General features: G+C 55.5%; 53 protein-coding genes (2 of these 53 only partly in view). 16 read left to right on the top strand and 37 right to left on the bottom strand.

Annotated features, from left to right (window positions below):
• A protein-coding gene (locus tag AOY23_RS17995; protein ID WP_054180646.1) for a tellurite resistance TerB family protein crosses the window boundary here: on the bottom strand, positions 1-498 show its 5' portion. It extends 156 nt beyond the left edge of the window; only the first 498 of its 654 coding nucleotides appear in the window; the start codon lies at positions 496-498; its stop codon lies beyond the left edge, outside the window.
• A 166-nt stretch (positions 499-664) separates the two neighbouring features.
• On the opposite strand from AOY23_RS17995, the gene purT reads away from it, so the two are divergent.
• A complete protein-coding gene (gene purT / locus AOY23_RS17990; RefSeq protein WP_054180647.1) occupies positions 665-1,843 on the top strand; it encodes a formate-dependent phosphoribosylglycinamide formyltransferase in 1,179 nt (392 codons plus the stop codon).
• Positions 1,844-1,892: 49 nt separating this feature from the next.
• Here the strand turns inward: purT and AOY23_RS17985 are convergent, their stop codons facing one another.
• The 3 genes from AOY23_RS17985 to zwf all read right to left on the bottom strand — a co-directional run bounded on the left by AOY23_RS17985 (position 1,893) and on the right by zwf (position 6,094).
• On the bottom strand, positions 1,893-2,531 hold the full coding sequence (locus AOY23_RS17985) for a bifunctional 4-hydroxy-2-oxoglutarate aldolase/2-dehydro-3-deoxy-phosphogluconate aldolase (RefSeq protein WP_054180648.1): 639 nt from the start codon (positions 2,529-2,531) through the stop codon (positions 1,893-1,895).
• A 39-nt stretch (positions 2,532-2,570) separates the two neighbouring features.
• A complete protein-coding gene (gene edd, locus AOY23_RS17980) occupies positions 2,571-4,382 on the bottom strand; it encodes a phosphogluconate dehydratase (protein ID WP_054180649.1) in 1,812 nt (603 codons plus the stop codon).
• Between the two features lie 236 nt (positions 4,383-4,618).
• Positions 4,619-6,094 (bottom strand): glucose-6-phosphate dehydrogenase, encoded by a 1,476-nt coding sequence (gene zwf / locus AOY23_RS17975; RefSeq protein ID WP_054180650.1) that lies wholly within the window; start codon positions 6,092-6,094, stop codon positions 4,619-4,621.
• A gap of 352 nt (positions 6,095-6,446) precedes the next feature.
• Between zwf and AOY23_RS17970 the strand changes: the two genes are divergently transcribed.
• Together AOY23_RS17970 and pyk are read left to right on the top strand one after the other, a co-directional pair.
• Entirely contained in the window at positions 6,447-7,316 is an 870-nt protein-coding gene (locus AOY23_RS17970) for a MurR/RpiR family transcriptional regulator (RefSeq protein WP_054180651.1), read from the top strand.
• 123 nt (positions 7,317-7,439) lie between these two features.
• Complete coding sequence (pyk, locus tag AOY23_RS17965) at positions 7,440-8,882, top strand: pyruvate kinase (RefSeq protein ID WP_054180652.1); 1,443 nt, start codon at positions 7,440-7,442, stop codon at positions 8,880-8,882.
• Between the two features lie 44 nt (positions 8,883-8,926).
• Here pyk and lpxM read toward each other — a convergent pair whose 3' ends face one another.
• The 3 genes from lpxM to znuA all read right to left on the bottom strand — a co-directional run bounded on the left by lpxM (position 8,927) and on the right by znuA (position 12,294).
• Positions 8,927-9,898, bottom strand: a complete 972-nt coding sequence (gene lpxM / locus AOY23_RS17960) for a lauroyl-Kdo(2)-lipid IV(A) myristoyltransferase (RefSeq protein WP_054180653.1) — start codon at positions 9,896-9,898, stop codon at positions 8,927-8,929.
• Positions 9,899-10,014: 116 nt separating this feature from the next.
• Complete coding sequence (gene mepM / locus AOY23_RS17955) at positions 10,015-11,334, bottom strand: murein DD-endopeptidase MepM (protein WP_072171050.1); 1,320 nt, start codon at positions 11,332-11,334, stop codon at positions 10,015-10,017.
• Between the two features lie 15 nt (positions 11,335-11,349).
• Entirely contained in the window at positions 11,350-12,294 is a 945-nt protein-coding gene (znuA, locus tag AOY23_RS17950; RefSeq protein WP_054180655.1) for a zinc ABC transporter substrate-binding protein ZnuA, read from the bottom strand.
• Positions 12,295-12,372: 78 nt separating this feature from the next.
• Between znuA and znuC the strand changes: the two genes are divergently transcribed.
• Both znuC and znuB read left to right on the top strand, forming a co-directional pair.
• Positions 12,373-13,128, top strand: a complete 756-nt coding sequence (gene znuC, locus AOY23_RS17945; RefSeq protein WP_054180656.1) for a zinc ABC transporter ATP-binding protein ZnuC — start codon at positions 12,373-12,375, stop codon at positions 13,126-13,128.
• Positions 13,125-13,910: a zinc ABC transporter permease subunit ZnuB gene (gene znuB, locus AOY23_RS17940; protein ID WP_054180657.1), complete on the top strand. Its 786-nt coding sequence runs from the start codon at positions 13,125-13,127 to the stop codon at positions 13,908-13,910. The genes znuC and znuB overlap by 4 nt, the downstream gene beginning before the upstream one ends.
• Positions 13,911-13,963: 53 nt before the next feature.
• Here the strand turns inward: znuB and ruvB are convergent, their stop codons facing one another.
• From ruvB to aspS, 6 genes are all read right to left on the bottom strand, one after another.
• On the bottom strand, positions 13,964-14,974 hold the full coding sequence (ruvB, locus tag AOY23_RS17935) for a Holliday junction branch migration DNA helicase RuvB (RefSeq protein ID WP_038153500.1): 1,011 nt from the start codon (positions 14,972-14,974) through the stop codon (positions 13,964-13,966).
• Between the two features lie 8 nt (positions 14,975-14,982).
• Entirely contained in the window at positions 14,983-15,594 is a 612-nt protein-coding gene (gene ruvA / locus AOY23_RS17930) for a Holliday junction branch migration protein RuvA (protein WP_038153498.1), read from the bottom strand.
• A 78-nt stretch (positions 15,595-15,672) separates the two neighbouring features.
• Positions 15,673-16,194 (bottom strand): crossover junction endodeoxyribonuclease RuvC, encoded by a 522-nt coding sequence (ruvC, locus tag AOY23_RS17925; protein WP_054180658.1) that lies wholly within the window; start codon positions 16,192-16,194, stop codon positions 15,673-15,675.
• Positions 16,195-16,228: 34 nt separating this feature from the next.
• On the bottom strand, positions 16,229-16,969 hold the full coding sequence (locus tag AOY23_RS17920; RefSeq protein WP_054180659.1) for a YebC/PmpR family DNA-binding transcriptional regulator: 741 nt from the start codon (positions 16,967-16,969) through the stop codon (positions 16,229-16,231).
• Between the two features lie 26 nt (positions 16,970-16,995).
• The gene (gene nudB / locus AOY23_RS17915; RefSeq protein WP_038153495.1) at positions 16,996-17,439 is read right to left on the bottom strand and encodes a dihydroneopterin triphosphate diphosphatase; all 444 of its coding nucleotides are present in this window, start codon (positions 17,437-17,439) and stop codon (positions 16,996-16,998) included.
• 1 nt (position 17,440) lies between these two features.
• Entirely contained in the window at positions 17,441-19,213 is a 1,773-nt protein-coding gene (gene aspS, locus AOY23_RS17910; RefSeq protein ID WP_054180660.1) for an aspartate--tRNA ligase, read from the bottom strand.
• A gap of 267 nt (positions 19,214-19,480) precedes the next feature.
• On the opposite strand from aspS, the gene AOY23_RS17905 reads away from it, so the two are divergent.
• Genes AOY23_RS17905 through cmoB form a run of 5 tightly spaced genes read left to right on the top strand, consistent with a single transcriptional unit; the run spans position 19,481 to position 23,054 of the window.
• Positions 19,481-20,047 carry a hydrolase gene (locus AOY23_RS17905; protein WP_038153492.1) on the top strand — a complete coding sequence of 189 codons (567 nt, stop codon included), beginning with the start codon at positions 19,481-19,483 and terminating at the stop codon, positions 20,045-20,047.
• Positions 20,044-20,862, top strand: coding sequence for a DUF72 domain-containing protein (locus AOY23_RS17900; protein ID WP_054180661.1), 819 nt, complete (start codon positions 20,044-20,046; stop codon positions 20,860-20,862). Before AOY23_RS17905 ends, AOY23_RS17900 begins: the two co-directional genes overlap by 4 nt.
• A gap of 45 nt (positions 20,863-20,907) precedes the next feature.
• Positions 20,908-21,303, top strand: coding sequence for an MAPEG family protein (locus AOY23_RS17895; protein WP_038153424.1), 396 nt, complete (start codon positions 20,908-20,910; stop codon positions 21,301-21,303).
• Positions 21,304-21,342: 39 nt separating this feature from the next.
• The gene (cmoA, locus tag AOY23_RS17890) at positions 21,343-22,086 is read left to right on the top strand and encodes a carboxy-S-adenosyl-L-methionine synthase CmoA (protein ID WP_054180662.1); all 744 of its coding nucleotides are present in this window, start codon (positions 21,343-21,345) and stop codon (positions 22,084-22,086) included.
• Complete coding sequence (gene cmoB, locus AOY23_RS17885; protein WP_054180663.1) at positions 22,083-23,054, top strand: tRNA 5-methoxyuridine(34)/uridine 5-oxyacetic acid(34) synthase CmoB; 972 nt, start codon at positions 22,083-22,085, stop codon at positions 23,052-23,054. The genes cmoA and cmoB overlap by 4 nt, the downstream gene beginning before the upstream one ends.
• Positions 23,055-23,274: 220 nt before the next feature.
• Here the strand turns inward: cmoB and cutC are convergent, their stop codons facing one another.
• Positions 23,275-24,021 (bottom strand): copper homeostasis protein CutC, encoded by a 747-nt coding sequence (gene cutC / locus AOY23_RS17880; protein ID WP_054180664.1) that lies wholly within the window; start codon positions 24,019-24,021, stop codon positions 23,275-23,277.
• Between the two features lie 87 nt (positions 24,022-24,108).
• Positions 24,109-24,678: a VOC family protein gene (locus AOY23_RS17875; RefSeq protein WP_054180665.1), complete on the bottom strand. Its 570-nt coding sequence runs from the start codon at positions 24,676-24,678 to the stop codon at positions 24,109-24,111.
• A 243-nt stretch (positions 24,679-24,921) separates the two neighbouring features.
• On the opposite strand from AOY23_RS17875, the gene argS reads away from it, so the two are divergent.
• Positions 24,922-26,655 carry an arginine--tRNA ligase gene (gene argS / locus AOY23_RS17870; protein WP_054180666.1) on the top strand — a complete coding sequence of 578 codons (1,734 nt, stop codon included), beginning with the start codon at positions 24,922-24,924 and terminating at the stop codon, positions 26,653-26,655.
• 37 nt (positions 26,656-26,692) lie between these two features.
• Here argS and bglB read toward each other — a convergent pair whose 3' ends face one another.
• The 5 genes from bglB to flhB form a co-directional block, all read right to left on the bottom strand.
• Positions 26,693-27,832, bottom strand: coding sequence for a beta-galactosidase BglB (gene bglB, locus AOY23_RS17865; protein WP_054180667.1), 1,140 nt, complete (start codon positions 27,830-27,832; stop codon positions 26,693-26,695).
• A 10-nt stretch (positions 27,833-27,842) separates the two neighbouring features.
• On the bottom strand, positions 27,843-29,420 hold the full coding sequence (locus AOY23_RS17860) for an MFS transporter (protein ID WP_054180668.1): 1,578 nt from the start codon (positions 29,418-29,420) through the stop codon (positions 27,843-27,845).
• Between the two features lie 261 nt (positions 29,421-29,681).
• Positions 29,682-30,074 (bottom strand): flagellar protein FlhE, encoded by a 393-nt coding sequence (gene flhE, locus AOY23_RS17855; RefSeq protein WP_054180669.1) that lies wholly within the window; start codon positions 30,072-30,074, stop codon positions 29,682-29,684.
• Positions 30,074-32,152, bottom strand: a complete 2,079-nt coding sequence (gene flhA / locus AOY23_RS17850; protein WP_054180670.1) for a flagellar biosynthesis protein FlhA — start codon at positions 32,150-32,152, stop codon at positions 30,074-30,076. Before flhA ends, flhE begins: the two co-directional genes overlap by 1 nt.
• Complete coding sequence (gene flhB, locus AOY23_RS17845; RefSeq protein WP_054180671.1) at positions 32,145-33,293, bottom strand: flagellar biosynthesis protein FlhB; 1,149 nt, start codon at positions 33,291-33,293, stop codon at positions 32,145-32,147. The genes flhA and flhB overlap by 8 nt, the downstream gene beginning before the upstream one ends.
• A 362-nt stretch (positions 33,294-33,655) precedes the next feature.
• Here flhB and AOY23_RS17840 point away from each other — a divergent pair, with 362 nt between their 5' ends.
• The 4 genes from AOY23_RS17840 to AOY23_RS17825 all read left to right on the top strand — a co-directional run bounded on the left by AOY23_RS17840 (position 33,656) and on the right by AOY23_RS17825 (position 38,677).
• Positions 33,656-34,225: a fimbrial protein gene (locus AOY23_RS17840; protein ID WP_054180672.1), complete on the top strand. Its 570-nt coding sequence runs from the start codon at positions 33,656-33,658 to the stop codon at positions 34,223-34,225.
• Positions 34,226-34,325: 100 nt separating this feature from the next.
• A complete protein-coding gene (locus AOY23_RS17835; RefSeq protein WP_054180673.1) occupies positions 34,326-35,024 on the top strand; it encodes a fimbrial biogenesis chaperone in 699 nt (232 codons plus the stop codon).
• Between the two features lie 9 nt (positions 35,025-35,033).
• Entirely contained in the window at positions 35,034-37,544 is a 2,511-nt protein-coding gene (locus tag AOY23_RS17830; RefSeq protein ID WP_081005584.1) for a fimbria/pilus outer membrane usher protein, read from the top strand.
• Complete coding sequence (locus AOY23_RS17825) at positions 37,541-38,677, top strand: fimbrial protein (RefSeq protein ID WP_054180674.1); 1,137 nt, start codon at positions 37,541-37,543, stop codon at positions 38,675-38,677. Before AOY23_RS17830 ends, AOY23_RS17825 begins: the two co-directional genes overlap by 4 nt.
• A 33-nt stretch (positions 38,678-38,710) precedes the next feature.
• On the opposite strand, the gene cheZ is transcribed toward AOY23_RS17825, so the two are convergent.
• The 12 genes from cheZ to flhD all read right to left on the bottom strand — a co-directional run bounded on the left by cheZ (position 38,711) and on the right by flhD (position 50,604).
• Complete coding sequence (cheZ, locus tag AOY23_RS17820; protein ID WP_054180747.1) at positions 38,711-39,355, bottom strand: protein phosphatase CheZ; 645 nt, start codon at positions 39,353-39,355, stop codon at positions 38,711-38,713.
• 16 nt (positions 39,356-39,371) lie between these two features.
• A complete protein-coding gene (cheY, locus tag AOY23_RS17815; protein ID WP_054180675.1) occupies positions 39,372-39,761 on the bottom strand; it encodes a chemotaxis response regulator CheY in 390 nt (129 codons plus the stop codon).
• Positions 39,762-39,776: 15 nt separating this feature from the next.
• Entirely contained in the window at positions 39,777-40,826 is a 1,050-nt protein-coding gene (locus AOY23_RS17810) for a protein-glutamate methylesterase/protein-glutamine glutaminase (protein ID WP_054180676.1), read from the bottom strand.
• Entirely contained in the window at positions 40,823-41,692 is an 870-nt protein-coding gene (cheR, locus tag AOY23_RS17805) for a protein-glutamate O-methyltransferase CheR (RefSeq protein ID WP_054180677.1), read from the bottom strand. Before cheR ends, AOY23_RS17810 begins: the two co-directional genes overlap by 4 nt.
• A 19-nt stretch (positions 41,693-41,711) precedes the next feature.
• On the bottom strand, positions 41,712-43,310 hold the full coding sequence (gene tap, locus AOY23_RS17800; RefSeq protein ID WP_054180678.1) for a methyl-accepting chemotaxis protein IV: 1,599 nt from the start codon (positions 43,308-43,310) through the stop codon (positions 41,712-41,714).
• A gap of 36 nt (positions 43,311-43,346) precedes the next feature.
• Positions 43,347-45,005: a methyl-accepting chemotaxis protein II gene (tar, locus tag AOY23_RS17795; RefSeq protein WP_054180679.1), complete on the bottom strand. Its 1,659-nt coding sequence runs from the start codon at positions 45,003-45,005 to the stop codon at positions 43,347-43,349.
• Between the two features lie 162 nt (positions 45,006-45,167).
• Positions 45,168-45,671 (bottom strand): chemotaxis protein CheW, encoded by a 504-nt coding sequence (gene cheW, locus AOY23_RS17790; RefSeq protein ID WP_054180680.1) that lies wholly within the window; start codon positions 45,669-45,671, stop codon positions 45,168-45,170.
• A gap of 20 nt (positions 45,672-45,691) precedes the next feature.
• Positions 45,692-47,722, bottom strand: a complete 2,031-nt coding sequence (cheA, locus tag AOY23_RS17785; protein ID WP_054180681.1) for a chemotaxis protein CheA — start codon at positions 47,720-47,722, stop codon at positions 45,692-45,694.
• 4 nt (positions 47,723-47,726) lie between these two features.
• Entirely contained in the window at positions 47,727-48,653 is a 927-nt protein-coding gene (gene motB / locus AOY23_RS17780) for a flagellar motor protein MotB (RefSeq protein WP_054180682.1), read from the bottom strand.
• Entirely contained in the window at positions 48,650-49,546 is an 897-nt protein-coding gene (gene motA, locus AOY23_RS17775) for a flagellar motor stator protein MotA (RefSeq protein ID WP_054180683.1), read from the bottom strand. Before motA ends, motB begins: the two co-directional genes overlap by 4 nt.
• A 126-nt stretch (positions 49,547-49,672) precedes the next feature.
• Positions 49,673-50,257 carry a flagellar transcriptional regulator FlhC gene (gene flhC / locus AOY23_RS17770; RefSeq protein ID WP_192901444.1) on the bottom strand — a complete coding sequence of 195 codons (585 nt, stop codon included), beginning with the start codon at positions 50,255-50,257 and terminating at the stop codon, positions 49,673-49,675.
• Entirely contained in the window at positions 50,254-50,604 is a 351-nt protein-coding gene (flhD, locus tag AOY23_RS17765) for a flagellar transcriptional regulator FlhD (protein WP_038153372.1), read from the bottom strand. The genes flhC and flhD overlap by 4 nt, the downstream gene beginning before the upstream one ends.
• A 792-nt stretch (positions 50,605-51,396) precedes the next feature.
• Between flhD and uspC the strand changes: the two genes are divergently transcribed.
• Positions 51,397-51,825 (top strand): universal stress protein UspC, encoded by a 429-nt coding sequence (uspC, locus tag AOY23_RS17760; protein ID WP_054180684.1) that lies wholly within the window; start codon positions 51,397-51,399, stop codon positions 51,823-51,825.
• Positions 51,826-51,869: 44 nt separating this feature from the next.
• Here uspC and otsA read toward each other — a convergent pair whose 3' ends face one another.
• The 5 genes from otsA to AOY23_RS17735 form a co-directional block, all read right to left on the bottom strand.
• Entirely contained in the window at positions 51,870-53,294 is a 1,425-nt protein-coding gene (otsA, locus tag AOY23_RS17755; RefSeq protein WP_054180685.1) for an alpha,alpha-trehalose-phosphate synthase, read from the bottom strand.
• Positions 53,269-54,066 carry a trehalose-phosphatase gene (gene otsB, locus AOY23_RS17750; protein ID WP_054180686.1) on the bottom strand — a complete coding sequence of 266 codons (798 nt, stop codon included), beginning with the start codon at positions 54,064-54,066 and terminating at the stop codon, positions 53,269-53,271. Before otsB ends, otsA begins: the two co-directional genes overlap by 26 nt.
• A gap of 162 nt (positions 54,067-54,228) precedes the next feature.
• Positions 54,229-55,209, bottom strand: coding sequence for an arabinose ABC transporter permease AraH (gene araH / locus AOY23_RS17745; protein ID WP_054180687.1), 981 nt, complete (start codon positions 55,207-55,209; stop codon positions 54,229-54,231).
• A gap of 12 nt (positions 55,210-55,221) precedes the next feature.
• Complete coding sequence (gene araG / locus AOY23_RS17740) at positions 55,222-56,736, bottom strand: L-arabinose ABC transporter ATP-binding protein AraG (RefSeq protein ID WP_054180688.1); 1,515 nt, start codon at positions 56,734-56,736, stop codon at positions 55,222-55,224.
• 70 nt (positions 56,737-56,806) lie between these two features.
• Positions 56,807-57,671 carry the 3' portion of an arabinose ABC transporter substrate-binding protein gene (locus AOY23_RS17735; protein ID WP_054180689.1) on the bottom strand. Its footprint extends 116 nt past the window's final position, so only the last 865 of its 981 coding nucleotides appear in the window; the start codon falls outside the window, past its right edge — the gene reads right to left on this strand; the stop codon is at positions 56,807-56,809.

Genomic DNA, 57,671 nt, shown 5'->3' with positions numbered 1-57,671 from the left:
TTCCTCTTCATTTTGCACATCGCGCGCCAGCAGTTGTGGGTCGAGCGGTTGTTCGATGGCCTGCGCCACCAGCGCTCTGCCTTGCGCCTCAACGCCCGCTTCACGCATCTGCTGCTCAATAGCCGCACGTTCTTTATCGTCGATATGCCCGTCACTTTTTGCCGCAAAGACCAGCGCCAGAATCAAGCGTCCGGTACGCGCATCCAGCGACGCTGGCTGTGGTTCCGCTGCGGGTGCTGCCTGCGTGGCACCGCCCATACGATCTTTATATTTGTTCCACAACACGGTTCCGGCAATCGCGCCACCACCCGCCAGCAATGCGCTGGTACCATATTTCGCCAGTAGCTTGCGTGATGACTTGCTGGACAGTAAAAGCCCCGCCAGCCCGCCCAGCGCGCCAGGAACCAACAGGTTACTTAACCCCTGATCGCCGCCGGTGGAGGCAGTGCCACTTTTTTGCCCCAGTAACGACTGCAATTGATTTAGCCAGTTAGACATTTTTCACCCCAGAATGGACAAACGTAATCCACAGAATAAACACGGACTTGTCAGGAAATGTCTGTTTCACCTAAAGATGCGCAAATAAGTCATCACGTCGTCAGCAAGACAGACGCAAACGTTTTCGTCTATAATGCGCCATCGCTTTTTACCTCGGATAAACGTTATGACTTTATTAGGAACGGCGCTGCGCCCTTCAGCCACGCGCGTGATGTTGTTAGGTTCTGGAGAACTGGGTAAAGAAGTCGCTATCGAGTGCCAGCGGCTGGGTCTGGAAGTGATCGCGGTTGACCGCTACGCCGATGCCCCGGCGATGCACGTCGCGCATCGTTCGCATGTCATTAATATGCTGGATGGCAACGCGCTGAAGGCGCTGGTTGCGCAGGAAAAACCCGATTTTGTGGTACCTGAAATTGAAGCCATCGCCACCGATATGCTGATCGAGCTGGAGGCCGCCGGGCAGAAAGTCGTTCCCTGCGCCCGCGCGGCGAAACTGACCATGAACCGGGAAGGCATTCGCCGCCTTGCCGCAGAAGAGCTGGCGCTGCCGACCTCCCGCTACCGTTTTGCTGACAGCGAAACCGCGTTCAGAGACGCGGTGGACGCTATCGGCTATCCCTGCATCGTCAAACCAGTGATGAGCTCATCCGGCAAGGGTCAGAGCTTTATCCGTTCCGCGGCGCAGTTGAGCGACGCCTGGCAGTATGCCCAACAGGGCGGCCGCGCTGGCGCCGGGCGCGTTATCGTTGAAGGGGTGGTGAATTTTGATTTTGAAATCACCCTGCTCACCGTCAGCGCCGTCGATGGCGTCCATTTCTGTTCGCCGATCGGTCATCGTCAGGAAGATGGCGACTACCGCGAATCCTGGCAGCCACAGCAGATGAGCCCGCTGGCGCAGGCGCGCGCCGAAGAGATCGCCCGTAAAGTGGTGCTGGCGCTCGGCGGCTACGGCCTGTTTGGCGTTGAGCTGTTTGTCTGCGGCGACGAGGTGATTTTCAGCGAGGTCTCCCCGCGCCCGCACGACACCGGCATGGTGACGATGATTTCTCAGGATCTGTCGGAATTTGCCCTGCACGTTCGCGCGTTTCTTGGGCTGCCCGTTGGCGGTATTCGTCAGTACGGGCCTTCGGCGTCGGCAGTGATCCTGCCACAACTGACCAGCCAGAACGTCACTTTTGATAACGTACAGGCGGCGGTTGGCGCGGGCGTACAGTTGCGTCTGTTTGGTAAACCGGACATTGACGGGTCGCGTCGCTTAGGCGTGGCGCTGGCTGTGGCGGAGGATATTGACCAGGCGGTGACGCGTGCCAAAGCGGCGGCGGCGTCCGTGGTGGTGAAAGGGTAATAAAAAAGCCCGGTAGCGTTCGTTGCGCCACCGGGCTTTTTGCGGAAACTTACTTCGCGCCTTCTACCGCTTCGCGCGCCAGTTTCGTAATACGATCCCAGTCCCCCGCTTCCAGCGCGTCGGCCGGAACCAGCCAGGAGCCACCGATGCACAGCACGCTTTTCAGCGCCAGGTAATCACGGTAGTTCGCCGGAGAGATCCCGCCGGTCGGGCAGAAACGGATGTTGCCGAACGGGCCGGCAATCGCCTGCAGCGCTTTCACACCGCCGTTAGCTTCCGCCGGGAAGAATTTAAACTCTTTCAGACCGTAATCCATGCCCAGCATCAGTTCAGAAACGGTGCTGATGCCCGGGATCAGCGGAATGGTGCCTTCGGTTGCCGCTTTCAGCAGCGGTTCGGTCAGCCCCGGACTGATGGCGAACTGCGCGCCTGCGTCAGTCACTTCTTTCAGTTGCTGGACATTGGTCACGGTACCCGCACCGATGATCGCTTCAGGCACTTCTTTGGCAATGGCGCGGATCGCATCAAGCGCACAATCGGTACGCAGAGTCACTTCCAGTACGCGGACACCACCGGCAACCAGCGCTTTCGCCATCGGCACGGAGTGTTCCAGTTTTTTCACTACGATAACCGGTACTACAGGCCCGTTGGTCAGGATTGCTTCTGCTGTTGTTTTCCAGTTTTTCATCAGAGTTTTTCTCTCGCCAGATCGATAATTCTTGTCGTCTTAAAAAGTGATGCAGGTTGCACCCTGCTCTGCGCCGGACAGTTTTTCACGCAGTGCGCCAAACAGTTCGCGGCCGGTACCTGTGCGCGAGGCGCTCAGGTCAGGGATATGTGGCTGACGGGCAGCCAGTTCGGCGTCATCCACCAGCAGCGTCAGTTCGCCTGTCTGCCCGTTAACACGGATCATGTCGCCGTCGCGGACTTTGGCTAACAGACCGCCATCGTACGCTTCCGGGGTGACGTGGATAGCTGACGGCACTTTGCCTGATGCGCCGGAGAGTCGTCCATCGGTCACTAACGCGATTTTGAAACGGCGGTCCAATAATACACCTAACGGCGGCATAAGTTTATGTAATTCTGGCATGCCGTTCGCTTTTGGCCCCTGATGGCGCACCACAACGACACAATCCTTATCCAGCAACCCGGCGTCAAAAGCAGGCAGCACATCGTGCTGGCTTTCAAAGACCACCGCAGGTGCCTCGATAATCTGGTTTTCCACCGGCACGGCGGAGGTTTTCATCACTGCGCGACCGAGGTTGCCGCTCAGCACTTTGGTACCGCCATGGTGGGAGAATGGTTTGTCGAACGAGGCGATGATGTCGCTGTCGAGCGAGGCGGTTGCCCCTTCACGCCAGTCCAGCTCGCCGTTATTCAGCCACGGCTCCATGGTATAGCGCGACAGACCAAAGCCCGCCACAGTATTGACGTCTTCATGCAGCAGACCGCCCTTCAGCAGCTCACGCACCAGCACCGGCACGCCACCGGCTGCCTGGAAGTGGTTGATATCCGCCGGGCCGTTCGGATAGAGACGCGCCATTAACGGCACCACATCGGAAAGCTCAGAGAAATCATCCCAGTTGATGATGATGCCCGCCGCGCGAGCCATCGCCACCAGGTGCATTGTGTGGTTGGTCGAGCCACCGGTCGCGAGCAGCGCGACGATCCCGTTGACCACCACTTTTTCATCAAACAGTTTACCGAGCGGCATCCATTCGTTGCCATTGCCGGTCAACCGGGTGACCTGGCGCGCGGCAGCCGCCGTTAACGCTTCACGCAGCGGCGCATCCGGGTGAACAAATGACGAACCAGGCAGTTGCATCCCCATAAACTCGATGACCATCTGGTTGGTGTTCGCCGTGCCATAGAAAGTACAGGTACCTGGTGCGTGATACGACGCGGCTTCTGATTCCAGCAGCGCCATACGATCAACTTTGCCTTCCGCGTACAACTGGCGGATGCGCACTTTTTCTTTGTTCGCCAGTCCGCTGGCCATCGGGCCGGACGGAATAAAGATGGACGGCAGGTGACCAAACGACAGCGCCGCCATTGCCAGCCCCGGGACGATTTTGTCACACACGCCGAGATACAGCGCGCCGTCGAACATATTGTGAGAGAGCCCCACCGCCGCTGACATGGCGATCACTTCGCGGCTCAGCAGCGACAGTTCCATGCCATCCTGCCCCTGGGTCACGCCATCGCACATAGCTGGTACGCCACCGGCCACCTGACCCACCGCGTTCGCGCTGTGCAGCGCTTTGCGAATGATATCCGGGTAGTGTTCGTACGGCTGATGCGCCGAGAGCATGTCGTTGTAGGAGGTAATGATGGCGATATTGTTACGCAGCATGCTTTTCAGCGCGGCTTTATCGTCCGGCTGGCAGGCAGCAAAACCGTGCGCCAGGTTGCCGCAGGCCAGTTGCGAACGATGGACCGTCGTCGTCTTTGCCTGGTTAATCCGTTCGAGGTACGCCGTGCGGGTCTCTCGCGAGCGGTCAATAATTCGCTTTGTTACGCGTAACATTATTGGATTCATAGAAGCTCCTCAAATTTATCTGTCCGGCCCGCGGGATTAACAAGATCATCAGTAATGTTTAACAATGCTGAAACGCTTGAATGCCGGAGCTCAGGGGCAAAATCGCTTCAGTCAGTATAATAAAAAAAAACTCCGCGGGGAAATCCACGCGGAGTTTATTAGTGCAAAAAATCACCATTAATGTGTATCAGATCATGTTACCGGTAAAATAACACCTCTGAGGGAGCTTCTCTGGCTTATTCAAACTCATTCCAGGAGCGGCCATCACGGGTGATCATCGCCACGGAAGCGACCGGCCCCCAGGTGCCTGCCTGATACGGTTTCGGCGCATCCTGATCCGCCGCCCACGCGCCAGTAATGGAGTCGACCCATTTCCACGCCTCTTCCACTTCATCACGGCGCACAAACAGTGCCTGAATGCCACGCATGGTTTCCAGCAGCAGGCGCTCATAGGCGTCCGCCAGGTGCGTCTGATTGAAGGTTTCGGAGTAGCTCAGATCAAGCTTGGTGGTCTGCAGATTATGTTTGTGGTCCAGGCCTGGCACTTTGTTCAGTACCTGGATATCCACGCCTTCGTCCGGCTGCAGACGAATCGTCAGCTTGTTCTGCGGCAGATCCTGCCAGGACTCTTTGAACAGGTTCAGCTCAGGCGTTTTGAAGTAGACCACCACTTCTGAACATTTCGTCGGCAGACGCTTACCGGTACGCAGATAGAACGGCACACCCGCCCAGCGCCAGTTGTCGATGTCGACGCGAATGGCCACAAACGTTTCGGTATTGCTGCTCTTATTAGCGCCCTCTTCTTCCAGATAACCCGGCACTTTTTTGCCCTGCGCAAAACCGGTGGTGTACTGACCACGGACGGTTTTTTCACGCACATTGGAGCGATCGATACGGCGCAGCGACTTCAGCACTTTGACTTTTTCGTCACGGATGCTGTCTGCGCTAAGGTCTGACGGCGGCGACATCGCAATCATGCACAGAATTTGCAGCAGGTGGTTCTGAATCATGTCGCGCATCTGACCCGCCTGGTCGAAGTAACCCCAGCGCCCTTCAATGCCCACTTCTTCTGCGACAGTGATTTCCACGTGATCAATGGTGCGGTTATCCCAGTTATTCACAAACAGGGCGTTGGCAAAACGCAGCGCCAGCAGGTTCAGCACCGTTTCTTTACCCAGATAGTGGTCGATGCGGTACACCTGGCATTCGTCGAAATACGTTCCTACCTGATCGTTGATTTCGCGGGACGTTTCCAGCGAGGTGCCAAGCGGTTTTTCCATGACCACGCGTGCCGGTTGGGCGTTCAGTTTCGCCTCGCCGAGACCTTTGCAGATCGCGCCAAAGGTGCTTGGCGGCATGGCGAAATAGTTGATGGTCACGCGCTCTTTTTGATCGAGCATTTTACCCAGGCGGGAAAAGGCTTTGGTGTCATTGACGTCCAGGTTACAAAAATCCAGTCGGCCGCTCAGCGTATCCCATAACCCTTCATCGATTTTTTCCTTCATGAAGGTTTCCAGGGCTTCGCGTACGACCTTGGTGTACGCGTCTTTATCCCAGTCTGCGCGTCCGACCCCAATGATGCGAGTATCAGGGTGGATTTGCCCTGATTTTTCGAGTTGATACAGGGAAGGCAGCAATTTACGACGAGCCAGATCTCCCTTGGCGCCGAAAATGACCAGATCGCATGCCTGGGCTGTTTGCGTTACCGCCATGTCATTCTCCTTAGTTGATTTCCCGGCACTGACGCCAGGACTTCGTTGTAATTTTATTACGATGCACTGTACTGTGTTTACGTATTTCCCGAAACCCCATTCCGCTATTTACGACGCTAAAGCGCATCCTTTGAAAAAGCGCGGCGGCAGATTTCAGGCAACTGGCTAATTTTGTTCGTTCTTTCGCCCTGAATATCGTCACTAAAACACGACTCTGATCATGTAATGAAAAAAAACAACATTTCCGCTCGTTGTTCCTTACCTTTACCATCTTCCGGGGGGTATATTCTTGCTAATTCGCATGACGATTTCACCCATTTCAGAAATCGCTTTAGTTGATGAGCGTTTAATAATGAACATGCTTGAAAAAATCCAGTTCCACCTTGAACACCTTAGCAAATCTGAACGCAAAGTGGCTGAAGTCATTCTCGCCGACCCGGCTCAGGCCATCCATTCAAGTATCGCCACCCTCGCGTTGCAGGCAGGCGTCAGTGAACCCACGGTGAACCGGTTTTGCCGCAGCCTGGAGACCCGCGGTTTCCCGGATTTCAAGCTGCATCTGGCGCAAAGCATCGCCAACGGCACGCCTTATGTTAGTCGCAACGTCGATGAAGATGATAGTGTCGAAGCCTATACCAGCAAAATCTTTGAATCAGCGATGGCAAGCCTGGACCACGTTCGCCAGTCGCTGGATATGGGCGCGGTGAATCGTGCGGTTGACCTGCTCACGCAGGCGAATAAAATCGCTTTTTTCGGTCTCGGCTCTTCCGCTGCTGTCGCACACGATGCGATGAACAAATTTTTCCGCTTCAACGTCCCCGTCATCTATTCCGACGACATCGTTCTGCAACGTATGAGTTGTATGAATTGCAGCGACGATGACGTCGTGGTGCTGATTTCCCACACCGGCAGAACCAAAAGCCAGGTCGAACTGGCGCAACTGGCGAGGGAAAACGATGCCATGGTGATCGCCATTACTTCCGCCGGTACGCCGCTTGCCCGCGAGGCCAGCCTGGCCATTACGCTGGACGTTCCGGAAGATACTGACATTTACATGCCCATGGTTTCGCGCCTGGCACAATTAACTGTTATCGACGTACTGGCAACCGGTTTTACACTACGCCGGGGGGCAAAATTCAGAGATAACTTGAAGCGAGTCAAGGAAGCGCTGAAAGAATCGCGTTTTGATAAGGAATTGCTGTTACGCAGCGATAATCACTAAAAATCGAAAAGCAGGTTGTAACTTATTTGTACATTCGGTTAAGTTCCTCCAGAGTTAACGTGGAGAACGACCCGGATTCCTTTTCACGCAACACCAAAGTTGTATCAGTTAACGGAGTATTACATGTCCAGAAGGCTTCGCAGAACTAAGATTGTCACCACGTTGGGCCCGGCAACTGACCGCGACAATAATCTCGAAAAAATTATTGCGGCTGGCGCTAACGTAGTTCGTATGAATTTCTCTCACGGCACCCCCGAAGACCACAAACTGCGTGCTGACAAAGTGCGTGAAATCGCAGCCAGACTGGGCCGTCATGTCGCTATCCTCGGCGATCTGCAAGGGCCAAAAATCCGTGTTTCGACTTTCAAAGAAGGCAAAGTATTCCTCAATATTGGTGATAAATTCCTGCTCGATGCCAGCCTCGGTAAAGGCGAAGGCGATAAAGAAAAAGTCGGCATCGACTATAAAGGTTTGCCAGCGGACGTGGTGCCTGGCGACATTCTGCTGCTCGACGACGGTCGCGTGCAGTTAAAAGTGCTGGACGTTCAGGGCATGAAAGTATTCACCGAGGTGACTGTCGGTGGCCCGCTCTCCAACAACAAAGGCATTAACAAGCTCGGCGGCGGTCTGTCTGCCGAAGCGCTGACCGAAAAAGACAAGGCTGATATCCTGACCGCGGCACAGATTAGCGTTGACTACCTGGCCGTCTCCTTCCCGCGCTGCGGCGAAGATCTCAACTACGCCCGCCGCCTGGCGCGCGATGCGGGCTGCGATGCCAAAATCGTTGCCAAAGTCGAGCGTGCGGAAGCAGTCTGCACCCAGGATGCGATGGATGACATCATCCTGGCCTCAGACGTGGTGATGGTGGCCCGTGGCGACCTCGGCGTGGAAATCGGCGACCCGGAACTGGTCGGTATTCAGAAAGCCCTGATCCGCCGCGCCCGTAAGCTGAACCGTGCGGTGATCACCGCGACGCAAATGATGGAGTCGATGATCACCAACCCGATGCCGACCCGTGCAGAAGTCATGGACGTGGCGAACGCCGTACTCGACGGTACCGACGCCGTAATGCTTTCTGCTGAAACCGCGGCCGGTCAGTACCCGGCGGAAACCGTTGCCGCGATGGCGCGCGTTTGCCTCGGCGCAGAGAAAATCCCGAGCATTAACGTCTCTAAACACCGTCTCGACGTTGAGTTTGATAATGTCGAAGAAGCGATCGCCATGTCGGCGATGTACGCCGCCAACCACCTGAAAGGCGTGACGGCGATTATCACCATGACCGAATCCGGCCGTACCGCGCTGATGACCTCGCGTATCAGCTCCGGTCTGCCGATTTTCGCCATGTCCCGCCATGAACGTACCCTGAACCTGACCGCCCTTTACCGTGGCGTGACGCCGGTCTTTTTCGACAGCGACAGCGATGGCGTTGCCGCCGCGAACGATGCGGTGAATCTGCTGCGCGACAAAGGGTATCTGATGTCCGGTGATATCGTTATTGTCACCCAGGGCGACGTGATGAGCACCATCGGCTCCACCAATACCACCCGTGTGATGATGGTGGAGTAAACGCCCGCCATCAGAACGAGAAAGCGCCCTGACGGGCGCTTTTTTTATTTCTTCGGGAACAGCTCTTTGCGTTTATAAGGCTCAATTTCACCCGGTTTGCGGGTTTTCAGCAGCTTGAGGATCCAGGTGTACTGTTCAGGATGGGGAGTGACAAAAATCTCCACCTCTTCGTTCATCCGGCGGGCGATGGTATTGTCATCCGCTTTCAGCAGATCGTCCATCGGCGGACGCACTTCCACCGTCAGGCGGTGGGTTTTACCATCGTAGACAGGAAACAGCGGCACCACTCTGGCGCGACACACTTTCATCAGGCGGCCAATCGCCGGTAACGTCGCTTTGTAGGTGCCAAAGAAGTCAACGAATTCGCTGTGCTCCTCACCATGATCCTGATCCGGCAGATAATACCCCCAGTAACCCTGGCGCACTGACTGGATAAACGGTTTGATACCGTCGTTACGCGCGTGCATACGGCCGCCAAAACGGCGCCTGACGGTGTTCCAGACGTAATCAAAGACCGGATTCCCCTGATTGTGAAACATGGCCGCCATCATCTGCCCCTGCGACGCCATTAACATCGCCGGAATATCCACACCCCAGCCGTGCGGCACGAGAAATATCACTTTCTCGTTATTGCGCTGCATCTCATCGATGATCTCTTTACCGCGCCAGTCTACGCGCTGCATGATCTTCTTTGGATCACGCAGGCCCAGCTCGGCCATCATCACCATCGCCTGCGGCGCAGTGGCGTACATTGCGTCGATCATCGCTTCCCGCTCCTGCTCGCTCTTCTCGGGGAAGCAATAAAGCAGGTTAATTTGCGCACGACGGCGTGAACTGCGGGCCAGTCGCCCGACCAGCGTGCCAAGCTTACCCAGTATGGGGTCGCGGAAAGACGGCGGCGTCAGCGCAATGCCCGCGAAAGCGGCAACGCCCAGCCAGGATCCCCAGAAGCGCGGGTGCAAAAAGGATTTTTCAAAGACAGGAATAAACTCACTATTATTTTTTTTCGTTTCCATGCAGGTTCACAGTTGCGCCAGCAAATAAAGATAATGGGATAGTGTAGCGAGGTGTCCGCTATCGCACAAAACAAAAAGCCGGTGCGCGACGGCACCGGCCTCAGAAATGACAGGTTCTAATCGAAACGCAACTGCGGCATCACCTCTTTCGCCTGCGCCAGGTAATCGCGGCGATCGGCGCCGGTCAGCCCTTCGGTGCGCGGCAGTTTCGCCGTCAGCGGGTTGACCGCCTGCTGGTTGATCCACACTTCATAGTGCAGATGCGGCCCCGTCGAACGCCCGGTGTTACCGGACAGCGCGATGCGGTCGCCACGTTTCACTTTCTGACCCGGTTTCACCAGCATTTTACGCAGGTGCATATAGCGCGTGGTGTAGGTGCGGCCGTGACGGATCGCAACGTAATACCCGGCGGCGCCACTGCGTTTTGCCACCACCACTTCACCGTCACCAACAGAAAGCACCGGCGTGCCTTGCGGCATGGCGAAATCAACGCCACGGTGAGGCGCGACGCGGCCCGTTACCGGATTCTGGCGACGCGGATTAAAGTTGGAGGAGACGCGGAACTGGCGCGCGGTCGGGAAACGCAGGAAGCCTTTTGCAAGGCCGGTACCGTTGCGGTCGTAGAACTTGCCGTCTTCGGCGCGGATCGCGTAGTAATCTTTGCCCCCGGAGCGCAGACGCACGCCCAGCAACTGGCTCTGTTCACGTTTGCCGTCCAGCATTTCACGGGACATCAGCACTGAGAACTGGTCACCTTTTTTCAGCTTACGGAAATCCATCTGCCATTGCATGGCTTTGATCACCGCGCTTACTTCACTGCTGGTCAGGCCCGCTGCGCGTGCGCTGGCGACAAAACTGCCGCCAACGGAACCGTTCAGGGTGCTGTTAACCCAGTCGCCCTGCTGCATTTCGCTGCTCATTTTGAAACCGGTCGCGGTACGATCGTAGGTGCGGGTTTCACGGCGGGATATTTCCCAGGTCAGACGCTGCAGATCGCCTTCGGCGGTCAGGGTCCAGGAAAGCTGTTGACCAATTTTCAGGTTACGCAAGTCTTTATCGGCGCTCGCCAGTTGGGCGATATCACCCATATCAATACCATACTGATTCAGAATGCTGCTTAACGTGTCGCCGGTTGATACCACATATTCATGCACACCGGCTTCGCTGGCGATTTTGTCATCCAGCTCATCCTGCGGAATGGCTTCATCTTCCTGTGCTGACTGATCGATAGGTTCACTGGCTTCGGGCAACAGCGAGCGGATTTCGTTTTTTTCCAGCTCAATGGTTCTGACAATCGGTGCGGATTCGGGGTGGTAAACATAGGGTCGCCATACGGCGACCGCTAAAGTAAGAACGGTAAGCGACCCCAGCATTACGCGGTGAGGTCGCGGCAAGTTATTAAATGCCAGGGCGACAGAGCGGGCTATCTGTTGCACGTATTCACTTCCTCATTAATCTCCCTTCAGGCAGCTCGCGTACTGATTCGCCAGTTGGGTGAGAAACTGCGCGTAGCTCGTTTTCCCCAACGTGATATTTGTTCCAAGAGGGTCTAAGGTTCCCATGCGCACGGACGTCCCTCTGGCAACAGCTTCTACGACGGCTGGCCTGAATTGTGGCTCAGCAAAAACGCAAGTCGCTTTTTGCTCAACCAACTGTGTTCTTATTTCATGTAAACGCTGTGCACCAGGCTGTATTTCCGGGTTGACGGTAAAATGACCAAGCGGGGTCAGGCCGTAGTGTTTTTCGTAGTAGCCATAGGCATCATGAAAAACGAAATACCCTTTTCCTTTCAGCGGTGACAGCGCAGCAGTAACCTGTTTATCGGCGTTAACTAAATTATCTTCAAACGCTTTCAGGTTGTCATCGAGCCGGACCCGACTTTGCGGCATAAGTTCCACTAATTTATCGTGGATTGCAACCGCTGAGAGGCGCGCTATCTCTGGCGAGAGCCAAAGATGCATGTTGTAATCGCCATGATGGTGATGCTCGTCACTTTTTTCATCATGTCCCTGGTCGTGTCCATGATCGTCATCGTCGTCATCGACGCCTTTTATGAGCAACGGTTTCACACCCTCGAGGTGCGCAATCGTTACCTTCTTGTTTGCCGCAATGCTTTGCGTTGACTTGTCCATAAACGCTTCCATCTCCGGACCAATCCAGACCACTAAGTCTGCATTTTGTAAGCGTTTTACATCAGATAGACGGAGTGAATAATCATGCTCAGACGCGCCATCAGGCAGCAGCACCTGCGTTTCGGTCACGCCGTCTGCAATGGCGGAGGCGATAAACCCGATTGGCTTAAGGGATGCGACGACGGCAGCATTTACCGGCAGAGCCGCACCAGCCAGCAACGCAGCGGAAATGCCTGCGCAAAGAAGCGTATTTTTATGTAACATAATGCGTCTACTATTCGTATTGTCTGTGGGGAATGTGATATTATAACATTTCCATTCGAGCGCAACCCTTTTATTAAAATGACGAATCTTGTAACGCTGGACAACGTCTCGGTCACTTTTGGTCAACGACGCGTGCTTTCTGACATCTCCCTGACACTGAAGCCGGGGAAGATTTTGACGCTGCTCGGCCCGAACGGTGCTGGCAAATCGACACTGGTGCGTGTGGTGCTAGGGCTTATTACGCCGGATGAAGGCGTAGTGATGCGTGAAGGTAAACTGCGCATCGGTTATGTACCACAGAAGCTGCATCTCGACGCCACGCTGCCGCTGACTGTCAGCCGCTTTTTACGCCTGCGCCCCGGTGCGCGTAAAGCGGATATTCTCCCTGCTCTCAAACGTGTACAGGCTGGTCATCTCATCGATGCGCCGATGCAAAAACTCTCCGGCGGCGAAACGCAACGCGTATTACTGGCGCGGGCTTTGCTGAATCGCCCGCAACTACTGGTGCTCGACGAACCCACACAAGGGGTTGACGTCAACGGTCAGGTGGCACTGTACGATCTCATCAATCAGCTGCGTCAGGAGCTGGACTGCGCCGTGCTGATGGTCTCCCATGATCTGCATTTAGTGATGGCGAAAACCGATGAGGTGCTGTGTCTTAATCATCACATCTGCTGCTCCGGTACGCCGGAAGTGGTCGCCCTGCATCCTGAATTTATGTCTATGTTTGGCCCTCGTGGCGCTGAGCAACTGGGCATCTACCGCCATCATCATAATCATCGTCATGACCTGCAAGGTCACATCATTCTGCGTCGGGGAAATGGTCGTCCATGATTGAATTATTATTTCCCGGCTGGCTGGCCGGGATTATGCTCGCCTGCGCGGCGGGTCCGCTCGGCTCTTTCGTCGTGTGGCGCCGCATGTCGTACTTTGGCGATACCCTCGCGCATGCCTCGTTGCTGGGTGTCGCGTTCGGCTTACTGCTCGATGTAAACCCTTTCTATGCGGTGATTGCCGTCACCCTGCTGCTGGCCGCCGGGCTGGTCTGGCTGGAGCGCCGTCCGCAACTCGCGATTGATACGTTGCTGGGCATTATGGCGCACAGCGCGCTGTCGCTTGGTCTGGTGGTGGTGAGCCTGATGGCCAATGTACGGGTCGATTTAATGGCGTATCTGTTCGGCGATCTGCTGGCCGTGACGCCGGAAGATTTGCTCTCTATCGCGCTGGGGGTTGCGGTGGTGGTAGGTATTTTACTGTGGCAATGGCGCAATCTGCTGTCGATGACCATCAGCCCGGATCTGGCGTTTGTCGACGGCGTGAAACTTCAGCGAGTGAAACTGCTGTTGATGCTGGTGACGGCACTGACCATTGGTGTGGCGATGAAGTTTGTCGGCGCGCTGATCATCACCTCGCTGCTGATTATTCCGGCGGCGACCGCGCGGCGTTTTGCCCGCACGCCAGAACAGATGGCCGCAGTTGCCGTGGGTGTGGGAATGATTGCGGTAACGGGCGGATTAACGTTCTCGGCGATTTATGACACGCCAGCAGGCCCGTCAGTGGTGCTTTGCGCGGCGCTGTTGTTTATTTTCAGCATGATGAAGAAAACCGCGCAGTAACGGGCATTTCCCCGGTGGCGCTGCGCTTACCGGGGCTACAAAGCCATTGCGGCTTATGGCAGTTCTGGTGGTTTAATGCCGAAATGATCCCACGCCCGCACGGTTGCCATTCGCCCGCGCGGCGTACGCTGCAAAAAGCCCTGCTGGATCAGGTACGGCTCCAGGACATCCTCGATGGTTTCACGCTCTTCGCCAATCGCGGCGGCGAGGTTGTCCAGCCCTACCGGCCCACCGAAGAATTTATCAATCACCGCCAGCAGCAGCTTGCGGTCCATATAGTCAAACCCTTCGACATCGACGTTCAGCATGTCCAGCGCCTGGGAGGCGACTTCCAGCGAGATCGTGCCATCATGGCGAACCTCGGCGTAATCGCGCACGCGGCGCAGCAGACGGTTCGCAATACGAGGCGTGCCACGGGAACGACGGGCCACTTCCAGCGCGCCCTCTTCGCTCAGTTCCAGCCCCATATAGCGCGCGCTGCGGCCAACGATGTGCTGCAGATCCGGCACCTGATAAAACTCCAGCCGCTGGACGATGCCGAAGCGGTCACGTAACGGCGACGTCAGCGAACCAGCGCGGGTTGTCGCGCCAATCAGCGTAAACGGTGGCAGATCGATTTTAATAGAGCGTGCCGCAGGCCCTTCGCCAATCATGATATCGAGCTGGTAGTCTTCCATTGCCGGATAGAGCACCTCTTCCACCACCGGTGAAAGGCGGTGAATTTCGTCGATAAACAGTACGTCGTGCGGTTCGAGGTTGGTGAGCATCGCCGCCAGATCACCCGCTTTCTCCAGCACCGGGCCTGAAGTGGTACGCAAATTCACGCCCATCTCATTGGCGACAATATTCGCCAGGGTGGTTTTTCCCAGCCCTGGCGGGCCGAAAATCAGCAGATGATCGAGCGCATCGCCACGCAACTTCGCCGCCTGGATAAAAATCTCCATTTGTGAACGAACCTGCGGCTGGCCGATATACTCTTCAAGCAGCTTAGGACGGATGGCGCGATCCACCACCTCTTCCTCGCTGGTACTGCCTGCTGTGACCAGACGGTCTGCTTCAATCATCCTTTACCTCACAACGCGGCGCGAAGCGCTTCGCGGATCAGGGTTTCACTGTTGGCGTCTGGTTTCGCAATTTTGCTTACCATCCGACTGGCTTCCTGAGGTTTATAGCCCAGCGCAACCAGCGCAGCAACCGCTTCCTGTTCGGCGTCACCATCGGTGGCGCTGGCCGGTGACGTCAGCACCAGATCCGCCGCCGGGGTAAACAGGTCGCCATGCAGACCTTTGAAGCGGTCTTTCATTTCGACGATCAACCGTTCAGCCGTTTTCTTACCAATGCCCGGCAGTTTGACCAGCGCTGCTGCCTCTTCGCGCTCGACAGCGTTGACGAACTGCTGCGCCGACATCCCGGAGAGAATGGCCAGCGCCAGTTTCGGACCGACGCCGTTGGTTTTGATCAGCTCGCGAAACAGCGTGCGCTCTTGCTTGTTGTTAAAACCAAACAGCAATTGCGCATCTTCACGCACCACAAACTGGGTGAAGATCACCGCTTCTTTGCCAACGTCAGGCAGTTCATAAAAACAGGTCATAGGCATATGGACTTCATAGCCCACGCCTCCCGCTTCGAGTAACACCAACGGGGGTTGTTTTTCGAGAATGATGCCTCTGAGTCTGCCTATCACATGACGCTCCTGCACGTTAAAAGAGTAACTGCTGCCATAATAAAAAAAGGCTGGATAGATATCCAGCCTGATTTGTGATTATCGTAACCGCCCTCGTGCCAGATTTAACCGCGTTTCACTCATTTGCACCGCGTTCTGGCTGACGTGACAGTGGGTGATGGCGATGGCCAGCGCATCGGCGGCGTCCGCCTGCGGATTAGCCGGGAGTTTCAACAGCGTACGCACCATATGCTGCACCTGACTCTTCTCCGCCCCGCCGGTACCGACCACCGTTTGCTTCACCTGACGCGCTGCGTATTCGAACACCGGCAGATCCTGATTCACTGCCGCGACGATAGCCACCCCACGCGCCTGCCCGAGCTTCAGCGCCGAGTCGGCGTTTTTCGCCATGAATACCTGTTCGATGGCAAAAATATCTGGCTGAAACTGGGTGATGATTTCCGTCACGCCCGCGTAAATCAGCTTCAGCCGGGACGGTAAATCATCAACTTTGGTACGAATACAACCGCTGCCGAGATAGGTCAACTGGCGACCTACCTGGCGGATCACGCCATAACCCGTGACGCGCGAACCCGGGTCAATGCCGAGAATAATGGCCATCACGCGCCTCCGGTTAGCGGCCTATGCAGCAACATTATAGTGTTGCGGCAACTTCGTCGGAAATTTCACCGTTATGATAAACTTCCTGCACATCATCGCAGTCTTCCAGCATATCGATGAGACGCAGCAGTTTCGGCGCGGTTTCGGCATCCATGTCCGCTTTGGTGGACGGGATCATCGACACTTCCGCGTTGTCTGCTTTCAGACCAGCCGCTTCCAGCGCGTCGCGAACGGCACCCATCTCTTCCCACGCGGTGTAGACGTCGATAGCACCGTCATCAAAAGTAATAACGTCTTCGGCACCCGCTTCCAGCGCCGCTTCCATGATGGTGTCTTCGTCACCCGCTTCGAAGGAGATCACCCCTTTCTTGCTGAACAGGTAAGCCACGGAGCCATCTGTACCGAGGTTGCCGCCGCACTTGCTGAACGCATGACGCACTTCCGCCACGGTACGGTTGCGGTTATCAGACAGGCATTCCACCATCACGGCAGTGCCGCCAGGGCCGTAACCTTCATAAATGATGGTTTCCATGTTCGCGTCTTCGTCACCGCCGACGCCACGCGCGATGGCGCGGTTCAGGGTGTCGCGCGTCATGTTGTTCGCCAGCGCTTTATCGATTGCCGCACGCAGACGCGGATTGGAGCCCGCGTCGCCACCACCCAGACGCGCTGCTGTTACCAGCTCGCGAATGATTTTGGTAAAGATCTTACCGCGCTTGGCATCCTGTGCTGCCTTGCGGTGTTTGGTGTTGGCCCATTTGCTATGACCTGCCATAAGTTTTCCTCAAAGAGCGTGCCTTCTCAGGCAGCGTTAATTACAAATTCTTCAATCGCCTGCCGGTTGCTCCACGACTTGGTCATGGCGGCGGCATCTGCCGCGTCGACCCAGCGGTAAGCCAGATGCTCGCTAAACACGATCGACCGTTCGTGTGGCAGCGCAAGACAGAACCACGATTCCGTATTGCGCTCAATGCCCGGCGCATAGCGATGACGTAAATGCGAAAAAATCTCGAACTCCACCGTGCGCTGACAGTCAATTAAGGCCAGTGGCTCGGACGTCACGTCAATGGCGACCTCTTCCTTTACTTCACGCGCGGCGGCCTGCAACGCGGTTTCGCCCTCTTCCAGACTGCCGGTGACCGACTGCCAGAAATCGGGATCGTCGCGCCGCTGTAGCATCAGCACCCGTTTCGTATCTTGTGCGTAAATCACAACCAGAACAGAAACGGGACGCTTATAGGCCATATCAGTTGTTCTCTGCCTTTTTAATCACTTCAATACCCAGCTCGGCCAGCGCCGTCGGGTTGGCAAAGCTCGGTGCTTCGGTCATCAGACAGGCCGCTGCTGTCGTTTTCGGGAACGCGATAACGTCGCGGATGTTGTCCGTGCCGGTCAGCAACATGGTCAGACGGTCAAGACCGAACGCCAGCCCCGCATGCGGCGGGGTACCAAATTTGAGCGCGTCCAGCAGGAAGCCAAACTTCTCACGCTGTTCCTGCTCGTTGATACCGAGAATGCCAAACACGGTTTGCTGCATTTCACCGTTATAAATACGTACGGAACCGCCACCCACTTCGTAGCCGTTGATGACCATATCGTAAGCATTCGCCACCGCATCTTCCGGCGCAGCTTTCAGCTCAGCGGCGGTCATGTCTTTCGGTGAAGTGAACGGGTGGTGCATCGCAGTCAGACCGCCTTCGCCGTCGTCTTCGAACATCGGGAAGTCGATAACCCACAGCGGCGCCCATTTGCTTTCGTCAGTCAGACCCAGGTCTTTACCCAGTTTCAGACGCAGCGCGCCAAGTGCATCGGCAACCACTTTTTTGTTGTCCGCACCGAAGAAAATCATATCGCCATCCTGCGCGCCAGTACGCTCAAGGATAGTCTCCACGATTTCCGCGTTAAGGAATTTTGCCACCGGGCTGTTGATCCCTTCCAGACCTTTTGCGCGCTCGTTGACTTTAATATAAGCCAGACCTTTCGCGCCGTAGATTTTGATGAAGTTGCCGTAGTCGTCAATCTGCTTACGGCTTAAGCTGGCACCGCCCGGTACGCGCAGTGCCGCAACGCGGCCTTTGGCATCGTTCGCCGGACCGGAGAAGACGGTGAATTCAACGTCTTTCAGCAGATCAGCAACGTCCACCAGTTCCATCGGGTTACGCAGATCCGGTTTATCGGAACCGTAACGACGCTCGGCTTCAGCAAAGGTCATCACCGGGAATGCGCCCAGATCCACACCTTTGATTTCCAGCCACAGTTGATGGATCATCGCTTCCATCACTTCACGCACCTGCGGCGCAGTCATGAAAGAGGTTTCCACATCAATCTGGGTAAATTCTGGCTGACGGTCAGCACGCAGGTCTTCGTCACGGAAGCATTTTACGATCTGATAGTAGCGGTCAAAACCAGACATCATCAGCAGCTGTTTGAACAACTGAGGTGATTGCGGCAGCGCATAGAATTTGCCTTTATGCACACGCGAAGGCACCAGATAGTCACGGGCGCCTTCCGGCGTCGCTTTGGTCAGCATCGGGGTTTCGATATCAAGGAAACCGTGATCGTCCATAAAGCGGCGTACGAAACTGGTGATTTTGGCGCGGGTCTTCAGGCGTTGAGCCATTTCCGGGCGACGCAGATCCAGATAGCGGTATTTCAGACGCGCTTCTTCGGTGTTGACCTGGTTTGAATCCAGCGGCAGCGGTTCGGAACGGTTGATGATGGTGAGTTCAGTCGCAAATACTTCGACTTCACCGGTCGCCATATCGCGATTGATGTTTTTCCCGTCACGGGCACGTACGGTACCGGTGATCTGGATGCAGAACTCGTTACGCAGTTCGGACGCTCGCTTAAATACATCTTCGCGATCCGGATCGAAGAACACCTGAACGATACCTTCGCGGTCACGCATGTCGATAAAAACAAGGCTTCCGAGATCACGACGGCGGTTGACCCAACCACATAGCGTCACCTGCTGCCCGACGTGGGACTGACGCAGCTGTCCGCAATATTCTGTACGCATGAGAGTTCCCTTAACTTAGCCGCAGGCCGATTGTCGCCTGCCTCGCAGGCACTACTGTCGCAGCTTTAGCTGAATGTCACAACTGGATGAAAAAAGGGGGCTATTATACTGGAAATTCTGCCGTACGATAAGTGCATCGCGCACCAGACGCGCGTTTGCTGTACGCTTGTTGCGCGTTCTCACAAAAATTAACAAAATTTGTTGCGCTGACCGCCCGCCTCTCAGCGTAAGGTGAAGCCTTAAAATTCTGAGGTTATGGAGATAACGATGTTGAAACTGAACGCAAAAACCACGGCACTGGTGGTCATTGATCTCCAGGAAGGGATTCTGCCACATGCGGGTGGGCCACACTCCGCCAGCGATGTGGTGGCGAACGCTGCAAAACTGGCGCAAAAATGTCGTCAGCAGGGCTCGCCAGTCGCGCTGGTGCGCGTCGGCTGGTCGGCGGATTACGGCGACGCGCTGAAACAACCGGTTGATGCCCCAGCACCTACCCGCGCCTTGCCCGATAACTGGTGGACTTACCCGCCGGCGCTGGGAAAACAGGACAGTGATATCGAAATCACTAAGCGTCAGTGGGGCGCGTTTTACGGCACCGATCTGGAGTTACAGCTGCGCCGCCGCGGCATTGAAACCATCATCCTCTGTGGGATCTCAACCAGTGTCGGTGTGGAATCCACCGCGCGTAACGCCTGGGAACTGGGTTTCTCGCTGGTCATCGCCGAAGATGCCTGCAGCGCCGCTCAGGCGGAACAGCACCAGCACTCGGTAACACACATCTTCCCGCGGATTTCCCGCTTGCGCAGCACAGAGGAGATTCTCGCAGCGCTATGATTTACATAGGCCTGCCGCAATGGTCGCACCCGAAATGGGTGCGGCTCGGCATTACCAGTCTGGAAGAGTACGCCCGCCATTTTAATTGTGTGGAAGGCAACACGACGCTGTATGCCCTGCCGAAGGCGGATATTGTCGCGCGCTGGTATGAGCAAACCACCGATGATTTTCGCTTCTGCTTTAAATTTCCAGCCACCATTTCCCACCAGGCTTCGCTGCGTCATTGCGACGATCTTACCGCGGAGTTTTTCGATCGCCTCGCTCCGCTGGCGGCGCGCATCGGGCAGTACTGGTTGCAGTTGCCCGCGACCTTTGGCCCGACCGATCTCCCTGCCCTGTGGCGTTTTCTCGACACGCTGCCGAAAACATTCACCTACGGAGTAGAAGTCCGTCATCCGCTCTTTTTCGCCAAAGGCGAGGCGGAGACGGCACTGAATCGAGGCCTGATGCAGCGAGGCGTGAATCGGGTGATTTTAGACAGCCGTCCGGTGCACAGCGCCATTCCACACAGTGAAACGATCATTGCGGCGCAGCGTAAAAAACCGAAAGTGCCTGTCCATGCCATCGTGACGGCGCACAATCCGCTGGTGCGCTTTATCGGCAGCGATGACATGGCGCAAAACCGCGAATTATTTGCTGTGTGGCTGAAAACGCTGCCGCAGTGGGCAAGTAACACGACTCCCTATCTTTTTCTACATACACCGGACATCGCCCAGGCACCGGAACTGGTGGATACGCTATGGCGCGATCTCCGTGCTGCGCTGCCCGATGTCGGCGCCGCTCCTGCGATCCCGCAGCAATCTTCGCTATTCTGATATATGATAGTGACAGCCATCTGTTGGTATTAAAAGGAAGTTTGTATGGTAAGCGCGCTGTATGCCGTGCTGGGTGCGTTGCTGTTAATTAAGTTTTCATTTGATGTTGTTCGCCTGCGTTTTCAGTACCGGGTTTCCTATGGTGACGGCGGCTTTAGCGAGCTGCAAAGCGCCATTCGTATTCATGGTAACGCAGTGGAATACATCCCTGTCGGCCTTATTCTGATGCTGTTCATGGAGATGAACGGTGCTGAAACCTGGATGGTGCACATCTGCGGGCTGTTACTGATTGCCGGGCGCCTGATGCATTATTATGGCTATCATCACCGGCTGATCCGCTGGCGTCGTTCCGGCATGAGTGCCACCTGGTGCGCACTGCTGCTGACCGTTCTGGCAAACCTTTGGTATATGCCGTGGGAGTTGGTTTTCTCCTTACGTTAGCGCACAATACGCCGTTTTTGATTTTTCGGATTACACGTTATGTCCAACCGCGATACGCTTTTTTCTGCGCCGATTGCCAGTCTCGGCGACTGGACCTTCGACGAACGGGTCGCTGAAGTCTTCCCGGATATGATCCAGCGCTCCGTGCCGGGTTACTCCAATATTATCTCGATGATCGGCATGCTGGCCGAGCGCTTCGTGCAGCCGGACACCCGGGTTTATGATCTGGGCTGCTCACTGGGCGCCGCCACGCTGTCGGTACGCCGTAACATTGCCCATCCCGGCTGCAAAATTATCGCGGTAGATAACTCTCCGGCGATGGTGGAACGCTGCCGTCGTCATATCGACGCGTACAAAGCGCCGACCCCGGTTGAGGTGATTGAAGGCGATATTCGCCATATCACCATCGAAAACGCCTCCATGGTGGTGCTGAACTTTACGCTGCAATTCCTCGAGCCTGCTGAACGTCAGTCGCTGCTGGATAACATCTATCGCGGCCTGACTCCGGGCGGCGCGCTGGTGCTGTCGGAAAAATTCAGTTTTGAAGACGCTACTGTCGGCGAGTTGCTGTTCAACATGCATCATGATTTCAAACGTGCCAACGGCTACAGCGAACTGGAAATTAGCCAGAAGCGCAGCATGCTGGAAAACGTCATGCTGACCGATTCCGTGGAAACGCATAAAGCGCGGCTGCATAGCGCCGGGTTTGAACACAGCGAACTGTGGTTCCAGTGCTTTAACTTTGGCTCACTGGTGGCGCTGAAAGCCGGGGACGCGGCATGATCGAGTTCGGCAACTTTTATCAGCGAATCGCCAAAAGCCCGCTTTCTCACTGGCTGGAAACCCTGCCTGCGCAGATTGGCGAGTGGCAGCGCGCGTCGTTGCACGGACAGTTTAAACAGTGGACCAACGCGGTTGAATTTCTGCCGGAAATGAAACCCTATAAGCTCGATCTGCTGCACAGCGTGACGGCAGAGAGTGAAACGCCGCTCAGCGAAGGTCAGCAGTTGCGGATCGAAAAACTGCTGCAAAACCTGATGCCGTGGCGCAAAGGGCCGTTTTCGTTATATGGCGTGAATATTGATACCGAATGGCGTTCCGACTGGAAATGGCAGCGCGTATTGCCGCACCTTTCTGACCTCAGCGGCCGCACAATCCTCGACGTCGGCTGCGGCAGTGGGTATCACCTGTGGCGGATGATTGGCGCGGGCGCGCATCTGGCGGTGGGTATCGACCCCACACAGTTGTTCCTGTGTCAGTTCGAAGCGGTGCGAAAACTGCTCGGCAACGATCAGCGCGCGCACCTGTTGCCGCTGGGCATTGAGCAGCTTCCGGCGCTGAATGCATTTGATACTGTTTTTTCGATGGGCGTGCTCTACCATCGCCGTTCTCCCCTCGAACATCTCTGGCAGCTTAAAGATCAACTGGTCAACGAAGGCGAGTTAGTGCTGGAAACGCTGGTTATTGATGGCGATGAAAACACAGTGCTGGTGCCGGGCGAGCGCTATGCCCAGATGCGCAACGTCTACTTTATTCCGTCCGCCCCGGCGCTGAAAAAATGGCTGGAAAAGTGCGGGTTTGTTGATGTTCGCATCGTGGATATGTGCGTGACCACCACCGAAGAACAGCGCAAAACCGCGTGGATGACCACCGAATCCCTGGCCGATTTCCTCGACCCGAACGACAGTTCAAAAACCGTCGAAGGTTACCCCGCCCCGCTCCGCGCCGTATTGATTGCGAAAAAGCCATAAGCACAGATCCCAACCGTCGGCGGCGACGTCAGTTTGTTCACGGCAAGCGCGCAGGCCCCGGAGCGTACATGAAGTACGTGAGGACGCCGAGCACTTCCCGGGGACAAAATGACGAGTGAGCCAGGTTGGATGACGGAGAAAAAAAGGCCCCTGTTTAAATGGCAGGGGCCTGGTACAAGCAAGCATCATATTGGGCGACATGATGCGCGGTAAAAATCGGTTATTCAGTGTCGTAGCGGGCGACAATCGCCTTCATTTCCGCCACGGTTTCGCCATTGACGGCAAAGCGAGAGTATTCATCGGCATTGGGGTCAGTGGACATCGAAAGACCTGGATTGCGGTAACGCATCACCGACGGCACCCAGTGTCCTGCGGAGCTGTGCACCTCTTTCACGCCTGCGTCCAGAAATAACGCAAGGTTACTCGCCCGCACACCGGCACCCGCCATAATGATTGGAGCATCATCATGGGCAATTAGTTCCCGAATTAATTCGAGACCTTTTTCTGCGGACGATTGCTGACCGGAAGTCAGAATCCGTGCCACGCCTAATTCTCTCAGGTTTTCAAACGTTTGCTTCGGGTTCGAGCACATATCAAAGGCCCGATGAAAAGTGACCGCCAGTGTTCCCGCTGCCGCCATTATTTGCCGCATCCGTGTCATATCAACATTGCCGTGCGCATCAAGCACCCCCGTCACGAAACCGGGGTAACCCAGTTCACGTACCGTACGGATATCTGCCAGCATCACCGCAAACTCGCCGTCGGTGTAGCAGAAATCGCCACCGCGCGGACGGATAATCGGGTGCACCGGGATCGTCACCTTCTGCCGGACCGTTTTCAGCACGCCATACGAAGGGGTTAATCCGCCCTCCTGCGGGGCCGCGCAAAGCTCAATGCGATCGGCTCCTCTTTGCTGTGCCGTTACCGCACATTCCATGCTGTAACAACAAATCTCCAGCAACGCCATGTCGTCTCCTTTTTGCTCATGCAATGCTCAGAAAGCTCATCATCTTGCCACGCTTGTGGCAGGTGGACATCGTGTTACTTCACATTGTCATGACCTCTGCTGCTCACTGGCGACAATCTGTTCAATTGACCACGGATGAAACTTAATGGTGACCCTGCCATCGGTGACAGCGAGCGTCGGATTCGGCAGTCGCTCATGCTCCCCTTTTGGCGAACTGGTTTTCACCACGATCCCCGGCTGGCTGAGACCTTCATCGGCAAGCAGCGCCAGCGCGCGGGCATTCAGCGTGGCCGGGTCGCCCGGCAGGACGATTTCGATATGCTCCCAGCCTTCGTGCGGATAGCGTTTCTCGCCCGGCCACGGTAGTTCCACCACATCGAACTGCCAGTGCGCGACACACACCGGCACCGCCAGTTTAAACAGGCAAATCGGGCGGCCATTAATGATGTTTTCCGAGAGCAGCGTCCCGCACTGCTCGAGCCCCGCGCGCCAGCGTTCCGCCGTGGCGTTCTGGTGACAGCGCAGGGAAATGTGATCGGCATCAAGCGGTGCGATATCCAGCCCAAGCCGGGTGGAAAGTTCTGTTAACGCCTGAGTGAAACGGGGTAAATCTGCGGAAATATCATGCAGTTCCACAATGCTCTGCCATGCGGTCATTTTCGTCTCTGTCATTGGTCGGGAAAGCGCTAATTTACCAGGTTACGACGGGTGAACCAACCGCTGAATGTCACGACCGGCAGATGAATGGTTATTCGTTAAACGTGCAGTGAATTTCCGGGCGCGCAGAGCCCTGCTCAGTGCTGACGGCACAGGTCAAATGCAGTATACTCCCGCCTTAATTTATCCACACCCCGGCGCAGCCCGTCTCAGGGTTTAGCGCGACAAACGTAAGGTATTCCGGTGAATATTCAGGCTCTTCTCTCAGAAAAAGTTAGTCAGGCCCTGATTGCGGCAGGTGCGCCTGCCGATTGCGAACCCCAGGTTCGTCAGTCAGCAAAAGTACAGTTTGGCGACTATCAGGCCAATGGCGTGATGGCAGTTGCGAAAAAACTGGGCATGGCGCCGCGACAACTGGCAGAGCAGGTACTCACCCATCTCGCCCTTGATGGCATCGCCAGCAAAGTAGAAATCGCAGGCCCGGGCTTTATCAATATTTTCCTCGACCCGGCGTTTCTGGCGACGCACGTCAATGAGGCGCTGAAATCCGATCGTCTCGGCGTAACAAAACCTGAACCGCAGACCATTGTCATCGACTACTCAGCACCGAACGTGGCGAAAGAGATGCACGTCGGTCACCTGCGCTCCACCATTATTGGTGATGCGTCCGTCCGTACGCAGGAGTTCCTTGGTCACAAAGTGATCCGCGCGAACCACGTCGGCGACTGGGGTACGCAGTTCGGCATGCTGATTGCGTTCCTCGAAAAACAACAACAGGAAAACGCCGGTGATATGGCGCTGGCAGATCTCGAAGAATTTTATCGTGCCGCTAAAAAGCACTATGACGAAGACGAAGCCTTTGCCGAACGCGCTCGTGGTTATGTGGTGAAACTGCAGGGCGGCGACGAATATTGCCGTGAGATGTGGCGCAAGCTGGTCGACATCACCATGTCGCAAAACCAGATCACCTATCAGCGTCTGAATGTGACCCTGACCCGCGACGACGTGATGGGCGAAAGCCTGTATAACCCGATGCTGCCTGGCATTGTGGCGGATCTGAAAGCCAAAGGTCTGGCGGTGGAAAGCGAAGGCGCGACCGTGGTCTTCCTTGATGAGTACAAGAACAAGGAAGGTGAACCGATGGGCGTCATCATCCAGAAAAAGGATGGCGGCTACCTTTATACCACTACCGACATCGCCTGCGCCAAATACCGCTATGAAACGCTGCATGCCGATCGCGTGCTCTATTACATCGACTCCCGCCAGCACCAGCACCTGATGCAGGCGTGGACTATCGTGCGCAAAGCGGGCTATGTCCCGGATTCAGTACCGCTGGAACACCACATGTTCGGAATGATGCTGGGTAAAGACGGTAAGCCATTCAAAACCCGTGCGGGCGGCACTGTGAAGCTCGCTGATCTGCTGGATGAAGCGCTGGAACGCGCCCGTCGTCTGGTGGCAGAGAAGAACCCGGACATGCCTGCTGACGAGCTGGAAAAACTGGCCAATGCAGTGGGTATCGGCGCAGTGAAATACGCCGACCTGTCGAAAAACCGTACCACCGATTACATTTTCGACTGGGATAATATGCTGGCATTTGAGGGCAATACCGCGCCGTATATGCAGTATGCCTACACCCGCGTGCTGTCGGTCTTCCGCAAGGCAGACATCGAAGAGCGCGCCCTGGTTAACGCCCCGGTGGTGATTAACGAAGATCGTGAAGCTCAACTGGCTGCGCGTCTGCTGCAGTTTGAAGAAACGCTGAACGTGGTGGCCCGTGAAGGCACACCGCATGTGATGTGTTCTTATCTGTACGATCTGGCCGGTCTGTTCTCAGGTTTCTACGAGCATTGCCCGATACTTAGCGCGGAAAATGAAGAGATCCGCAACAGCCGCCTGAAACTGGCGCTGCTGACGGCGAAAACCCTGAAGCTCGGACTGGATACACTCGGTATCGAAACCGTCGAGCGGATGTAAATGACATGAAACCCGGCAGCCGCCGGGTTTTTTATTATCAGAAATACTTCCGCAAATACTCCGTCAGACACAAAATCGCCATCGCCTGGCCGTAAGGCATCGACGTCAGCGGGATCTGGCGATAAAACTCCAGGTCGCTTCCCATGCCGGTGCCAAACGAGGTCTGCATTAACTCCCCTTCTGGCGAAATATGACGCACAATTCCGCGGATCGCGTTTTCCGCCACCTCAGCATATTCCGCCGGGACATAACGTTTACGCACCGCTTTCAGAATACCGTAGGCAAATCCGGCCGTGGCGGAGGCTTCGAGGTACGAATCCGGATCGTCCAGCAGCGTATGCCATAATCCATTGCCATGCTGACAGGTTGCCAGCGCCGCAATCTGCGCGTTCAGCACCTGTATCAGATAGCGGCGCACGGCGCTGTGCTCCGGTAAATCAACCAGTTCGAGGAAATCAGGAATGACGATGGTCAGCCAGCTGTTGCCCCGCGCCCAGCGTGCACGGGCAAAGTTATGCTTCCCGTCGTAATTCCAGCCGTGAAACCAGAGTCCGCTCTCCCTGTCCATCAGATTCTGGACATGTAACAGGAACTGATACACCGCTTCTTCCACGTACGCCGGGCGATTCAGTAACTTGCCGATCTTCGCCAGCGGCAGGACCGTCATCATCAGAGTGTCGTCCCACATCTGCTGGTGATTCTCTTCCGCCAGCGTGATGTGCTGCATGCCGCCAGCGTCGGTGCGCGGCATGTCATGCATCGCCCACTCCGCCCAGCTTTCCAGCCACGGCAGAAATGCCGGATTGCCTGTCTCTTCGTAGCGATAAGCGAGCGTCAGAAACGGCGCCATGGTATTGACGTTTTTGGTGGTTGCGCCTTCAGCGAAACGGTCGGTGAACCAGTTATCAATAATGTCGCGCATCGTGGCATCGCCGGTCTGCTGGTAATACTGGTAGATCCCATACAGCCCGACACCGTGCGTCCACTCCCAGCCCGCCCAGCCTTTAGTGTCAATCACCCGCCCGTCATCCAGCCGCAGTAAAAACGCGCCGGTCTCATCTTTGATGTTAACCAGATTGTGCGTCACCTTGCAGATCAACGCTTTCAACTCATCGCGGGCGATGAAATGCGTCGGCTGACGCAACAGTGGGCTCTGTTTGACAGGCCAGACCTTCATAATATTTACCTCAGTTATAGGACGTATTCATTGGCTTCACCTGCCCGAGAGACGGTGCAGCAGGCTTTTTACGATTCAGATAGCCGATGTTGTTGTTACCCCACAGGCACTCATAAGGCATGCCTGCCAGCATTTCGACCGTGGCGCGCGCCTGCGGTGTGGCGCTTTCCGGTATCGCTCGCCCGGACTGGCGCATTTTCGCCGTCTCGTCGCGCAGCACGCTGTGCGTTTGCAGATTGAGCCTGAATCGCAGTGAAACCAGGAAACCGCAGAGCAGCACAATGATGGTGCCGACGCTCAGGATCAGCAGAATGGTGTGACTCACTTCCGCAGGTTGTGTTTTCTGCCCGCTGACAAAACCGGAGAGTTGCATGATGATCCCCACCAGCATCACGGCACCGGCCTGCGAGGCTTTGCGGGTCAGCGTCATGATGCCGGCAAAAATCCCTTCGCGACGCTGGCCGGTGATCACTTCATCGACATCCGCAATATAGGTGTAGGTGTTCCACGGCACATAGTTGATGCCGCCGCGCCCCAGCCCGGCGACCGCCGATACCAGCAGCAACAGCGAATAGATATCGCTCATTCCGGCATACCAGAGCGCCGCATACGAGAATGAGCTCAGCCCGAACAGCACCACTACCAACCGGTAGGACGGCGCGGGCCCAAAGCGAATACAGAGCGGGATCATGCCGATCACGGCGAGGAACTGGAAGATAGCCATCGTGCCCAGCAGATTCGAGGCGACAGATGCTTCCTGCATCAGCACAAACACCACGTAGTAGGTGAACACCGCGTTGAACACATCCTGCGCGATATAGCCGCCCAGATACATGCCAAGATGCTGGCGGAAAATACGGATGCGCAGCGTCGAGGAAAGCTCGATGATCAGCCGGTTCAGGCTCTGTGCCAGCGTCAGGTTTTTCTTCTCTTCATCCGCCCGTATCGCGGCTTCGGTCCACGCTTCACGCGGGCGTTCCCAGGTAAAGCACCAGACGAACGTCAGCATCAGCGCGCACAACACGGAAAAGACCAGACTGGCATAGAAAAAGGAGATGGCGTTGTCTTTGCCGAGCAGCGTTAACAACACACCGGGCAGGAAGGAGGCCAGAATTGCCGACATCTGCGCCATTGAGATCCGTGCGCCAGAGAATTTGGTTTTCTGCTTAAAGTCATCGGTCATTTCCGGCACCAGGGTTTCGTAAGGCACCAGAATCATGGTGTAAACGATGTCAAACAGCAGATACGTCAGTAAGTAGTACCAGAACCCCATATCCCCCACCCACATCAGCGAATAGCTGAAGACACAGGGAATACCAAGCAGAATAAAGAACTTGCGGCGCCCGAAGCGTTTGCCGAGCCAGGTTGAGCCGAAGTTATCCGTCAGGAAGCCCATCAGCGGGCTGACCACCGCATCCAGCACACGGGCGGTGGCAAAAATGAACGTCGCCTCGATGGGCGAAAGGCCGCAAAAGGTCGTGTAAAAATAGAGCAGCCATGCCGCGGTGAGCGCGGTGGTTCCCGCACCGAGAAAGTCACCCGATCCGTAGGCGAGATAGTTCACTAAACCGATTTTTCGTGTATTCATTGCCGTAAACCCTGTCTCTTTTTGGCGATCCTCCGGTCATCCGGCGGTCCGTAGAGGTACTTACACGGCTACAGTAAAAGCATGAGCAACAGGAAACCTTTTCGATTTTGCCACAACATCTGACGGGGTGGCAGAAATGCAAAGAGTGGGATTACGCGCATCACTGATTTATAAAACAGCGTTTCTTTTACATCAAAAGAAAGGACCAGAAATGAGATCATACCGGCAGATGACACTGCCGGATGGAGGGGAAAACGATGATTAACGGTAGTTGACGATGACCTGATTGCTGCGCACTTTCAGCGCCGGAATGAGTCGCCCCCCGCCAGGCACTTCCCAGATAAAACGCAACGGTTCACCCGCAGAAATCGCGTTAAAGCCGCGGGTGGTACCGCTCTGCCCGTCAAGCTCAACGCAGCGGGTTTGCGTGCATAAGCGCACCCGCAACCCGGCAGGCGTGGGGCCAATGAGCTCATAGCGCCAGGCCACGACGGTCATTAATCCTTCCACGGGTTGCGATGGAGCCAGAACCCTGGACGACGCCGCCTGTCCGCGCCAGGTGAGCGTAATGCCGGTACTGCTGGCCTGCCACGTTCCTTCCCCCGCCGCCTGTACGCACAGCGGGAGCAACAACAGGGCGAAGAGCTTTCGCATTATTTCCCTCCGATGGTGGCGGTCATGCGGATATTGCGGTTATCGGACAGTTCGAGGTTCGACAACACCACCAGTTGCGGCAGACTACGGCGCAGGAAGCGCGCCAGCAGCGGACGCAACGCGTTGTTTACCAGCAATACCGGCGGCGCTCCCAGCATCTCCTGTCGTGCTAAGGCTTCGGAGGTTTGCGTCAGCAGGCGATCCGCCAGCCCCGGCTCCAGCCCGCCGCCACCCTGCAGCGCCTGCAGCAGCAGTCGTTCCAGCGCGGTATCCAGGCCGATGACCTGCACTTCGCCATTACCCGGGAACCACTGCTGAGTGATCGCGCGACCCAGCGCCACACGCACCACGGAGGTCAGCTCATATGCGTCAGTCTGGATCGGCGCATGCTCCGCCAGCGTTTCAAGAATCGAGCGCATATCGCGAATCGGCACTTTTTCATCCAGCAGGTTTTGCAGCACTTTATGCAGTGTGGTCAGGGTGATGACGCCCGGCACCAGATCTTCGGTCAGCTTCGGCATCTCCTGTGTCACGCGATCCAGCAACTGCTGTGCTTCCTGACGGCCAAACAGTTCGGCGGAGTGCTGGCTGATCAGATGGTTAAGATGCGTCGCCACCACGGTACTGGATTCCACTACGGTGTAGCCCTGGATTTGCGCCTGTTCTTTCAGCGCGCTTTCAATCCAGATAGCCGCCAGCCCGAATGCCGGATCAACCGTCGGTTCACCTGGCAACGAACCTGCCGCGGTGCCAGGGTTAATGGCCAGCCAGCGCCCCGGGTAGGCATCTCCGCTACCAATTTCCACCCCTTTCATCAGGATGCGATAGCGTGCCGGTGGCAGATCCATGTTGTCACGAATGTGCACCACCGGCGGCAGGAACCCCATCTCCTGCGCAAATTTCTTACGGATACTGCGGATACGCCCCAGCAATTCGCCGTCCTGCTGAAAATCGACCATCGGGATCAGGCGATAGCCCACTTCCATACCGAGCGTATCTTCCAGTTGGACGTCTTTCCACGATGCTTCAACTGCCTGACCGTTTTCCGGCAGTATGACGGGCTGCGGCTGCGTTGGTGCAACCTGTTCGCGCCCGCGAATCCACCAGGCGAGACCCAGCAGCGCGGCGGTGAACAGCAGGAAAACAAAGTTCGGCATTCCCGGCACCAGGCCGAGCAGACCGAGGACAGCGGCGCTGAGCAGCATGACGCGCGGGTTGTTGAACAACTGCCCGACCATCTGCTCGCCAACGTCCTGTTCGGTGCTGACGCGGGTGACGATAACGCCCGCTGCCGTGGAGATAACCAGCGCCGGGATCTGCGCCACGAGGCCGTCACCAATGGTCAGCAGCGTGTAGGATTCCGCCGCTTTTGCCAGCGGCAGGCCATGCTGCAGAACACCGACCAGCAGACCACCGAGAACGTTGATCACCATGATCAGGATCCCGGCAATCGCATCGCCGCGCACAAATTTACTCGCACCGTCCATCGAGCCGTAGAAGTCCGCTTCCTGACTTACATCCGAACGGCGTTTTTTCGCTTCATCTTCACCAATCAGCCCGGCGTTAAGGTCGGCGTCGATCGCCATCTGTTTACCCGGCATCCCGTCGAGGACAAAGCGCGCCCCCACTTCCGCGATACGCCCGGCACCTTTGGTGATAACCATAAAGTTGATGATGACGAGAATGATAAAGACCACGATACCGATAGCGAAGTTACCGCCGACAAGGAAGTGGCCGAAGGCTTCCACCACTCGCCCCGCCGCCGCCGCACCGGTGTGACCGTCCATCAGAATGATACGGGTCGAGGCCACGTTCAGCGACAGGCGCAACAGGGTGGTAAACAGCAGGATGGTCGGGAACGCCGCAAATTCCAGCGTCCGCTGGGTAAACATCGCCACCAGCAGCACCATAATGGACAGCGCAATGTTGAAGGTAAACAGCAGATCAAGGACGAACGCTGGCAGCGGCAGCACCATCATTGACAGGATCAGCAGAATCAGCACCGGTCCGGCAAGAACCTGCCATTGCGTCGATTTCATATTTACGGGCAGACGCAGCATTGCGACCAGATTAGCCATCAGTTTCCTTCTCATTCAAAAAATCCAGTGCGGCAGGCACCGGCAGGTTTTCAGGTTTTTTCGGCGCCGTTCCGCCAGCCAGACGCCAGCGTTTCAGTTGCCATACCCAGGCCAGCACTTCCGCCACCGCGGCGTATAACTGACCGGGAATTTGTTGTCCGATTTCCGCATGACGAAACAGCGCACGCGCCAGTGGCGGCGCTTCCAGCACCGGAATACGGTTTTCAGCGCCGATCTCGCGAATGCGCAGCGCCACCAATCCAGCGCCTTTCGCCAGCACTTTCGGCGCACTCATTTTGTTTTCGTCATACTGTAACGCGACCGCGTAATGGGTCGGGTTGGTCACGATGACATCCGCCTTCGGCACGTCCGCCATCATTCGGCGGCGCGCAGCGGCACGCTGCATCTGACGAATACGACTCTTCACATGCGGGTCGCCTTCGTTCTGTTTAAATTCGTCGCGGATATCCTGGCGGGACATACGCAGCTTTTTCATATGGCTGTAGATCTGCCAGAAGACGTCAAATCCCACCATCGGGACAATCCCCAGCGCCACCAGCAACGTACACAGCCCGACCAGATTCAGCGCATGCCCCATGGCGTTTATAGGGGATTCACTAACCAGACGCATCATGTCCGGCCAGTTGGTCCAGAGATACAAACCCGTAACGCTGCCGACTAACAGCGACTTCAGGATCGCCTTCAGTAACTCGGCGAAGGTCTGCGCAGAAAATATCCGTTTGATGCCCGGCAGCGGGTTTAATTTATCCAGTTTCAGCGAAAGGGATTTCGGGCTGAACACGATGCCGCCAAGCAGCATCGGCGCGATAATCGCCACCACCACCACCCCGACAATCAGCGGCAGCATGGCCATCATGGCTTGTTTAATCAGCAGAATGATTTGCCCGAGGATAAGATTGGGGTCGTTGACGATACTGTGATCGAAATGCAAACCCGACGACAGCAGCCCCGCCAGACGACGCGCCAGCGACTCGCCGCCGATCCAGATGACGCAAACCCCTACCAGCAGAATCAACATCGAGGTCAGTTCGCGGGATCGGGGGATCTGCCCCTCCTCACGGGCCTTATCCAGCCGTTGGGGTGTGGGGGCCTCTGTTTTGTCCTCGTTATTTTCTGCCACGCCAGCGTTCCGCGCTACTATCCATGATGCACATGATGCCAGAGCGAACCCGGGCCAATGGCCGGAAAAGAGGACAGAAACAGGTTTTAAGCACAGTATTGCCGCGAGAAATGCGCAACAGGAACGCGCCCGTTGATGAACAGGTAAGAAAACTGATCATTTTATTCTATATATTTATATATATTAATAATCCCCATTAATATAATTAGAGCAAATTAAAAGCAACTATCACATATTATTCATTTTTATCCTCACGCGTACTTTTATTTAGACTTCATTTGTGTATACTCGCCAAAAGTTAACCACCTCGATTAATTAATTGCTCTTAAATACAGGAGCGAGTTTTATTCCGGAGCATTCCAATGACACTACTGAAATACATCCCGGCGGCATTTGCCGTTGCATTATCAATCCCTGCAATTGCCGATGAAATGAATGCCGGCACGGTTCATTTTACGGGTGAAATTATTGAACCAAGTTGTATTATTGATGGTAATGATGGAAAAGATAATAATGTCCCTCTCGGTACCTATCCCACCTCGCTGTTTGTTAACCCGGGTGATGAATCCACTCTGGTTCCTTTCGACATTCAACTGAAAAACTGCCCGCTGCAAACGACCGGGTTAACCAGCGTTCAGCTCACTTTTGAAGGCCCGACTGTTGCGACCAGTAACGCAGATTTGCTTTCCGTGAGTGCCATCACCACCGCAGGGAGCGCAGCGGCGACCAATATTGGCATTGCTGTCAGTACACTCGACCGAACTGAAACCCTGCTGAAAATGGATGGCTCCGAAGGTCAGGTTGCTATCGACCTGCCCACCAACTCAGACAGCGTTCGTGGACATTTCGTTGCACGTTACCGGGCTTTCGCCATACCGGTAACCGCGGGGCCAGCTGATGCCGATATGACGGTGAATATTCTTTATCGCTGACAAACATTAATTATCGCTACACACATTATTTAATAAATATTAAAACATGACCTGTCTCTGCGCAGATCATGTTTTAGCATTTTAAAGCAAGGAATAAATTATGCGTCGTATTCCACTGATCGCATTACTCGCTCCATTAACACTTTCTCCCATTAATTACAGTCTAGCGGCCGGAATACAGATCGGCAAAACACGGGTTATTTATAATGCGCAAAAAAAAGAGGTTGCGCTGCCCGTGGTAAATAAGGGGACGGAATTGCCATGGTTAATTCAGTCATGGGTGGATAGCGGTGATGGCAAGACCCGGGGGCCGTTTATCGTCACCCCGCCCTTATTTCGCCTCGATGCCGAAACGGAACAGAGTCTGCGCATCGTCTGGTCCGGCGGTGCGCTGCCACAGGATCGCGAATCGCTCTTTTTTATCAACGTTCGAACCATTCCTGCCAGTGATAAAAATGATGAGGATAAAAACGTACTGAGACTGATCTATAAAACGCGCCTCAAGCTGTTTTATCGCCCCGAAGGGTTGCCCGGTACACCGGCAGAAGCCTGTGAGCATCTGCAGTTTTCCCGGAGCGGCGCTATGCTGCAAGTGAATAATCCTTCGGCGTACCATACCGTCTTCGATTCGCTGTACCTCAACGATCGCTTGCTGTCGGAGGCGGATACTGTCGCCCCGAAAAGCACGACGTCGCTGCCTGTCGATACTGCCGTCACATCGCGCAATGTCTCCTGGCGATGCATTACCGATTATGGCAACGCGTCAGAAAAATTTCGTGGCCAGTTGAGTAATGGATAAGTCGCACCAATGATTATTCCTTCGGCCTCATCCTCTCGTCGCCACCGGTGGCGCGTTTCTGCTACCCTTTGCGGCATCATCGCACTGGTCGCAGAAAGCGCGCTGGCGCGTGATTTCTATTTTTCCCCTACAGCGCTGGAAGGCGGAACATCAGCAACCGATTTATCTATTTTTTCCAACCCAAACGCGCAGTTACCCGGCAGCTATCCCACCACCGTGCTGCTGAATGATCAGCGGCTGGAAATGCGTACGCTCAGTTTCCTGAACGGGCCGGACGGCGCACTGGTCGCACAGGTAACACCGCTGATGCTGCGGCAATGGGGAGTAAAAGTGGATGATTACGCAGAACTGGCGGCACTTCCCGCCGACGAACCATTGCCTGAATCATTAGGGCACTACATTCCTGCCGCCAACAGCCGCTACAACTTCACCACGCAGACGCTGAACTTAAGTCTGCCGCAGGCGGCAATTCATGCGCTGAGCGCGGGCTATGTCGATCCTTCACGCTGGGATGACGGCGTACCGGTACTCTTTACCGACTACGCCTGGAGCGGGCGCGAAAACCGTGGCGACACTGACGATAACAGTCAGTACATTAACCTGCGCATCGGCGCTAACCTCAGCGGCTGGAAAATTCGTAATTATTCCGCCTGGAGTCAGACATCAGACGAACGTCACTGGCAAACCATCGGCAGTTGGCTGCAACATGATCTGCGTTTTCTGAAAGCCCAGTTCGTTGCCGGGCAAAGCAGCACGCGCGGCGATGTGTTCGACAGTGTGCAGTTTGAAGGCATCAATATCGCCTCGGACGAAGAGATGCTGCCGGTCAGCGAGCGGGGTTTCGCACCGGTGATCCGCGGGATAGCCAACTCCAATGCGGTCGTCACGGTTAAGCAGAACGGCTACACCATTTATCAGGCGAACGTCGCGCCAGGGGCGTTCGAGATCAGCGATATTTATGCCTCCACCAACAGCGGTGACCTGCAGGTCAGCGTCAAAGAGGCCGACGGTAGCGAGCATAATTTTACCCAGCCCTTTTCCAGCGTTGCGCTGATGCAGCGCCCGCAACACTGGCGCTTTGAAACCACCGTTGGTCGCTATCGTTCGCAGGAAGGCAGCGACGATCGGGAACCGAAATTTCTCCAGGCCAGCGCTATTTATGGCCTGAATAATATCGCAACGTTGTATGGTGGTCTGACAGCCGCTGAAAACTACACGGCGCTGGCGTCGGGGATGGGGATTAACCTCGGGCGTTTCGGCGCGCTATCGCTTGATGTCACCGCCGCGCGTACCGAGTTAGCTCATCACGAAAACAGTGACGGTCAGTCGTGGCGGCTGCTCTACTCTTCAAGTATTGACGCCACAAATACACACCTGACGCTGGCCAGTTACCGTTATTCCACGCGTGGCTATTACGCCTTTGCAGACGCCAACCATGCCCGGGAAGATCAGAATGACTGGCGTGATGATTACAACAAGCGCAACCGCATTCAGTTCAGCATCAGCCAGCCTTTCACCAACGGTAGCCTTTATCTGAACGGCTATCAACAGAATTACTGGGGAACCTCGCGCAAAGAGCGCAGTCTGTCTGGCGGAATGAGCTATCAGTACGCGGGCATCAGTTACCATTTGACCCTCACCCGGGCCGAAACCGACAGCGGTGATGATGATCGGATGATCGCTTTTGGCGTCAGCATTCCTCTTAACCGCTGGCTCGCCAACAGCTGGGCGAGCTACTCAATCAGCAACAGCAAAAATGGCGGTACGCAGCAAAACCTGGGGCTGAGCGGCACGCTACTGGACGATCGCAGTCTCAACTATAGCCTGCAACAGAGCCATAGCGACCAGCAACCTGCCGACAGCAGCAGTCTGTACAGTACCTGGCGGTCGCCCTTTGGTAACCTCAGCGGCGGATATTATTCCGCGTCAGGTGGCGATCGGCAGATAAGCTACGGTATCAGCGGCGCCATTGTGGCACATCCACATGGAGTGACACTGTCACAACCGCTCGGCGATCAGTTTGCGATAGTGGATACTGGCGGGGCGTCAGGTCTGCGGTTTCAGAATCAGTACGGTATTCGTACCGACTGGGCAGGCAATGCCATTATTCCGTCGCTGACCGCTTATCAGGAAAACCGGATAGGTATTGACACCACGACGCTGCCGGACGATGTGGACAGCAACAACACGGCGATAACCGTCGTTCCGGCACGTAATGCCGCCGTTCGCGCACATTTTACTGCGCATATTGGCTACCGCGTGCTGATGACGCTAACCCTCCCGAATGGCCAACCCGTCCCCTTTGGCGCCATCGCCACCGTCGACGGCGCGCAAAGTAGTGGCATAGTCGATGACGGCGGTGTGCTTTATATGGCAGGCATCGCTGAAACCACCACGGTCACCATCAAATGGGGCACAGGCTCACGAATGCAGTGCCACGCCGATATTCGCATCCCCGCCAGTAGTACCCCGGCGCGCATCAAAATGGTCACGGCAGTTTGCCGTCAGGAAGAACAATGATGATCCCCATTCCCCGTATCCTCATCGCCACACTCTTTATATTGAGCAGCGTTTCAGCCCCGGCGGCCACGATCTTACGTAACTGTTTCGCCGCACCTGGTACTTACCAGGCCACGATTGATCGTGAATTCAGCGCGAGTGAAAACAGTACAGGTAAGACAGTTACGCTCGACGGGCATCAGGTCGGTGCTGGTCCGTCCATCACCGCGCAGTGCGACTGCCCCGGAACAATGTCATCATCAAGTACGGTAATGGGATATACCTTTGCCGGTAGCCCGCTCCTGGCGGGCAGTCAGGCCGGGTATGGTTATCTGACGGAGAATATCGATATTCATGTCGATGCCTATACGGATGCGATCCACTCCCCGGACGGCAGCGGCTTGTACCGCATCACTATTGATAATTACCCCACAACCGTTCCGGTCAGATCTAATGAGTCATTAACCTCAAAGGAAAGCAACGAAACCGTCTGTCGCTCCGGTACAGAACCTGTGGCAGGCGTGCCATCCAGACAGTTCAAATGGAATGTGCTTTCCACCCGTTTGTATATTAAATCACCGATCCTCGGGCAGGAGACCATTCCCGCCACTCTGGTTGAGCAGAGCTCCGCCTGTCTCTATTTCGGCAGCGGCATGTGCAACTCCGGCGATGCCCAGCCGGTGGCTAACATCTGGCTTTCCGGTAGCCTGAGCGCGCCGCTAAGCTGTACTATTAACGCGGGCAGCACCATCGATGTGGATTTCGGCGCCATTGCCCGCAGCAACTTTACTGCCGCCGGAGTGCCACCCACCGGGTTTGCCCTGAAGGCCGTCGACATTAATTTCCATTGCGATAACGCGGCAGTCAGTAATTATCAGAAAATAAAACTGACGCTGACTGCCGATCAGGGCGTCAGCGATCCCGGCGACGGGTTGATTGCGAAGATGGTGGGCCGGGACGATATCGGCGTGCGGATGTTTGACGCGAACAGCAACAGCGTGAGTCTGGACGGCTCAGTGGCGTTCCCGGTGGTGCTTGATTCGCAGGGGAATGGATCGATAAAAATGCAGGCCACGCCCGTCGCCACCACCGCAACGCCACCGACAGCAGGACCGTTCGAAGGCAACGTCACCGTCAAACTGGATTTGCGCTAGCAAGGCAGATGGCCCCGGAGGGCCATCCGTCGGTCAGAAGCCGAGGCTATCGAGCAGGTCGTCGACCTGATCCTGGCTTGCCACCACGCCCGCTTTAGTGGTGTCCATTTGCGGACCATTAAGCAGGCTTTCGCTTTCGCGTTTTGTTCGTGCAGGCTGATCAGGCATGTTTTCCAGCAGTACCATCAGGAGCTGACGTTCAATTTCCTGAATCACGTCCATCATGCGCTTGATCACCTGCCCGGTCAGATCCTGGAAATCCTGCGCCATCATGATTTCCAGCAACTGGGCGTTGGTAAAACTGGTGTGTTGCGGGACATCCGCCAGATATTTGCGCGTATCGGTGACCAGTTCGCGTGCGTCAGCCAGCTCAATCGGATTTTCGAACCATTCATCCCAGCGACCGGAAAGGGCTTTGGCGTCCTTTTCCATCTGGTTCTGGTGAGGCTGCGAAAGTTCGACGCAGTTCAGCGCGCGTTCCGCCGCCTGAGCGGTCATCTGGACAACGTAGTCCAGACGGTCGCGGGCATCCGGGATCGCCTCTGCCGCTTCGGCAATGGCCTGATCCAACCCCAGCTCACGCAGGCTATCGCGCAGCATGCGGGTCAGACTCCCGATGCGCGCGATAATATCCGCTGCGGAATGTTCTTCTCCTGGTTTAATCGCGGGTTTCGTCATCGTCATCGTCTCGTCCTCACATGCCGAGTTTCTCGAAGATTTTGCTGAGCTTCTCTTCCAGGGTCGCTGCGGTGAATGGCTTCACAACGTAGCCACTGGCGCCTGCCTGGGCTGCGGCGATGATGTTTTCTTTCTTCGCTTCCGCGGTCACCATCAGCACCGGCATGTTCGCCATTCCGCCGTCGGCACGAATGGTTTTCAGCAAGTCGAGGCCATCCATGTTCGGCATGTTCCAGTCAGAGATGACAAAATCAAAACCACCCGCCTGCAGCTTGTTCAGTGCGTCAACGCCGTCTTCCGCTTCTTCAACGTTGTTGAAACCCAGCTCTTTCAGCAGGTTGCGCACGATCCGACGCATGGTGGAAAAGTCATCCACAACCAGAAACCTAAGCTCTTTATCCGCCATAAAACTCCACTCCTCTTAAATACGTATTGCCTGTCCGGCACTGATTTTCGCCAGCATCTGCTGGCTTACCTGGCTAAGATCGACCACTTCGCTAACGCCACCCATATTGATAGCTTCGCGCGGCATGCCGAACACCACACAACTTGCTTCATTTTGCGCAATTGTCCAGGCGCCAGCCTGGTGCATTGCTGACATGCCAGCAGCGCCATCGTTGCCCATCCCGGTGAGGATCACCCCCACCGCGTTGCGCCCCGCATATTTCGCCACTGAATGAAACAGCACATCGACCGCCGGACGATGCCGGTTCACCGGCGGTCCGTCGTGAATTTTGATTTGATAGTTTGCCCCGCTGCGCGCCAGCTCCATATGTTTGTCGCCCGGCGCAATATACGCATGGCCCGGCAGAACACGTTCGCCGTCTTCCGCTTCTTTCACCGTAATCTGGCACAGCTTGTTGAGCCGTTCCGCAAACGAGCGGGTAAATCCCGGCGGCATGTGCTGAGTTATCAGGATCGCCGGGCTGGTCAGCGGCATCGGTTGCAGAACGTGGCGAATCGCCTCGGTGCCGCCGGTTGACGCGCCAATCGCAATCAGCTTTTCCGAACTCAGCAACGGCCCCGCTTTTAAGGTGGCAGGCGCCGCCATCGATTTATGGGTGATCACCTGCGCCCGCGACGCCGCTCGCACTTTTTCCGCGATCATTTCGCTGTAAGCCAGCATCCCTTCGCGGATACCGAGCTGCGGTTTGGTCACGAAATCAATGGCGCCCAGCTCCAGCGCCCGCAGCGTCACTTCCGACCCTTTGCCGGTCAGTGAGGAGACCATCACCACCGGCATCGGGCGTAAACGCATCAGTTTTTCAAGGAAGTCCAGACCGTCCATGCGTGGCATTTCGACATCCAGCGTCAAAACATCCGGGTTAAATTTTTTAATTAAATCCCGGGCTACCAGCGGGTCCGGCGCGGTCGCAACCATCTCCATGTCACTGTGACTATTGACAATTTCCGTCATGATCTGGCGCATCAGCGCGGAATCATCAACAGACAACACCCTGATTTTACTCATGCTCTATCCTTACTCAGCGCGTAAACCGTCTGCCCACGCAGGCTAAACTCGCGCACGAGGTGGCTGAAGTTCTCCGAGTGCCCGGCAAACAGCAGGCCGTCGGGCTTAAGTAATGGGACAAAACGGTGGAGGATCTCCTGCTGCGTCGTTTTGTCGAAATAAATCATCACGTTGCGACAAAAAATCGCATCGAATGGTCCCGGTACGTTGTAGGTTCTGGAGAGCAAATTCAGCGTGGCAAAATCCACGTAGTTCGCCAGTTCCTGTCGTACCCGCACCAGCCCTGAATGCGGGCCGGTGCCACGCATGAAGTAGTTCTGTAGCTGCTGTTGTGACAGCGTCTTCAGCTCTTCATGGCGGTAAATGCCACTTTGCGCCTTTTGCAGCACTTCGGTGTCGATATCGCTGGCAAACACCCGCCAGCGCCCTGGGGCTGTCCCCAGAGTGTCAGCGAGCGTGATGGCGATGGAATACGGCTCTTCACCGGTTGATGCCGCCGCGCTCCAGACGCGATACTCCCCACCGCGATGGCGGCGAGCATGCTCCGCCAGCGCCGGAAAGTGGTGCGCCTCACGAAAAAACGATGTCAGGTTAGTGGTCAACGAGTTAATAAACGCCTGCCACTCCGCATTCTCCGGGTGCGATTCCAGCATGCTCAGATAGTGGCCAAAGTCATCCAGCCCGAGCGTACGTAAGCGCCGCACCAGGCGGTTGTAAACCATATCGCGCTTGTGATCAGCCAGCACAATACCTGCGCGCTGGTAGATCAGTTGGCATATCCGACGAAACTGCGCGTCGGACAGCGCCAGGCGCTGTGTCATCTGCATAAGTAACGACGATTGCCCTGCGGGCAGAGATGATGTCATAGCGCCTTCTTAATCCCATTCAGGAAACAACAGGTACAGCCTCAGCCGTTACGTCTTGCTGAGTCACTTTCCTTTCTTCAATCTCAAACACGGACACCAGTGAGGTAAGATGGTCGGCCTGACTTGCCAGTTGATCCGTTGCCGCCGCGCCCTCTTCCACCAGCGAGGCGTTCTGCTGCGTCACCTGATCCATCTGACTGACCGCCTGCGCCACCTGCTCAATGCCACGGCGCTGTTCATCAGACGCGGAGGCGATTTCACCCATAATGTCGTTCACCTGAGTGACTGAACGTACAATGTCCTGCATCGTGCTGGCGGCCATATCCACCCGCTCAGATCCTTCCTGCACGCGCGACACTGACTCCTCAATCAGCGTTTTAATTTCTTTTGCTGCCTGAGCGCTTCGGCTGGCCAGGTTACGCACTTCCCCGGCAACGACCGCGAATCCGCGCCCCTGCTCCCCGGCTCGCGCCGCTTCCACCGCTGCGTTCAGCGCCAGAATATTGGTCTGGAAAGCAATGCCATCAATGACGTTGATAATATCGCCAATCTTGCGGGAACTGTTGGCGATATCCTGCATTGTCTCTGCCACGTGTGACGTCTGCTGACCGCCGCGCTTCGCGGTGTCTGCCGCGCTGCTGGCGAGTTTCGACGCCTGGCGAGCGTTGTCGGCGTTCTGTCCGACAGTGGCGGTCAGCTGCTCCATACTGGCCGCCGTTTCCGCCAGCGAGGCCGCCTGTTGTTCGGTACGTGATGACAGGTCGTTGTTACCCGCTGCAATTTCCGAAATACCGGTATGCATCGCGTAACTGCCTTCACGCACCTGACTGACCGTATCGCGCAATGCACCCTGCATCGCTTTCAGTCCGGCAAAAATCGCTGAAATCTCGTTTTTGCCATACACCGCGATCGGCCGCGCCAGATTACCTTTGGCGATACTTTCAAAGTGGCTGCTGATGATGGTCAACGGAACGACGATCATCTTGCGCGCCCACCACAACGAGGCGGTGGTCACCAGTGCCGCCAGCACGACCACCAGCATGAAACCCATGGCGGAGCGATGATAGTTGTTCTCCCCTTCACGTCCGGCCTTCTCCACAAACAGATTGATGTGGTTCTGCCAGGCATTGAAGTTGGCATCAAACGCCGCCTGCGATTTTTCCACCGGCGCGGTCATAAAGTCAGAGAGTTGGTTGTTCTCAAGCCAGGTTACCTGATGCTGAAGATCGTCGCGCCACTGACTGTAGGTGACTTTCGACCCTTCCATCAGTTTCTGGCCTTCCGCGTTTATCGCCGGAACCGCGATAAACGCTTTTAACAATCCGTCAGACTCCTGCAGGGCAGCATGGGCGCTGGCGATCAGCGCCTTAATGTCATCCTGCGGGTAACTCAGCGCCGTCAGCGTTCCGGCTTTATTCAGTGCAGAACTGGCCTGAAGCAGCACCGAACGCATTTGCGCCAGCTGAGTGCGCTGGGTATTGCTATGCGCAACCTGCTGTAAACCGTGAAATCCATCACGAAACGCCCAGAAAGACAGTCCGTTGCTCCCCACCTGTAACAAACCGCAAATTATCAAAATCAAAAACAGCGTGGTCGAGATACGAATACGATTGAACATCCCCACTCCCGATGACGGCAATGTGCCGCGAAGAAATTAAAAGGTTTCCCAGTTTTCGTCGCCGCCCGCCGAAGCGGTACGTTGACGCAAAATTACCGGTGCTGCATCCGGCTGCACCGTTCTGCCGACGGTTTTCTGACTTTTTTCATTGATACGGAAAGCAGAGACAGCCTGCGTTAAGCGGCTGGCCTGATCTTCCAGTGCCGCTGCGGCAGCAGCGGATTCCTGCACCAGCGAGGCGTTCTGCTGAGTGACTCTGTCCATTTCTGATACCGCCAGCGCCACCTGATCGATGCCACGGCTCTGCTCATCGGATGCCGAGGAGATTTCGCCCATGATGTCAGTGACGCGGGTGACGGCGTTGACGACTTCGCGCATGGTTTCGCCCGCGCTTTCCACCAGCACGGAGCCGGTATCGACGCGCGACACAGAGTCGTCGATCAACGTTTTAATTTCTTTTGCCGCCTGCGCGCTGCGGCTGGCGAGGTTACGTACTTCACCCGCCACCACGGCAAAGCCGCGCCCCTGCTCGCCCGCACGGGCGGCTTCAACGGCGGCGTTCAGCGCGAGGATGTTCGTCTGGAAGGCAATGCCATCAATAACGCTGGTAATGTCGGAGATTTTCTGCGAACTGGCGGCAATGTCATGCATCGTGGAGACCACGCCGTCCACCACTTTGCCGCCGCGCTCCGCGGTATCCGACGCGCTTTTCGCCAGATGCGAAGCCTGACGAGCGTTATCGGCGTTCTGTTTCACCGTGGCCGTCAATTGTTCCATGCTGGCGGCCGTCTCTTCCAGCGCAGACGCCTGCTGCTCGGTACGGGACGAAAGATCACTGTTGCCCATCGCGATTTCGCTGGTGCCGGTGTAGATGGCATCGGTCCCTTCGCGTACGCGAGTGACGGTATCAATCAACGAATGCTGCATATGGTTGACGGTGCCTGCCAGTTCGGCAATTTCATTGCGCCCGGCAATGGCCAGCGACGAGGTCAGATTACCCTCGGCTATCTGACGCAGGTGATTCATGACTTTCGCCAGTGGTAACAGCAGGATGTGACGGATCCCAATCCAGACCGCGATCAGCACCACCACCATCGCCACGGCGATGATCGCCAGCTGCCACTGCGCAAAGCGGTAATCTCTTCCGCTGGTGGTAAACGCCTGCTGGTAGAGCGCTTCACTCTGCGCTGCGTACTGGCTCATGGCGTCGCCCAGCGCGTTCTGCATGCCCTGGGTCGGCTGCGCGAAATAGGCGTCCATCTTGCCGTTGTCGAGGAAGCTGATCAGCTCCGTCAGACCGGCGAAATATTTCTGATAGCTGTCGTCGACGCGCTGGGTGACGTCAGTCATTGCCGCTTCCGGCGCCGCCTGTTTAAAGACCTCGTAATGCTTCGCCGCGTCTGCCAGCGTCAGTTTGGCGTTTTTCAGCAGATCGGTTTTGGCGCTGCTCTGCTGATTTGCGGCGTCCATCATCATACGGGCTGATGAACGGCTCAGGTTGATACGGGTTTGCAGCATCAGCTCCCAGGTTTTGCTGAGCTCAGTTTGCTGGGTACGCAGTTCGTTAGACAGCACGAAACTCTGCTGATTTTGCTGTAGGGAAGAAAATAAAAAACCACCAGAAAGCAACTGAAGAAGTGCGAAGACAACCAGCACCAACATCAGCAACGTGACAACGCGGATACGGTTCAACATACAACACCTTCTTAATTATTCATTTACAGGGTTATCGGCATTTGCAGGGAGAACTTTAAAGGGGAGAGGCAGGAAAATTGCGCTTTGGTCGTGTTCCTGTTGATGGACGTGTATAACGCAAAACGCCTCCGTTACCGGAGGCGTTACAGAAGCGAGGGCGTATCAGGCAACGTGCGCTGCCGCGTTATCCAGCAATGACATCTCTTCGCTGTTCAGCAGTTTTTCGATGTTAACCAGAATCAACATCCGATCGCCGAGCGCGCCGAGGCCAGTGAGGTACTCGGTGGAGAGTGTGACGGCGAATTCCGGTGCCGGGCGGATCTGATCCGAGGTCAACGACAATACGTCGGAGACACCATCCACCACGATACCGACCACACGCTGGCTGAGGTTGAGAACGATCACCACCGTGTTTTCGTCATACTCCACTTCCTGCTGGCTGAACTTCACGCGCAGATCGACGATAGGCACGATCACGCCGCGCAGGTTGGTTACGCCTTTGATAAAGGTCGGCGTGTTCGCGATACGCGTGACCTGATCGTAACCACGGATCTCCTGCACTTTCAGGATATCAATGCCGTACTCTTCATCACCCAGTGTGAAGACCAGAAATTCCTGGCCCGTTGGCTCACCCGCCAGTTTTGCTACAGTGCTCATACCGGTCATGTTATTACCTTTTATCTCAATCAGGCGGCAGTGTTCGCCACGCGTTGTTCACGATTTATTCCTTGCAGCGCAGAGACATCAACAATCAGCGCTACGCTGCCATCGCCGAGAATAGTGGCCGCAGAAATGCCCGGCACTTTGCGATAGTTGCTTTCGAGGTTTTTCACCACCACCTGGTGCTGGCCAATCAACTGATCCACCAGCAGCGCATAACGACGACCGGCGCTTTGCAGGATCACCACAATCCCCTGCGTCGGTTCGGTGTTGGCACCATCGACATCAAAGATTTTCCACAATTCGACCAGCGGCAGATACTCGCCACGCACTTCGAGTACGCGTTCGCCGCCCGCCAGCGGGTGCAGATCTTCTTCACGCGGCTGCAGGGACTCCATTACCGCATTCAGCGGCAGAATAAAGACTTCTCCGCTGACTTTGACCGACATCCCGTCGAGGATGGCGAGCGTCAACGGCAGTAAAATACGGATGGTGGTACCGGAACCCTGTTTGGACTGAATCTCGACGTGGCCGCCCATCTCCTGGATGTTACGTTTCACCACGTCCATTCCCACGCCACGGCCCGACACGTCGGTCACCTGTTCGGCGGTTGAGAAGCCCGGCGCAAAAATGAGCATCCCGACTTCTTCATCGGTCATGTTGTCATGCACCGCCATGCCCTGAGAAATCGCTTTCGCCAGAATACGTTCGCGGTTCAACCCGGCACCGTCGTCGGTGACTTCGATACAGATATTGCCGCCCTGATGTTCCGCGGAGAGGATCAGATTGCCGACCGCTGATTTCCCGGCAGCGACACGCGCTTCCGGCAGTTCGATACCGTGGTCAAGGCTGTTACGCACCAGGTGCGTTAACGGGTCGATGATGCGTTCGATCAGGCTCTTGTCGAGTTCAGTCGAGCTACCCAGTTGGGTCAGTTCCACCTGCTTGCCGAGTTTGCCCGCCAGGTCACGCACCAGACGCGGGAAGCGGCTGAAAACGTATTCCATCGGCATCATACGAATCGACATTACCGATTCCTGCAGATCGCGGGCGTTGCGCTGTAATTGCCCCATGCTGGTGATCAGATCACCATGCTGCACCGGGTCAAGTTCGTTGGAGCGCTGCGCCAGCATCGACTGGGTGATCACCAGTTCGCCGACCAGGTTTATCAGCTGATCCACCTTTTCAACCGCCACGCGGATACTGGTGGATTCACTGGCGCGGGCGGCCGGTTTGTCACGACCGGCAGGCGCTGGCGTGGTCTCTTTGGCAACCGGTTTCAACGCCGGTACGGCGGGCGCGACCGGTTCGACAGCGGCAACCGCCGTAGCGGCGCTTTCCTCAGCCGCGACGACCGCCACTTCCGTGGTGACCGTCTCAAAAGCGATTTGATCCGCTTCGATGACGAAGCACAGCACGGCCACGACATCGTCCTGATCGACGCTGCCGTCAAGCGTTGCCGAGAGCGAATCGTCGGTTTTTTCCACCTGGCTGAGCTGCGCCAGGTTGCTCAGTTCTTCCTGCAGCATGTCTGGCTCGCCGGGCTTCAGCCGCGACAGCACGATACGTGTTTTGCCTGCCGGACCGCCTGCCATGGGCGCAACTTCTTCGGTTTCCACGACGGACAGTTTTGCCCCGTTTGCCGCGACGGGGGCACTTTCACCTTTTGCCTCCAGCGCCAGCTGACGTAACGCAGTACAAATGTATTCGAAGCTGGCAGCATCAGGTTCTGATGAGCTTTTATAGGCGTCGAGTTGTTCCTGCATAATATCTTTGGTTTCCAAAAACAGGTTGATAATGTCGGTGTTGAGCTGCATCTCACCACGCCGCGCGTCATCAAGCAGGTTTTCCATCAGGTGCGTGGTCTCCTGCAGAATAGTGAACCCGAAAGTACCTGCGCCCCCCTTGATGGAGTGGGCGGCACGGAAAATGGCGTTCATCTGCTCGGCATCAGGTGCTTCAGGAACTAAATCCAGCAGGTGCTGCTCCATGTCAGCCAACAATTCGTCGGCTTCATCAAAAAACGTCTGATAAAAATCGCTGATATCCATACTCACGGTATCACCTCTGATCGGGTTGTGGCGATGTGGGACTGGCCGCCGACGGCACTGCCGCTGGCTGCTGTAAAACACTTAATGGTTCATTCTGGCTTTCCGCATTTTCATGCAGGATCGCCTCTTCGGCCTGATGGTTCAGCACCAGCAGACTGATACGACGGTTAATGGCGTCATCGCCGCCTCGATCGTTAAGGCGCATGGTGTTAGCCATTCCCACCACGCGTAACACTTTGCCATCGTCCAGACCGCCCGCGACCAGTTCGCGACGCGAGGCGTTCGCGCGGTCGGCGGAGAGTTCCCAGTTGCTGTAGCCGCGTTCGCCAGTGGCATACTGGTAGTCATCGGTATGGCCAGACAGACTGATTTTGTTAGGGATTTCGTTCAGCACCGGCGCGATTTTCCGCAGAATGTCGCGCATGTACGGCTCCACTTCCGCCCGTCCGGTTTCAAACATCGGCCGGTTCTGGCTGTCGATAATCTGGATCCGCAACCCTTCCTGCACCAGGTCGATTTTCAGGTGCGGACGCAGTGCCTTGAGTTTCGGGTCGGACTCAATCAGTTGATCGAGCTCGCCACGAATTTTCTGCAACCGGCTCTGCTCCATGCGCTTTTTCAGATCATCAATGTTCGGCTGTTTGGTCACTTCGCCTTTCTGCTGGGTAAAGTCATCGCCGCCGCCCGGGATCGGGCTTTCACTGTTTGAAATCCGCTGCCCGCCGGTGATCGCGGTCGCCAGCGGCGTGCGGAAATATTCAGCAATCTGGATCAACTCTTTCGGATTCGAGATGGAGATCAGCCACATCACGAGGAAGAACGCCATCATTGCCGTCATAAAATCGGCATAAGCAATCTTCCATGAACCATGAACATGGTGGTGTCCTTTGTGCCTGCGCCGCCTGACAACGACGATGGGGTGCGTCTGATTTTTCATGCGTTCTCGGTCGTGTTCTGCGTTTGAGCGGCGTTAGGATTGCGCACGGCGCGTACATGTTCTTCCAGTTCGATAAACGACGGACGCTCGCTGGAATAAAGCGTTTTACGACCAAACTCAACAGCGATCGGCGGCGCATAACCATTCAGGTTCGACAGCAGCGTGATTTTGACGCACTGCATCATTTTGGTGGTCTCGGCGCTTTTCTGGCGCAGCACACTGGCGAGCGGCGAGATAAACCCATAGGACAGCAGAATACCGAGGAACGTCCCGACCATCGCGTGAGCAATCAGTGAGCCCAGTTCCGCCGCCGGACGGTCAGCGGAGGCCAGCGCGTGAACCACCCCCATGACAGCGGCGACGATACCAAACGCGGGTAACGAGTCACCGACCAGCGCCAGGCTGTTGGCGGGTACTTCCGCTTCGCTTTCGTGGGTCTCGATCTCTTCATCCATCAGCGCTTCGATTTCAAACGTGTTCATGTTGCCGCTGATGATGAGGCGCAGATAGTCAACGATAAAATCGAGCATGATGTTGTCGGCGAGAATGCGTGGGTAACTGGTGAAAATCTCGCTCTCACGCGGATTTTCGATATCACGCTCCAGCGAGAACATCCCCTGCTGGCGCGATTTGGCCATCAGGCGATACAGCAGCGCCAGCAGATCCATGTACATGCTTTTGGTGTACTTTGAACGGCGGAACAGTAACGGCAGTGCCTTCATCGTGCCCCTGATCGCTTTGCCGTTGTTGCCGACGATAAACGCACCAATACCCGCGCCAGCGATAATAACCAGCTCAGCAGGTTGATAGAGTGCCCCAAGGTGTCCGCCGGTCATGACAAAACCGCCGAAAACTGTACCGATAACCACCAGGTATCCTAATAAGATAAGCACGACATCATCCTTCCACTGTTGACTAAGGCGAGGAGGAACAGATAAGCGTTGTCCGTTTTCGTTAGGGCAAAAAAAAGCAGCGGTAATCACTTACCGCTGCTGGAGTGTTTGTCCACACCGATTCGGTTAAACAGCCTGACCTATCTGTTCATCCAGCAGTTGTGAGGTAATATCGGCAGCATCGCTGGAAAGTTTACGTCTTTTTACGGCGCGCGACGGGGGCTGGCACAGACTGCACACGAAGCTCCCCACCGGTTGATGCGCGTGAGTAATAAAATTTCCACCGCAGCAATTGCAATGTGACAATTCGAGCATCCCGCTCTCCACGAAACGCACCAGCGTCCAGGCACGGGTTAACGCCAGTAACGGCCCCGTTTCCTGTTGTGGACATTGTTCCAGATAGAGACGATAGGCTTTGATGACAGCATCCACACCGCTGCACAGACCTGTTTTCAGTAAATACTGCCAGGCATTACAAAACATGGAAGAGTGAATGTTTTGTTCCCAGGTCATAAACCAGTCAGTGGAAAATGGAAGCATGCCTTTCGGAGGAGGACTACCGCGCAATTCTTTGTACAGTTTGATGAGACGACCACGGCTCAGCTGTGTCTCACTTTCCAGCATCTGCAAGCGAGCACCCAACGTAATCAGTTCCATTGCTAACTGAATATCGCGGGCTTCCTGAACAATGCTTTTTTCGCTCATCATCAGGCCCTTTTTTTCTTAGCAGAATCTTCAGCCTGACCGGTTTCTTTCAGTAAGCGGGTAGAGAGGAGGATTCCGGTATGGATCTGTTGAAGGTCGTCAACACGAGATTCTTGTGTCAGCCGCGTGATGGTCTGGTGACTATCGAAGCGGAACTGGCACACCAGTTGGTTTGTTTCCGCCAGTTTGACCATTTGCGGAAGGGTGAGCTCCCCGAGCGTTGTTGCCATCTCTTCGTTAATGCCGAGACGGAACATCGCGGAGGCTTTATCCTGACTAATTAAACGCTGTGCAAGTAGCAAATATGACAAGTTGATGTCATAAACATGTTTTAGCAACTCGGATGTATGCATTTTTCCCATCCCGAATAACCAACCATTATTTTATGCGGTGTGACCGCACCCCGTGATGTCGCCGGTAAAAACCCGGTAAAAAAATAGAAACGGCCAAAATGCATAGTTGTCTTAGGCGATGGTCTGCCTGACTGTTCTGTTTCTTTCTGCAAGGAAAGATAACGCGTCAATTTTAAACATTTCTTACAAATAACTAAGATTTTTCCTAATTCGACGCAACTGTACTCGTCAGTTCTTACACATACAATGTGGCCTTGCTGAAAATTTGAAATTTTTGTGATCAAGATCACATAATCAGGCTCAATATTAGCAGCAAATCCATCAGAATGCGTTGTGAATTGTTGAATATTTAGGCATCCCTTACACTTTTTTATTACTAAACTATGAATAAGCATTTTCTGACACATACTTAAGCGATAATTTGGTTTGAAAATCTGCCGCGCCGGGACATGACGGCCATCTTGTCATATCGATAGCCAATAAATGCATAATAATCATCATAAAAACATAATGTTATACTTTTAGAATTATAAAATTATTTCGATAAGTAATTATTTTAATTTTGTTAGTTAACCCTGGTCATACGTTAAAAATGGATTATTAAAGCTGCTAGTTTTTGTTAAGTTGATCCTTTTCTTTAACATGCTGAACATTCATCTTATTCCTGACATAAGAATAATTAATGAATATTCAGAAGACGCTCACACTTCTGTATTAGCCAGCCCTTGCACGGACTGACGAAACAGAGTAAAGAGGGAAAAGGGGTAGTTTTGCGTATCACAAGGAGGCCAGATGCCGTACTCGCACCTTTTAGTCGCCGTCGCCCCGACGCCCGAAAGCCGTATTCTTGTCGACAAGGCGGTGTCCATCGCCCGTCCTGTGCAGGCAAAAATCAGCCTGATCACCTTTGCCGCTGACCCGGAAATGTACAATCAGCTCGCCGCGCCGATGATGGAAAATCTGCGTGAGTTGATGCAGGAGGAGACAAAGGAATTTCTGGCTGAACTGATTCAGCACATGGATTATCCTGTCGAAGAAGCGGTTATCGCTTCCGGGGAATTAGGCGAACACGTCCGGCATTTTTGCCAGAAGAAAAAGGTCGACCTGGTCCTTTGCGGTAATCACAACAAGAGCTTTTTCTCCCGCGCGACCTGCTCGGCCAAAACGGTGGTTGGCAGCAGCGGCGTTGATGTGCTGCTAATCTCGCTGGAAAAAGAGTAAGCGAAATGATGCGCGCCACAAGGGCGCGCAGGGTGTGATTGCGGTCAGGCCAGTTTCGGGAAGGTCGCCACTTTGTCGCGCAGGCGGCTCTCTTCACTGCGCGGCGTTATCTGCTTTAGGTCGCTGATAAAGCGTTCCTGCCAGTGGTTAATGTCATTTTCTCTGATCACCGCTTCCATCTCAGCATGACGGGCGATACGCTCAGCCAGCGGCATGGATAACGCCCTGTCGAGCGCCGCCGCGACATCATCGCGATCATACGGATTGACGATCAGCGCCGACGTCAGTTCATTCGCTGCGCCAGCAAACTGCGACAGCACCAGCACGCCAGGATTGGCCGGATCCTGCGCCGCGACAAACTCTTTCGCCACCAGGTTCATGCCATCACGCAGCGGCGTCACCAGACCAACGTCGGAGTAGCGGAAGACCTTCATTAACAGCTTGCGGTCAAAATGCTGATTCAGGTAATACAGCGGCGTCCAGCCCAACTGACCATACTGACCGTTGATCCGTCCTGCCGCGGTTTCCAGTTGATGACGAATATCCTGATAGGCCTGCACGTCGCCACGCGAGGTAGGCGCAATCTGCGTATAGCGAATCTTCCCGTGATGCTGCGGATACTTCTCCAGCAGCGTCTCGTAAGCCTGAAAACGCTCAGGCAGCCCTTTTGAGTAATCGAGACGTTCAACCGAGAAGATGTTCTTCAGCCCTTTCAGTTCCGTCTTCAGTTGCGCCAGTTTCGGCGGCAACGGGCCGCTCGCCTGGCGGGCAATCTCCTTCGGCTCAATGCCAATCGGATAGACCTCAGTGCTGAACACTTTCCCCCATGCCCGGTGCGAGTGGCTGTCATGCGTCGTCAGACGGGTCTGCACTTTTATACACTCAAGGAATGCCTGGCGGTCGTTTTCCGTCTGAAAACCGAGCAGGTCGTAATCACAAAGCTGCTCCAGCAGTTCGGCATGTGGCGGCAGCGCGTTAAAGATTTCTGGTGTCGGGAACGGGATATGCAAAAAGAAACCGATACGGTTATTCACGCCACGCTTTCGTAGTTCACTGGCGAAGGGCAGCAGATGGTAATCGTGGATCCACAGAATGTCGTCCGGCTCAATCAGCGGCAACAGCTTGTCCGCTATCAGCGAATTGACCCGCTGATACCCTTCCCAGGCGTCGCGCTGAAAATCGACCAGGTCCAGACGGTAGTGGAACGCAGGCCACAGCACGGCGTTGGAGAACTGGTTGTAATACAGATCGTGGCTCTCCTCACTAAGGTTGAATGACACCCAGGTAATGTTCCCACGCGTGGTTTTTTTTAGTGGCGCGTCTTCATCGCCCGTTTCACCACTCCAGCCAAACCATAATCCCCCGGTAGATTTCAGGGCACCAAGCACGCCGACCGCAAGGCCACCGGCGCTGCCTTTTTTATCGTCCGGCGACGCGACACGATTAGATACTACGACTAAGCGACTCATAGCCATCCCTCCTGTCAGTTAGCGTATGTTGCTGGGTATCCACCACGGTTTTCAGCCATTGATGCACGTGCGGGACGCCCGCCAGGCGACATTTCGCCAGCGTCTCCCCCTCGCCCACTTTCACTGAAACACCCCCCAGTTTATTCACCACCTCGAAACCGCTCTCATCGGTCAGATCATCGCCGACAAACACCGGCTGACGACCGATAAAGGGCGCTTCCTGTAAAAAGGCCGCAATGGCCGCGCCTTTATTAACGCCTTTAGGTTTAATCTCCACCACGCATTTTCCCGGCTGTAACGCCAGTTGCGGGTAACGCGCCACAATGTCCCGCGCGAGGTCGATAATCGCCGCCTCGTGCTGTGGGGCGCGTCGGTAGTGCAGTGCGAATGCCATCCCCTTGCTTTCCAGTTCGCTGCCCTGTAACGACGCCAGCGCCTGCCTGAGGGTCTCCTCAAGCGTACTGACCAGTGAGTCAGGAAGGGTCAGAATATGCCGCTGATCATTGATATCACGACGTTCCGCCCCGTGAACCCCGGCGAGTGGGAAACGGTAAGGTTTGACGAGCGCGTCCAGCTCGTCCATCGAGCGCCCTGAAATCAATGCCACGGCACCATTTTGCTGTTCAGCAAGCTGATGCAGCGAAAGGCGAACGTCGGTGGGAATAGCGACCTGGTCAGGATGGGGTTTAATCTCTGCAAGCGTTCCATCAAGATCAAAGAAAAATGCCAGATTTCCAGTCAGATCAGGCGGTACTGTGAGCAGTTTATCCACCCTTTGTCCTCCTTTTTTTACAGCCAACGGCTTCTTGTTAATAAAAAGTTAGCAGTATAAGTATAGACAGTGTGACCGCTCTCGCCATTTTCAAATGAAAACGCCAGTGGAATTACCCACTGGCGAGACGGAAGAAGTACACTTAAAGGTTGGGGGCAAAAATTACGCCGTACGCTTCGCTTTTTGTTTGTAGCGGTCGAAAATCACCGCGGCCAGCAGTATCAGACCGCGCACCACATACTGCGAGAACGGCGAGATATTCAGCAGGTTCATCGCATTCTCGACGGTCCCCAGAATCAGAATCCCGGCGACGACATACGAGATTTTCCCAATCCCGCCTTTCAGAGAAACGCCACCCAGCACACAGGCCGAAATGACGATCAGCTCATAGCCGATGGACGTCATTGGCTGGCCGCTGGTCATACGCGAGGCGAGGATGATCCCCGCCGCTGCCGACACCAGACCGGAGAGCACAAAGATGATGATCTTGGTGCGCACCACCGGCACCCCGGCGAGCCGCGCCGCTTCTTCATTACCGCCAATCGCCAGCGTATTGCGACCAAAGGTGGTTTTGTTGAGCAGCAACCCGAAGATCACCAGGCACACAACCGTTAACCAGATAGGCGCCGGTAACCCGAACCAGTTGGCATAACCGAGGGTAAAGAAACGCTCGTCTTCGATCCCCACCGCTTTCCCGTCGGAAATAATATAGGCCAGACCACGGACAATTTGCATGGTGGCAAGCGTGGTGATCAGGGCGTTGATTTTCAGTCGGGCGATGACAAAGCCGTTGACCAGGCCGCTCAGCACACCGAGCAACAGCCCGGCAAGAACGCCGATCCACAGGCTCTCGGTGATATTAATCACCACCGCCGTGGTGACCCCGGCGCAGGCAATCACCGAAGCGACAGACAGGTCAAAATCACCGGAAGCGAGGCAAAACAGCATGCCGCACGCCACCATGCCGGACATAGAAATCGCCAGCCCCAACCCTTTCATATTGATGAACGTGGCGAAGTTAGGCACAAAAATCGCGCAGGCGATAAACAGAACGGCGAACACCACCAGCATGCCGTACTGATCCCAGATGCGGCCAAAGCTGAACGATTTCTGGGTTGCGCCGGATGTAGTAACAGATGACATCATAGACTCCTCTCAGGCGACCGCCTGGCTGACTTTAGGCATCGCAAGGCTTAACGCCTGCTGTTCATTGGCGTTTTCATGCAGCAACTCACCGGCGATTTCCCCTTCGCGCATCACCACGATACGGTCGGCGACGCCAATCACTTCCGGCAGATCGCTTGAGGCAAAGAGCACCGCCACGCCGGACGCCGCCAGCGCATAGATAACGTTATAGATTTCGTGTTTGGCCCCGACGTCGATGCCGCGGGTCGGTTCATCGAGCAAAATGACTTTCATCTCTTCAGAGAGCCAGCGGCCCAGGATCGCTTTCTGCTGGTTCCCGCCGGAGAGATTCATGATCAGCTGTTCCGCGCCAGGGGTTTTGATATTCAGCGACTGAATATGGTGATCGGCGTTCTGCTCTTCCCAGCGGTTATTGATCACGCAGCCGCCAAGGATATGTTTGCGTCTGGCGCTGATATTAATGTTGTCGCGCACAGAGTGAACCGGGATGATCCCTTCCGCTTTGCGATCTTCCGGGCAGAGCATCATGCCCGCGCTGATCGCCTGCGCCGGTTTGGTGATGTTGACGGGTTCACCGTCAATCCACACCTGACCGCCGGTGATGCGCGTGCCACCGAACAGCCCTTTCATCAGTTCGCTGCGCCCTGCGCCGACCAGACCAAACAACCCGACGATTTCGCCGCTGCGCACAGAGAGCGAGATCGGCGTACGTACGCCCGGTGCCTGTACCTGCTCCAGCCGCAGTCGTTCCGCGCCATATTCGCGCGGTTGCCAGCCATAAATATCACCGATGTCGCGCCCGACCATCGCCTGCACCAGCACCTCATGGTTGACCTGCTGCATGTCGGTAAACGTGCGCACAAAACGGCCATCTTTGAAGACAGTCACCGCGTCGCTGAGGGCAAAGATCTCTTCCATTCGGTGGGAGACATAAAGGATAACGCGCCCTTCGTTACGCAGTTCGCGGATGACGCGGAACAGATTGTCGATTTCGCGCGCCGATAACGAGCTGGTCGGTTCGTCAAAGGCGATAATTTTAGCGTTGCGCGCCAGCGCCTTCGCGATTTCCACCATCTGCCACTGGCCGATGGAGAGATATTTCAGTGGCGTTTCCGGGTCGATATCGAGCCCAAGATGCTCCAGTTGCAGACGCGATTCGTAATTCAGCAAAGAGCGATTCACAATCCCGCCTTTATGCGGCAACTGTCCGAGATAGATGTTTTCCGCTACGGTCATTTCAGGCACCAGATGCAGTTCCTGATAAATGATCGCCACCCCGGCATTCAGCGCGGCGGTCGTATCAGCAAACGCCATCTCCTGTCCGCGGATCCGCAGAGTACCGGCCGTCGGCGAATAGTTGCCGCTGAGGATTTTAAGCAGTGTGGATTTTCCGGCGCCATTCTCCCCCATCAGCGCGTGAACCTGTCCGGAATAGCAGTCGAAACTGATATCCGACAGTGCCTTCACACCAGGGAATGTTTTGGTGATGCCGTGAAATGAGAGATACGGTGTTGACTGTTGCATAACGACTCCGCCAGTAAGTTCAGCACGCGTCCGGCTGCCCGCGCGTATGCAGGGGCAGCCGGTGTGCGTTTTACAGCCCTTTCTTCGCCAGCTCTTCTTTGAAATTGTCACGCGTGATCAGTACAACGTCGGTCACAGCGGTGAATTTCGGCGGTTCTGCACCTTTGGTCACCCAGTTGTAAAGCAACTGGCTGGTTTTATAGCCATGCACGTCCGGGCTTGGCAGCAACGAGCCGTAGAAACCGGTGGCCTGCGCTTTTGACAGTTCGTTCACCGCATCCACACCGTTAATACCAATACCGATGACGTCGTTGGCTTTAAAGCCCTGCCCTTCGGTGGCGCGAACGCCGCCCAGCACGGTATTGTCATTCATGCCGACCACCAGCCAGTGTTTGACTTGAGGATGCTGAACCAGCAGGGAGTTACCGGCATCGAATGCACCGGGGATATCGTTAGATTTGGTAGGCACTTTGTAGATTTGCGCTGCCGGGAAACCTGCCGCTTTCAGCGCGTCCATGGAGCCGGTGGTGCGGCGACGCGCGGTATCCAGCTCATCGGCAGTAATCGCCATGACGCCGGTTTGTTTGACATCCCAGCCGCGTTTTTGCATCTCTTTATACAGTTCTTGTCCCTGGCGGGCGCCGATTTCACTGGCAGCCATCATCACCAGCGGGACATTTTCCATCGGTTTACCTTTCGCGTTAACGAACTGGTCATCGACGGTAATCACTTTCATATCATAGCTGCGTGCCTTCGCCACGATGGCTGGCCCCAGTTTCGGGTCAGGCGTACAGATAACAAACCCTTTCGCACCGCTGGCGGCAAGGCTGTCGATGGCGTTCAGCGTTTTCTCACCGTCAGGCACGGCGATTTTAATCACATCAAACCCTAAATCTTTACCGGCTTTATCGGCAAAACGCCATTCGGTCTGGAAC

The organism is Trabulsiella odontotermitis, from assembly GCF_001297775.1.
In the GTDB taxonomy this organism is placed as follows: domain Bacteria; phylum Pseudomonadota; class Gammaproteobacteria; order Enterobacterales; family Enterobacteriaceae; genus Trabulsiella; species Trabulsiella odontotermitis.
This window is presented reverse-complemented; position numbering and strand designations above follow the sequence as displayed.

Coding starts and splice junctions, on each gene's coding strand:
- purT (WP_054180647.1), top strand. CDS start 665: ATGACTTTATTAGGAACGGCGCTGCGCCCTTCAGCCACGCGCGTGATG.
- AOY23_RS17985 (WP_054180648.1), bottom strand. CDS start 2,531: ATGAAAAACTGGAAAACAACAGCAGAAGCAATCCTGACCAACGGGCCT.
- edd (WP_054180649.1), bottom strand. CDS start 4,382: ATGAATCCAATAATGTTACGCGTAACAAAGCGAATTATTGACCGCTCG.
- zwf (WP_054180650.1), bottom strand. CDS start 6,094: ATGGCGGTAACGCAAACAGCCCAGGCATGCGATCTGGTCATTTTCGGC.
- AOY23_RS17970 (WP_054180651.1), top strand. CDS start 6,447: ATGAACATGCTTGAAAAAATCCAGTTCCACCTTGAACACCTTAGCAAA.
- pyk (WP_054180652.1), top strand. CDS start 7,440: ATGTCCAGAAGGCTTCGCAGAACTAAGATTGTCACCACGTTGGGCCCG.
- lpxM (WP_054180653.1), bottom strand. CDS start 9,898: ATGGAAACGAAAAAAAATAATAGTGAGTTTATTCCTGTCTTTGAAAAA.
- znuA (WP_054180655.1), bottom strand. CDS start 12,294: ATGTTACATAAAAATACGCTTCTTTGCGCAGGCATTTCCGCTGCGTTG.
- znuC (WP_054180656.1), top strand. CDS start 12,373: ATGACGAATCTTGTAACGCTGGACAACGTCTCGGTCACTTTTGGTCAA.
- znuB (WP_054180657.1), top strand. CDS start 13,125: ATGATTGAATTATTATTTCCCGGCTGGCTGGCCGGGATTATGCTCGCC.
- ruvB (WP_038153500.1), bottom strand. CDS start 14,974: ATGATTGAAGCAGACCGTCTGGTCACAGCAGGCAGTACCAGCGAGGAA.
- ruvC (WP_054180658.1), bottom strand. CDS start 16,194: ATGGCCATTATTCTCGGCATTGACCCGGGTTCGCGCGTCACGGGTTAT.
- AOY23_RS17920 (WP_054180659.1), bottom strand. CDS start 16,969: ATGGCAGGTCATAGCAAATGGGCCAACACCAAACACCGCAAGGCAGCA.
- nudB (WP_038153495.1), bottom strand. CDS start 17,439: ATGGCCTATAAGCGTCCCGTTTCTGTTCTGGTTGTGATTTACGCACAA.
- aspS (WP_054180660.1), bottom strand. CDS start 19,213: ATGCGTACAGAATATTGCGGACAGCTGCGTCAGTCCCACGTCGGGCAG.
- AOY23_RS17905 (WP_038153492.1), top strand. CDS start 19,481: ATGTTGAAACTGAACGCAAAAACCACGGCACTGGTGGTCATTGATCTC.
- AOY23_RS17900 (WP_054180661.1), top strand. CDS start 20,044: ATGATTTACATAGGCCTGCCGCAATGGTCGCACCCGAAATGGGTGCGG.
- AOY23_RS17895 (WP_038153424.1), top strand. CDS start 20,908: ATGGTAAGCGCGCTGTATGCCGTGCTGGGTGCGTTGCTGTTAATTAAG.
- cmoA (WP_054180662.1), top strand. CDS start 21,343: ATGTCCAACCGCGATACGCTTTTTTCTGCGCCGATTGCCAGTCTCGGC.
- cmoB (WP_054180663.1), top strand. CDS start 22,083: ATGATCGAGTTCGGCAACTTTTATCAGCGAATCGCCAAAAGCCCGCTT.
- cutC (WP_054180664.1), bottom strand. CDS start 24,021: ATGGCGTTGCTGGAGATTTGTTGTTACAGCATGGAATGTGCGGTAACG.
- AOY23_RS17875 (WP_054180665.1), bottom strand. CDS start 24,678: ATGACCGCATGGCAGAGCATTGTGGAACTGCATGATATTTCCGCAGAT.
- bglB (WP_054180667.1), bottom strand. CDS start 27,832: ATGAAGGTCTGGCCTGTCAAACAGAGCCCACTGTTGCGTCAGCCGACG.
- AOY23_RS17860 (WP_054180668.1), bottom strand. CDS start 29,420: ATGAATACACGAAAAATCGGTTTAGTGAACTATCTCGCCTACGGATCG.
- flhE (WP_054180669.1), bottom strand. CDS start 30,074: ATGCGAAAGCTCTTCGCCCTGTTGTTGCTCCCGCTGTGCGTACAGGCG.
- flhA (WP_054180670.1), bottom strand. CDS start 32,152: ATGGCTAATCTGGTCGCAATGCTGCGTCTGCCCGTAAATATGAAATCG.
- AOY23_RS17840 (WP_054180672.1), top strand. CDS start 33,656: ATGACACTACTGAAATACATCCCGGCGGCATTTGCCGTTGCATTATCA.
- AOY23_RS17835 (WP_054180673.1), top strand. CDS start 34,326: ATGCGTCGTATTCCACTGATCGCATTACTCGCTCCATTAACACTTTCT.
- AOY23_RS17830 (WP_081005584.1), top strand. CDS start 35,034: ATGATTATTCCTTCGGCCTCATCCTCTCGTCGCCACCGGTGGCGCGTT.
- AOY23_RS17825 (WP_054180674.1), top strand. CDS start 37,541: ATGATGATCCCCATTCCCCGTATCCTCATCGCCACACTCTTTATATTG.
- cheZ (WP_054180747.1), bottom strand. CDS start 39,355: ATGACGAAACCCGCGATTAAACCAGGAGAAGAACATTCCGCAGCGGAT.
- cheY (WP_054180675.1), bottom strand. CDS start 39,761: ATGGCGGATAAAGAGCTTAGGTTTCTGGTTGTGGATGACTTTTCCACC.
- AOY23_RS17810 (WP_054180676.1), bottom strand. CDS start 40,826: ATGAGTAAAATCAGGGTGTTGTCTGTTGATGATTCCGCGCTGATGCGC.
- cheR (WP_054180677.1), bottom strand. CDS start 41,692: ATGACATCATCTCTGCCCGCAGGGCAATCGTCGTTACTTATGCAGATG.
- tap (WP_054180678.1), bottom strand. CDS start 43,310: ATGTTCAATCGTATTCGTATCTCGACCACGCTGTTTTTGATTTTGATA.
- tar (WP_054180679.1), bottom strand. CDS start 45,005: ATGTTGAACCGTATCCGCGTTGTCACGTTGCTGATGTTGGTGCTGGTT.
- cheW (WP_054180680.1), bottom strand. CDS start 45,671: ATGACCGGTATGAGCACTGTAGCAAAACTGGCGGGTGAGCCAACGGGC.
- motB (WP_054180682.1), bottom strand. CDS start 48,653: ATGAAAAATCAGACGCACCCCATCGTCGTTGTCAGGCGGCGCAGGCAC.
- flhD (WP_038153372.1), bottom strand. CDS start 50,604: ATGCATACATCCGAGTTGCTAAAACATGTTTATGACATCAACTTGTCA.
- uspC (WP_054180684.1), top strand. CDS start 51,397: ATGCCGTACTCGCACCTTTTAGTCGCCGTCGCCCCGACGCCCGAAAGC.
- otsA (WP_054180685.1), bottom strand. CDS start 53,294: ATGAGTCGCTTAGTCGTAGTATCTAATCGTGTCGCGTCGCCGGACGAT.
- araH (WP_054180687.1), bottom strand. CDS start 55,209: ATGTCATCTGTTACTACATCCGGCGCAACCCAGAAATCGTTCAGCTTT.
- araG (WP_054180688.1), bottom strand. CDS start 56,736: ATGCAACAGTCAACACCGTATCTCTCATTTCACGGCATCACCAAAACA.